Here is a 46,654-nt window from a genome sequence, read left to right on the forward strand (position 1 = left end):
CGTTACTAACATTTTACACGAACCTGTTATGGGTTTCTTTATTTGTCGCACTTAATTTTACAATTCATCATTTGATAAAAAATGACAAAAGAACAAGACCACCAATTGTTTGCGGGGATTGTGCAAACAATTGGTGGTCTATGAGTTCTAAGCAACGTTGGCAGACGCAGTTAGAATTTGTTCTAAAGATAGTATGTAAGATCGTTTTGAATTAACTTCACTAATTGCAATGCGACGATTATGTTGAACGGTCGAAACGACGTTTGCTAAAACAGTCTTTTGTTCAATCTCTTGTTGAGAATTGTAGTATTCAAATGTGATTTCGACAGGATCGAGCGTCACATAATGTTGATGTAATAACTTCTCTACTTCATATAGAGGCATTATAAATCGTTTATCTTGTTTAATTTGAGTATTTAAAAAGGGTTTGAAGAAGCGCTGAACAGTAGTTGCAAGATTAGAATTGGGTTTGATAGGTAATTCCATGAATGTCACTCCTTTATCCGAACAGATGTTTGTATTTATAGTATACGAACAAGCGTTCCCTTTGTCAACACTTTCTTAAAAACAAAAGAATTTGAAATAAAATTCATAAAGTAATACAATAGATAAACAAAATTGAGTAATGAGAGGTTAATTTATGAGCGAAAATAATATGTCTCGTCGAAACATCCATCGAGGAAGACCTAAGAAAAGAAAAAAAGGATGTTTAATTTTCTTTATTATCATCATTGTTCTACTTATAGGAGCAGGCGCTGTAGGTGCTTATTTTTATAATAACGTTGTGAACACGGTAGATGTGATTCAACAAAGTAGACCTGAAGAACAAGTGAATTTACGTGATGAGGATGAACCAGATCCTGAAGTCAGTCGTATTCAAAATAAAGAACCATTTTCAATGTTAATATTAGGGGTTGAACCTTCAACCAATGATAATTTAGAAGAAGGTCAATCTAATATTATGGTTGTTGCCACAGTGAATCCTGAAGAAGAAAGTGTGGTTATGACAAATATACCTAGCAATACACTTACTGAAATTGCAGGACAAGAATCAGAAGGTATGATTCGAGAGGCGTATGAAACAGGTGGGTTATCGACAACCGTTAATACTGTGCAAGATTTACTAGAGATTCCGATTGATTATACGTTGACAGTGAATCTGAATGGACTTGCTGATATTATTGATGCGATTGGTGAAGTACCAGTGACTGCTACTGAAACCTTTGATCAAAAAGGGTATAGCTTCGTTGCAGGTGAAACGTATAATATGGACGGGGAAATGGCCTTAGCTTATATTGGTGATATTGATGAAGCGATTGAATCAGCTAATCGACAAGATAAAGCAAGACAAGTTGTCAGTGCGATTGTTCCACAAATTAGTCAAATTGATTCACTAGCGAGCATTCCTAAACTCCTTGGTAGTCTAAATGGTAATGTATTAACGAATCTATCTTTCAAAGATATTCAAACAATCGCCTTGGATTATCGTCAAATAATTACGAATGTGGAAACAGTACAGTTAGAAGGAAATTCTGAAACGATTGATGATGTAACTTACGAAGTATTAGATAGTAATACACTTACAAACATTCAAGAACAGTTAAAAGCATTGTTAGAGCAATAAAGAAACGCATGAAATTTCTTGATTTTATTTCAAGAAGAATTAAGATATGTTATGATAGTAGTTATAGACATATAGAGTTTTATTTTGGAGGTAAATATGAGTGACACAAGAGGGTTATTAATTGTATTATCAGGTCCATCTGGAGTTGGAAAGGGAACTGTTAGAGCTGCAATTTTTAAGAATAATATTTATAACTATGTATATTCAGTTTCAGCTACGACTCGCCAAATGAGACCAGGTGAAGTAGATGGTGTCGATTATTACTTTACCTCACGTGAGGAGTTCGAAGAGCTAATAGAGGAAGATGCTTTGCTTGAGCACGCAGAGTATGTTGGGAATTATTATGGTACACCAATTAGAGCGATTGAAGACAATCTGTCTAAAGGCCATGATGTGTTTTTAGAAATTGAAGTTCAAGGTGCAATGAAAGTTAGAGAAAGAATGCCTGATGGGATTTTCATTTTCTTAGCACCACCTAATCTCAACGAATTAGAGTCTAGAATTACTGGACGCGGGACTGATAATCAAGAAATCATTTATGAACGCATGCAAAAAGCACGTGAAGAAATTGACATGATGAAACATTACGACTATGTTGTCGTAAATGATGAAGTTGATTGTGCAGTAAACAAAGTAAATGGTATAATACAAAGTGAACATTTAAAAGTTTCAAGAGTCGTTGATCAAATTAAATTACAAATACATAATTATTTTCAAAAAGGGGAGTAATCCATCATGATGTTATATCCATCAGTTGACAAATTAGTTGAAAAAGTTCCATCAAAATATAGCTTAATTATCCTTGCGAGTAAACGCGCGCATGAAATGCAATTATACAAGCATGAAATGTTAGATTCATACGAAGCAATCAAACCAGTTGGAAGAGCGTTAGAAGAAGTTGTTTCTGGCGACTTACAAATCAAAGAACAATAAAAATCGAAGCTACTATGAAAGAATTTATACTACTTTCATAGTAGTTTTTTGTCATATGTTACAAATTTTTTAGAAGGAGGGGAAAGAATGATAGTGAAAGTTGTCATTGATATACCAGCGAAGCAAGTGAATCGCTCTTTTGATTATGCAGTGCCAAAAGATTGGGAATCTGCGATTAAACTAGGTAGCCGAGTTCAAGTACCTTTTGGCAATATGAAACGAACAGGCTTTGTCGTTGATATTGCGGACGAGACCGAATTTAACGGAAAACTCAAACCGATCCATAGTATTATGGATTATGATGTGTTCTTAAATGAAGAATTAATTGAATTGAGTGATTATTTAGCTGAGTATCTTCAATGCTTCCGAATTTCAGTTCTTCAAGCAATGTTACCGAGCTTACTCAAGGCAAAGTACGATGCTATCGTTCAAATTCATGATCCTGTTCTATTTAGTGAAAAAGTTGGATCATGGTATCAAAATGAAACAAGCATTGACCGAAAAGAATTGGAAGATAGAATGTCTCCCAATGCAATCAGTCAATTAAAAAAAGAAAATATCATTTCTATAGAATACCAAGTTATTAACCAAACGACGCAAAAAACTAAAACAATGATTAAAACAAACTTAAATAAAGACCAATTAATGAATGCTTTAGAAAAGACAAGCCAAAGAAGCTTTAAGCAACGGGCGATACTAGAATACTTCATTAATAATCAAGCTATCGAAAGCATTGAAAAAAACACTTTAATGACAGAATTAGAAGTATCCAATGCGACAATAAATTCAGCCATCGATAAAGAATGGATTACGACATTTAAAGAAGTTGTCTATCGTGATCCACTGAAGGACGTGTCTTTTCAAACGAGTTCATCAAAAACGTTACTACCTGAACAGCAGAATGCGTATGATTTAATTAGTCAAAGCGTTGATAACAAACAAGCGGATACGTATTTAATTGAAGGAGTAACCGGGAGTGGGAAGACAGAAATTTACTTGCAATTAATGGACAGAGCCTTACAACAAGGCAAATCTGCTTTATTACTCGTACCAGAAATTTCGTTAACACCACAAATGGTGGAACGCGTGGTCAGTCGCTTCCAAACTGGTATTGCAGTATTGCATTCTGGTTTATCTATTACTGAAAAATACGATGAGTGGCAACGGATTATTAAAGGCGAAGCAAAAATCGTCGTAGGGGCGAGATCATCAATCTTTGCTCCTTTAGAAAATATTGGAATCATCATTATAGATGAAGAACATGAAACGACCTATAAGCAATCTGATAATCCACGTTATCATGCGAGAGATGTTGCGAGATGGCGGAGTGACTATCATGATGCCCCCTTAATACTGGGAAGTGCGACACCGTCTTTAGAAAGCCGTGCGCGAGCTCAAGTCGGTAACTATCACTTAATCCACCTGGAGAATCGGGTCAATCAAATGCCGATGCCACCTGTGGATATTATTGATATGACCCAAGTTGAGTTGAGGGAAACGGCGAATGAATTATCTCCAGAGCTTATTGAGAAGATTCAAGATCGACTCGATAAGAGGGAGCAAGTTGTATTATTACAAAACCGTCGCGGTTATGCCTCTTACTTACTATGTCGCGAATGTGGTTTTATTATGCAATGTCCTAGATGTGATATTTCTCTAACCTATCATAAGTTTGATAACCAAATGAAGTGTCACTATTGTGATTACCATGAACCTTTACCGACGCAATGTCCGAGCTGTCAATCACCGCACATTCGTACTCATGGTATCGGAACACAAAAGGTAGCCGAAACGTTAGAAGAAATCTTCCCAGAAGCGAAGGTGACGCGAATGGATAATGATACAACTCGCCGTAAAGGCCAACATCAAAAATTACTAGATGAGTTTTCAAGTGGGCAATCGAATATTCTATTAGGAACGCAAATGATCGCTAAAAGCTTAGACTTTGAGAATGTAACCTTAGTAGGAGTCATCAATGCTGATACAGCGCTTAATTTACCTGATTTTAGGGCAAGTGAACGGACTTTCCAACTATTAACTCAAGTGAGTGGAAGAACCGGACGTGGGCGCTTAGCAGGTGAAGTGGTGATCCAAACGTATAATCCTGAACACTATGTGATTCAATTTGCAAAAACGCACGATTATGAAAACTTCTTCCGCTTTGAGATGAAGCGACGACATCTGACTAATTATCCGCCTTATTACTTTACGACCTTACTGACAGTATCTAGTAAGCATCAAGGGAAGGCGAGTCAATTGGCCTATGATTTAAAAGCTCAGTTATATAATCCTGAACTTGAAAGGAAAGAGCAATTATATATTATTGGTCCAAATCGGAATAATATTTCGAAAATTAACAATTATTACTATTTTAATTTACTTTTAAAATACAAAGACAAAACTACTATTCAAAGACAATTGGATGATATTTTGAATAATACACAACAAAAGGCAACACAAGGTGTGTATGTAAATATTGATCATGAACCACAATATTTTAGTTAGAAAGGATATGTATATGCATAAGATAATTTTTATGGGGACACCAGATTTCTCTGTTGAAGTATTGGAAGGGCTAGTGAATGATGCGAATTTGGAGGTTGTAGGTGTAGTCACTCAACCCGATCGACCTGTCGGGCGTAAAAAAGTATTAAAGCCGACACCAGTGAAGGAACTCGCATTAAAACATGACATCCCAGTCTATCAACCTGAAAAAATTAGAGGGTCCCAAGAAGCTGAAGAGTTAAAAACTTTAAATGCTGACCTTATAGTTACAGCAGCGTATGGGCAATTTGTACCTAATGATTTAATTGAAGCACCAAAATATGGAGCAATTAATGTCCATGCGTCACTACTGCCTAAATACCGTGGTGGGGCACCAATTCATTATGCTTTATGGAATGGGGATAAAGAAACGGGAATTTCAATTATTTATATGACTAAAAAGATGGATGCAGGAGATATCTTATCTCAACGCGCCATTGAAATTAAGGCAACAGATGATGTAGGTAAATTATTTGAGTCTCTTGCTGTGGTAGGTAAAGAATTATTATTAGATACTTTACCTGCAGTTTTTGCTGGCGAAGTCCAAGCAACACCGCAAGTGGAAGAAGAAGTTGTCTTCTCTCCAACAATTACTAAAGAACAAGAGCGAATTTCTTGGGATTTAACTGCTCAAGAAGTGGATAATCATGTTCGTGCCTTTAGACCATTCCCATCGACATATACGCTATTAGATAATAACCGTGTTAAAATTTGGGCGGGTGAACCTGTAACATATAAAGGCGAATCCGGCGAAATTGGTGAAGTGGTTGCAGTTGAAGACAATAAATTAATTGTTCAATGCGGAGATAATTCATTTTATGGAATTAGCGAATGGCAAGAAAGTGGAAAAAAACGACTTTCAATTGAACAATGGTTGAATGGGAATAAGCCAGAGGCTATAATAGATAGCGTGTTCGAAAATAAATAACGATAGGAGGAACGAGTTTTGAAAATTAAGCAACGAAGTAAAAAACAATTAAATAAAAATTTACGTTGGCACTCACTCGTTCTACTCGATAAAATTGAAAATCATAATGAATTTTCAAATGTAGTGATAGACGAATTTTTACAAAATACACCTTTAGATGAAAGGGATAATCGATTAGTTGTCCAAATTGTATACGGAGTTATCCAAAACAAATTAACGATTGATTATTACTTAGCACCTTTCGTATCAGGTAAGAAACTTGATGACTGGGTTTCCACATTACTAAGACTTTCTGTATATCAGTTAGTATTTTTAGATCGAATTCCGAGTCATGCGGTAGTTAATGAAGCCGTTCAAGTAGCTAAAGTGAACGGTCATGGGGGCGTAGGGAATTTTGTAAATGCAATCTTGCGTCGTTTTATTCGAACGGATCGATTGGATATTGATGCGATTAAAGATTTCACTGAACGCTTAAGTGTGAAATACAGTATTAGTCCTTGGATTGTAGATTATTTCTTGAAACATCAAACGCATGAAGAAGTTGAGAACTTATTAGAAAGTTTACAAGAAGTTCCATTTATCTCTGCACGTGTAAATACAAGTAAGAAGTCTAGAAAAGAAGTCATGGAATCACTTTATAGTGAAGGTTATGACACTGTAGAAAGTGATATTTCACCCGTAGGTATTCGTTCTATGAACGGTAATCTCATTCATTCAACGGCTTTTAAAGAAGGTTGGTTAACAATTCAAGATGAATCATCGATGTTAGTAGCTCCTTTAGGTCATATTAATGGAGATGAAGAAATATTGGATGCATGTTCTGCACCAGGTGGGAAAGCGACACATATCGCGACACTATTAGAAACAGGACATCTGACAGCCTTAGACTTGTCAGAACCCAAAATTAAGCGAGTAAATGAACATATGGATCGTTTGGGACTTTCACAAAGAGTGACATTAAATGTGGAGGATGCGTCAAAACATCAGCCTACAGACGGTCAATTATATGATAAAATATATTTAGATGCACCTTGTTCTGGCTTAGGTTTAATGAGACGTAAACCTGAGATTAAATATGATAAATCATATGAAGATATACAAGAATTAGCACAAATACAAACCGAATTAATTAATCATGTATCAACATTATTAAAACCAGGTGGAGAAATTATATATAGTACTTGTACAATGTCTTATGAGGAAAATGAAGAAATCGTTCAATCATTTTTAAACGCTCATGATAATTTTGTACAAAGTCCAATTTCAGCTGAAAAAGATAATATTAAAGCAGATTTAATTACCGATGAAGGTAATATTCGAGTTTGGCCACAACAATACCATACAGATGGCTTTTTTATCTCACGTTTAGTTAAAAAAGACACAGAAGGTATTAAATAGTACAATAAAAAACTGAGGTGAAACAATGCAAATTTCGCTCCATTCAAGCGTAGGGAAACAGCGTAAGTCAAATCAAGATTATGCTGATTATTTTAAATCAGATTTTAAGCAATACTTATTTGTCTTATGTGATGGGGTCGGCGGTCATCAAGCTGGTGAAGTCGCGAGTGAACTTACGACGAAATATTTAGGGAAGCAATTTAAGCAGTTGACGAAAGAGTTAACGAAAGAAGATGCATCACAATGGATTGGAAAAGCTATTGAAGATGTAAATACTTATCTATATGAAGAATCTTTAAAAGATAGACAACTTGCAGGAATGGGAACGACGTTAGTTGTTTCATTAATTACAAAAGAGTTTGTCTTAATTGCGCATGTGGGGGACAGTCGCGCTTACGTATTCAACGAAGGCCATTTAATTCAAAAAACAGAAGACCATTCATTAGTCAATGAATTAATCCGATCAGGTGAGATTACTGAAGAAGAAGGAAATCTTCACCCACAACGAAACGTTGTCACACAATCAATTGGCGTGACACCGGATGTCGGCTATGAATTGTTGGAGTTACCAATTAATGAAGTGGAACACTTAATGCTTTGTTCTGATGGACTGACAAATATGGTGAGTCACGAAGAGATTGTTGATTTCTTCCAACAAACGGAAGACTTTGAACATTTAGCTGTATCTTTAGTTGATGCAGCAAATGAAGCTGGTGGACGAGACAATATTACGGTTATTGTTGTTGGAGACATCCCTTCTTTAATCTTAGAGGATGGTGAAACGACATGATAGATATTAACTCTAAACTATCTGGACGCTACATTATTAACCAACTTATTGGCTCAGGTGGGATGGCAAATGTTTATTTAGCCAGAGATTTGATATTAGATCGTGATGTTGCGGTTAAAGTATTACGCTTTGACTTCCAAGATAATCAAGATGCTATCCGTCGTTTCCAACGTGAAGCTATGGCGGCGAGTCAACTCTTGCATCATAATGTTGTGGAAGTTTATGATGTTGATGAAGAAGATGGCCAACAATATATTGTGATGGAGTACGTTAAAGGGAATGATTTAAAGACATTTATCCGTGAGAAATCACCTGTGTCTTTAGAATTAGCCGTTAATATTATGTCCCAAATTCTATCAGCCATTGATGTCGCACATAGACATAACATTATTCACCGTGATATTAAGCCACAAAATATACTAATTACTGAGAACAATGAAGTGAAGATCACTGACTTTGGTATTGCCGTCGTGCTATCAGATACATCATTAACACAAACAAACACATTGCTTGGTTCTGTGCATTATTTATCGCCTGAACAAGCGCGTGGTGGAAGTGCGACCGTTAAATCGGATATTTATGCTTTAGGTGTTGTTCTTTACGAATTAATCACTGGTGAAGTTCCTTATGACGGTGAGTCAGCTGTTTCGGTTGCTCTAAAGCATTTCCAAGAGGAATTTCCTCGTGTGAAAGAGCATTTAGATTATGTTCCACAAAGTTTAGAAAATGTGGTCATGCGATCAACCGCTAAATCATTAGAACATCGTTACAGTTCTGTTCAAGAAATGCTAAATGATTTAAGTACGAGTTTAAGTGTGAATCGTATGAACGAAAAACGCTTCGACCCAGAAACGGATATCGAAGATACATTAATTATGACGCCAATTAAACCAATAAGTACAGCAAGTCAAACGTTATCAAGTGTAGAAGTTAAAGAGGATTTTCAAGAGGATGAAGAGGAAATTCCTCAATATGATGAATTACCACCGATTTCTAGACCGAAGCGACTACGTAAACTGTTAATACAAGTATCTGTCGTATTATTAGTTATCTTATTGGCAGTCGGTGCGTATGCTTTATATAATCAAACGATTAGATATGTAACCGTCCCTGATGTTGAGAACTTATCTCAAGCAGAAGCGATGGCATTACTTGAAGAAGAGAACATTTCAGTTGGGAATGTGATTAATAATTGGCACGACACAGTCGTTCAAGGTAACGTTATCGAAACGGATCCAGAGATGGGCGAGCGGATTGAAAGAGACTCATCAGTCAATCTAGTCGTGAGTAGTGGGGAAGAACAAGTTCAAATCGGCGATTATGTGGGACAAAGCTATGAACCAATTCGTCAAATGCTAATTGAAGCGGGCTTCATCGTTGAACGTCAAGACCTATTTACTAATGATGCGTCACAGACTGGAACGATTATGGCACAAAGTTTAGAGCCCGGAACACGTGTTGTACCTGGTGAAACACCCATCACAATGACGGTGGGTAGTTATTCAGAATCTAGTACGATGCAAGATTTCTATAATTTATCACTTGATATGGTTCAATCATTTGCGGATGGATATGGGTTAGTTGTAGATGTAGGTTATGAATACAGCGAGTTTATCCCAGAAGGACAGGTTATTAGTCAGTCACCTGAAAGCGGAACATCATTATATCCTGGTGATACAATTTCAGTTGTTGTTTCAATGGGAGCTGAAGAAGAAGAAATTAATTCTGCTTTAACTCCAGTATATATTGAATACTTACCAACGTATGAAGATAATGATGAAGAACAAGAAAATCCATTACCAAATACAATTCAAGTATTCATTGGTGATGAGTATAATAATATTACTGAAGTCGCTGAAGAATTTGAAATTACAGAGTCACAATTAATTGAATTAACTTTGTATATATCATCAAATGGTACAGGGCAATATCGAATATTGCGTGATGGTGAAGTGTATGAGGAAAGTAATAATGTTATAACACAGTAGCTGTTTCAAGGTTAAATCTTTCATATTGGAGGATTTAACCTTTTTTTAAAAGGAGGGTTTTATGCAAAAGAAAAAAGGTGTTATTTATCAATCAATTAGTGGGTTCTATTATGTGTGGTCTGAGAATCAAAGTTTTGCCACAAAACCTAAAGGTTTATTTCGACACACAAATGAAAAACCCCTAGTAGGTGATGAAGTAGTCATTGAAGTTGATGAACAAGATAGTCAGTCAGAAAGTCGTCTTATTGAAATATTACCAAGAGAAAATGAGTTAGTTCGACCAAGTATTTCGAATGTAGATTACTCAATGATTGTGACTTCATTAGTTGAACCAGATTTTTCTTATAATTTATTAGATTACTTTTTAGTTTCTATCGAATCGAACCATATTGAACCGATTATCTTATTATCTAAGTATGACTTATTAGTCGAAGCGCTTGGTCAAGAAGCAGCCGACCGAAAAGTTGAAGAAATTAAACGAGTATACGCACCCGCTGGTTATACCGTTGTGACTTTAAATAATAATGAATCAGATATTGATAAGATTAAACATTTGATAGACTCAGGCTTATACGTCATAATGGGACAATCAGGTGTTGGGAAGTCAACTCTATTAAACTTATTATTACCTGAAGCGAATATTGAAACAGGGATCATTAGTGAAGCTTTAAACCGTGGGAAACACACAACTCGAGAAGTCACATTATATCCATTTAACGATGGATTCTTAGCTGACACACCAGGTTTTAGCGCCATTGATTTTCCAGATATCGAAAAAGCTGATTTAAGATTCTATTTCCCAGAGATCGCTAGGGCGGGAGAATCGTGTAAGTTCCGGTCATGTTTGCATTTAAATGAACCGGGTTGTAATGTTAAAAGCGAAGTTGAAGCGGGTGACATTGCCCAAAGTCGTTATAATAATTATGAACAAATTATGGAACGGATTGAGCAAAGAAAACCTGTTTATAAAAAGAAAAAATAGTAGGGGGATTATTTATGAAAGTTGCACCATCAATTTTAAGTGCAGATTTTAGTAAATTAGGCGCTGATTTAGTTGATATTGTATCAAATGGCGCTGATTATATTCATATCGATATGATGGATGGAAATTTTGTACCAAACTTATCTTTTGGTCCAATGGTTATGAATTCAATCCGTCATCTAACTGATAAAACTTTTGATTGTCATTTGATGATTGAAGAACCTGAACGCTATATTGAACTCGTTGCTGAATCGGGCGCAGATATCATTTCTGTTCATGTTGAAGCAACGAAACATATTCACCGAGTAATCCAACAAATCAAACAAACTGGCAAGAAATCGGGCGTCGTAATCAATCCAGGTACGCCGGTTGAAGCCATTGAAGCAGTATTGTCTGATGTTGATTTAGTTTTAGTCATGACAGTGAATCCAGGCTTTGGAGGACAGACATTTATTCCATCAAGCTTGAACAAAATTAAACAACTTAAAGCACTCCGTGAAGAAAATAATTATGATTATGAGATTGAAGTGGATGGCGGTATTAATGAGGATACTAGTAAGAAATGCCTTGAAGCAGGTGCAGATGTTTTAGTGGCAGGTTCTTACATATTCAGTCACAATAACCGCAAGGAAGCGATCGATTCATTAAGAAATTAAGGTGTTATGATGCAAAGTAAAGAAAAAGAATACGTGATCGTATGTGGGGGCGCTGTAAAACCAGCAGTCTCAGAAATACCTAAATATGTTCAAAATCATAAAACATATTATATTGGTGTGGATTCGGGAAGTTTAAAACTCATTAAAGCTGGATATCACTTGGATTATGCTGTTGGTGATTTTGATTCAGTGACAGAAGAAGAATTTCAGTTAATCCAAGAGAACGCGACACATATTATTAAACATCCAGCTAAAAAGGATGACACGGACATGGAATTAGCTTTAGAAATCGTTCAAGATGAGTTTCCTAATTTGGAATGTTTTATTCTAGGGGGTATCGGGGAGAAAAAAGGCCGCTTGGATCACATGCTAGCGAATATTTGGATGGTATATCAACCAAGATTTAAAGAAAGTGTTGGAAGAATAAAATTTATTGAAAAGAATCATGTTTTTCAGTTTTTCTTCCCAGGTGACTATGAGATTAGTGTTGAAAAAATGCTACCAGATTATTTATCCATCATCACTTTAACAGCCGTTGAGCAATTAAGTATACAAAACGCTGTATATAATCTCGAAGCAACGGATATCGCTTATCCTCGTGCGCTGATCAGTAACGAGTTTATTGATGAAAACCATCGGGTGAAGCTATCATTTAAGCAAGGTCTCGTTCTCGTTCTTAGAGTGAATGAAAGAAAGTAGGAGGGATAATATGACAAAGCCAATTATTGCAGTTTATGCCATTACGAAAGAATGGCAATTAGAAGAAATCAAAGAAACAGCGAAAGTCTATGATGTTAAAGTCAAAGATGAACTCAATTCAGATGACATTAAAAATATTGAAATCGTCTATGGTTGGGGTTCTGAATTAAGTGAAAACACCGCAGATTTAAACCAATTAAAATGGATTCAAAAAGACACCGCAGGACTTGATGCAATTCCTGAAAGCCTGAGAAACGATAAAGATGTTTTGCTTTCAAACATGAGTGGTGTCCATGCTGTTCCAATTACTGAGAATATATTTGGTTATATATTAGGTGTAGCTAGAGGGATTATACCTGCCATGACGAGTCAGTTGGAAAGTAAATGGGATAAAAGCATTGCCTCAAACATGTTCTCATTAAAAGACAAGAAAATACTTGTATATGGGACAGGTGCCATTGGTCAAGAGATTGCTCGAACAGCTAAGTTTTTTGAAATGGCAACATATGGCGTTAATTCGAATGGCCGTTCAATCCAAACCTTTGACCATACATACACAATGGAAAGCAGCCAAGAAATCCTTTCAGATATGGACTTTGTTATTAATGCATTGCCTTTAACAGATGAAAGTGAATTATTCTTTGATAAAGAAATCTTTGCTAACATGAAAGATACTGCTTACTTCTTGAATATCGGTCGAGGTGAATCAGTGAAAGATGATCATCTGATTGAAGTTTTGGAAGCAGGGACTTTAGCGGGAGCTTATTTAGACGTCACATCGCCGGAACCACTTCCAGAATCATCAAAATTATGGCAAACACAAAACTTAGTCATTACGCCACATATCTCTGGCAATGTTGAACATTTTAGAGATATGATTTATCCGATTTTTAAAGAAAATCTTGATAGTTATTTATCTAATGGAACACTGGCTAAGAATGAGTACAACAAGAAAAAAGGTTATTAATTCATACAGCCTAAAAATAGGGTACAATCCAAAAACTGCCTTGACTTATAACCTTGGATAGACTAATATTACTTCTTGGAAACAAAACCGCTTTATAAATAGAAAATATTGAAAAAATTCTTGCACAAGAATGAAAAATATGATAAATTATTACGGTATGAAAAAGCAGAGACAAAGCTCCTGCAAGAAATGGAGGAAATACTAATGGCTAAAGAATGTTACTTTACAGGACGTAAAGCTAGATCTGGTAACACTCGTTCTCATGCATTGAACGCAAACAAACGTACTTTTGGTGCTAACTTACAAAAAGTTCGCATTATGGTAGACGGCGAGCCTAAGAAAGTTTGGGTTTCTGCACGTGCATTAAAATCAGGTAAAGTTGAACGTGTTTAATCTCGTTATATTATTTAAATAAGCTAATTTGCTTTGAGCAAGTTAGCTTTTTTATTTGTAATCGAACATAAACTTGAACAAATTTTTTTATATAATACAATTCTCTTTGTCAAACCGTTGTAGTTTGGTAATATCAATTTAAGTGAATAATAACGATGTTTATGATAAAATAACTAAGATATAAACAATAGGAGGAGATTGTATGGCAATAAATATTCCAACCCCAAATGGACAAATCACATTAAGTAATGAAGTTATCGCAACAGTTGTAGGTGCAGCGGTTACTGATAACTACGGTGTCGTAGGGATGGTAAGTAAAAGTTTCTTTCGTGATAATATAATAGAAATTTTACGTAGAGAGAATTTTGCCAAAGGTGTAGTTCTTTCCCAAAACGGTAATAAAGTGGCAGTGGATGTATATATTCTTGTATCTTATGGAACAAAAATATCTGTCATCTGTCAAAATATTCAAGAAACAGTAAAATATAATGTCGAACGTTTACTAGGATTCACACTAGATTTTGTAAATGTTCACGTTCAAGGAGTAAAAGTTGACTAAATTTTAAAGTCAATGAGTTATAAGGAGGACGAAAGTTGGAACTTACTATGTTAACGGCACCAGAATTTCAATCAATGATTATCGCTGGAGCAGATCGTTTAACAGAGAACGTTGATTTAATCAATTCACTAAATGTATTCCCAGTTCCAGATGGAGATACAGGAACGAATATGAATATGTCATTTATCTCTGGTGTTGAAAAATTAAAAGAAAATACTTCAGGACACGTTGGAGAAGCAAGTACAGCCTTAGCTAAAGGGTTATTAATGGGAGCGCGAGGAAACTCAGGCGTTATCCTATCACAAATCTTTAGAGGCTTTTCTAAAGCGATTGAAGATCAAGAGAATGTCGATGCTGAATATTTTGTTAAAGCATTTGCTGGTGGAGTAGAATCAGCCTATAAAGCAGTTATGAAGCCTGTTGAAGGAACAATCTTAACAGTTGCACGTGAATCAGCTTTAGCTGGTGAACAAGCAGCTAAAAACACAACAGACATCGTTGAAATTATGCGAGCAATCGTTAAAGGCGCAAGTGTTGCACTTGAGAAAACGACTGACATGTTACCAGTTCTGAAACAGGTCGGCGTTGTGGATAGTGGAGGTAAAGGTTTACTTTGCCTTTATGAAGGATTCTTATCTAGCCTAACAGGTGAAGTCATTATTTCTGAAGATCATTCTAAAAAGTCAGAAGCTCATTCTCATGCGGTATTCGAAGAAACAAATGAACACCCAATGTCAATGGATGATATTACATTCGGATATTGTACAGAAATCATGGTTCGTATCGGTAATGGTCCAACCGTTGAAAAAGAATTTGATTATGATGAGTTCCGTAATATCTTAAATGAAAAAGGAGACTCATTATTAGTTGTATCTGACGATGAAATAGCGAAGGTACATATTCATACTGAAGACCCAGGCGAAATTATGCAATTAGGTCAAGAGTATGGAGAATTAATCAAAATTAAAGTAGATAATATGCGTGAACAAGTGCGTGAATTAGAAACTGCCAATCAAGCTTTATCTCAACAACAAACAACTGCAGTTGCTCCTAAAGATTATGCAGTGATTGCTGTTGCAGCAGGTGAAGGTATGACTGAAATGCTGAAATCAATCGGTATTGATGTAGTTCTTTCAGGTGGTCAGACGATGAATCCATCAACAGAAGATTTTGTTAAAGCGATGGAGACGACACCAGCAGAACGCTTTATTCTATTACCGAATAACAAAAACATCATTATGGCTGCAGAACAAGCAGCAGAAGTGATTGAAAAACCTGCAGTGGTTGTACCAACAAGAACTGTTCCAGAAGCGATTAGTGCCATTTTTGCATTTAATCCAGAAGGAACGATTGAAGATAATCATGCTGCCATGAGTGGAAACAGTGAAATGGTTTCAACTGGTCAAATTACTTATGCTATTCGTGATACAAACCTAGACGGCGTTGAAATTCTGAAAGATGAATTTATGGGAATCGTTGATGGGAAAATTATCTTATCTGAACCTCTTGTAGAGAATGCTTTATACAATACTTTAGATAATATGATTAATGACGAGAGCGAAATTGTAACTATCTTCATTGGAGAAGGCGGAAAAGAAGATTTAGTTGAACAAGTCATTGAACAATTAGAAGCAACATACTCTGAGGTAGATTTTGAAGTGATTCAAGGAGACCAACCTGTTTACGAGTATATTATGTCAGTAGAATAAATCTATTCAAAGGGGAAAGGGGCATATTGTTCCTTTTCCCTTTTTGCATATCAACCATGACAAAAAGGAGACAATTATGGATCAATTAAATTGGAATGAAACAATTAATAAACTAAATGGCGTTGGTCCAGTTGCGACGGACAAATTTGCTTCCATAGGTGTGAATACTATTCGAGATTTAATGTTTCATTTTCCTTTTCGATATGAAGATTTACAAGCACGACCGCTTGAGTCAATTCTTGATGGAGAGAAGGTAACACTTAAAGGGACGGTAGTGACTCCAGCAGTTGTAAATTACTTTGGAGGACGTAAGAGTCGATTGACATTCAGAATGAGTCTTGATGAGCATAATATTATTAGTGTTTCTTTCTTCAACCAACCTTATTTAGCAAAGAGTGTTGAAGTCGGTCAAGAGAAAGCAATCTTTGGAAAATGGCAAAGTGACCGACAAAATCTCTTAGGTATGAAGATTATTAAATTAAATGAAGATAATGGTGATTTTAATCCAGTCTATTCGACGACAAAAGGTCTGAAACAAACTCAAATTATTAAAGCGATAAAGTCAGCCTTTGAAGCGAGCTCGTCTTCAATAGTTGAAGTCATTCCTGATAATATTAATCATAAGTACCGATTGCTGCCGTTAAATAAAGCTTTATATCAAATGCATTTTCCTAAAGATGCCCGAGAGTTTAAAGAAGCTGAGCGAAAAATTATTTTTCAAGAGTTTTTCTTATACCAATGGCGACTTCAAGCTACCATGCAACAATCTCAAAAAGAGACGGGGATTCGAGTCTTGTATGATAATCATGACTTAAAGGAAATTGTTACGCAATTACCCTATCAATTAACAGAAGCACAAAAAAAGGCTGTCAATGAGATTTGCTATGACTTATTAGCGCCATATCCAATGCGTCGCATGCTTCAAGGGGATGTGGGGAGTGGTAAGACACTTGTTGCATTTCTAGGCATGATGGCTGCGGTTTTAGCTGGATATCAAGCTGTCTTAATGGTTCCAACTGAAATTCTAGCCAAACAACACGTTGTGAATTTTAATCGGATCTTTGAAGACATTGGCTACCATAGCGAGATTTTAGTTAGTGCAATGAAAGCTAAAGAGAAGAAAGACGTCTTAGATGGACTTGCAAGTGGAAGAATACGAATTGTCATTGGAACGCATGCCTTAATTCAACCCGCTGTGACTTATAAGCAATTAGGAATCGCAATTATTGACGAGCAGCACCGGTTTGGAGTAGATCAACGTCATGCTTTAATGGAGAAAGTTGAAGCAGAAGAAACTTTAAACATATTACAAATGACAGCGACTCCAATTCCACGCTCACTAGCCCAAACAATCTATGGGGATATGACGGTGTCAACAATTGATCAATTACCTAAAGGGAGAATACCGATTGAAACAAAATTAATCGATGAAGATAATCTCGATTTCCTTTATAATAAAATGGTGGAAGAATTAAAAGAGGGACACCAAATATACTATGTTCTTCCCATCATTGATCAATCTGAACATTTAGAACAAATTGAGAATGTAAATGCGATTAAAGAAAAATTATCCGTACAGTTTCCAGAGTGGAATGTAGGAGCTTTACACGGTCAATTGAGTAAAGATGACCAACAACAAGTGATGAATGCTTATGAACAAAATAAACTTCAAATTCTAGTTGCAACAACGATGGTAGAAGTCGGCGTCGATGTACCTAATGCGACAATTATAGTTATCCATTCAGCTGAACGCTTTGGCTTAGCTCAGTTGCATCAATTAAGAGGACGTGTCGGACGTAGTAACCTACCAAGTTATTGTTACTTAATTGGTAAACCTACAACTGAACAAGGTAAAAAGCGTCTTGAAATTATGGAACAAGAATCGGATGGTTTCATTATAAGTCAAGAAGATATGAAGATACGCGGGATGGGTGATATCTTAGGCTTAGCCCAAAGCGGGATTCCTCAATTTAAGTATGCGAACCTTTTCGAAGATCAACATATCCACAAAGTAGCCAAGGATGAAGTTACGTGGTATTTAAATCATCCTTTAGAGTTAGAAGATCAGGAAATTAATGCAATCATTAATTGGTTGACAAACCAGCAAATAAAAATTTAGTATAGATAGAAATAAAAAGATAGTGGAGGGATAAAATGATTACAATTGCAATCGATGCTATGGGTGGCGACAATGCACCAAAAGCCATTGTTGATGGCGCTAATTTAGCAATAAAAACATTCAACGATATCCAAATTAATTTATATGGTGATAGTGAAAGTATTGAACAATACTTAGTCAAAGATGACCGTATTAAAGTCATTCACACAACTGAAATTGTCACTGGAGAAGATGAACCCGTGAGAGCCATACGTCGGAAAAAAGATTCGTCTATGGTTGTTGCTGCACGTGATGTCAAAGAAGGTAAAGCAGATGCTTTATTATCTGCCGGTAATACAGGTGCTTTATTAACCGCTGGTTTACTAGTTGTTGGACGAATTAAGAATATTGACCGTCCTGGATTAATGCCAATTATTCCAACAGTATCAAAAGAATCACCCCAAGTGATCCTAATGGATGCTGGAGCAAATGCTGAAGTGAAACCAGTTAATCTAGAACAATTTACAGTATTAGCTAACTTTTACGCTAAAAATGTATTAAATGTAGAAAATCCACGTATTGGTTTATTAAACAATGGAACTGAAGAAGGTAAAGGGAATTCAATTACTAAAGAGGCTTTCGATTTAATGAAGCAATTAGATAATATTAATTTTATTGGGAATGTCGAGGCGAAGTCTATCTTAACCGGAGAAGTTGATATCGTCATTACGGATGGCTTTACAGGTAATGCAGTCTTAAAAACTCTGGAAGGAACAGTTAAAAGTGTTGTTGGATTGTTACTTGATACGCTAAAAAACTCTGGATTAAAAACAAAAATTGGTGCAGGTTTAATTAAAGACTCATTAAAAGAAACATTTAACAATCTAGATGATACGAAGCAAGGTGGGGCAGTTTTACTTGGCGTAAAATCTCCAGTAATTAAAGCACACGGCTCTTCCAACGACGAAGCAATATTTAATGCGATTCGTCAAGCAAGAACAGTTGTAAGCGCGGGTGTCGTTCAAGATGCTGTAAATTATTTTGAAAATTAGAATTTTTTTAATGCGTAAAGACATCAGATGTATTGCTTCCTATATGAACTTTAATACGTATTAAAATATAAAAAAAGATATAATTAATTAGAAAAAATGATAGACAAATGAGATGATTATTTGTATCATGTTATATAATGTAAATTTGTTATAATGAACGGAGGTGTATCAATTGAGTGAAAATCAAAATACTTTAAATACTGTAAGGGAAATGATTGTAGATCGTTTCGGTGTTCAAGAAGATAAAGTAAATGCAGAAATGACATTTGAAGACCTTGGAGCTGATTCATTGGATGTTGTGGAACTTGTTATGGAATTAGAAGATCACTTCAATATCCAGTTCGATGACGAAAGAATTGAAGAGTTATCTACAGTAGGTGACGCAGTAAGATACATCGATGAATTAAAATAGTTCTATCTTTAGCAATATATAAAAAAACAACGCTGCTTGTTTTTAAATAAGTAGTGTTTTTCTTTTTTTATAAAGGACACCGGAGGGAAATTATGGAAAGTAACAAGACTATATTAGAGATGAAAGACGTAGAAATAGGGTTCCGTGTTAAAGATGATTACTATAATGCAGTTGATGGTGTGTCATTAACATTATCTAAGAACGAAAAATTAGCAATCGTTGGAGAATCTGGTTCTGGTAAAAGTACACTCGCAACTGCGATTGTAGGTCTTCATGATCCAAAAAACTCAAAACAAACAGGCGAAATTAACTATAAAGGCAAAAACATTTTAAACATGTCTGAGAAAGAATATCTAAAAATTCGTGGTGATGAGATTGGAATGATTTTCCAAGATCCATTAGCTTCATTAAACCCGTTAATGACGATTGAAGCACAAATTGAAGAGCCATTATTTTATCATACTAAATTAAATAAAAAGGAACGTCATAATCGTATCCTCGAATTATTAGATCAAGTGGGAATTGCCAATCCAAAACGTATGGCAAAACAATATCCACATGAACTTTCAGGTGGTATGAGACAACGTGTTATTATTGCCATTGCTTTAGCATGTAAACCAGGTATCATCATCGCTGATGAGCCAACAACAGCTTTAGACGTTACGATTCAAGCACAGATTCTTGATTTACTTAATGAAATTCAAGAAGAAACAGAGTCAGGGATTATCTTAATTACCCATGACTTAGGAGTAGTTGCTGAAACGGCTGACCGTGTGGCTGTAATGTACGCAGGTGAGTTTGTAGAAATCGCGACAGTTGAAGAGTTATTTAATAATCCTAAACATCCATATACGAGATCATTATTAAGATCAATTCCACAATCAAATGATTTAGTGGATGAGGAATCAGGAGAATTACATGTTATTCAAGGTGTAGTTCCGTCAATCACAAATCTACCAAGAACAGGATGTCGTTTTGCTCACCGAATTCCTTGGATTAATGAAGAGGAACATGAGCATAATCCTGAATTACACGAAGTAGCAGAAGGTCATTGGGTACGTTGTACTTGTCATGAAAACTTCTACTTCCCTGAGGAGGTTGAATAATGTCTGGATTAATAGAGATAAAAGATTTAAAAGTACATTATCCAATACGTAGTGGCTTCCTTAACAGAGTCACAGATTATGTATATGCAGTTGATGGTGTAGACTTATCATTCGAAGAAGGTAAAACTTACGGTCTAGTCGGGGAATCTGGATCTGGTAAATCAACAATTGGTAAAGCTATTGTTGGATTAGAAAAGATTACATCTGGCGAGATTTACTATAACGGCAAAGATGTTTCAAAAGAAGCTCGTAAACGCCGCTCAGACTATCGTCAAAATGTTCAGATGATATTCCAAGACGCTATGTCAAGTTTTAATCCTAAAAAAAGAATTGTTGACGTTTTAGCTGAGCCTATTCGTAACTTTACGAATATGACACCAGATGAAGAACGTCGTCGCATGATCGAACTTTTAGATATTGTTGGTTTAACAGAAGATGCTTTAACTAAGTATCCGCATCAATTCTCTGGTGGACAAAGACAGCGTATCGGAGTAGCAAGAGCTGTAGCAATTAATCCTAAATTAATTATCGCAGATGAGCCTGTATCAGCACTAGATTTATCAGTTCAAGCTCAAGTTCTTAACTTCATGAAGAGAATTCAAGAAGAATATAACGTCAGTTATTTATTTATATCTCATGATTTAGGTGTAGTAAAACACATGTGTGATGAAATTGCGATTATGTATCGCGGGCGCTTCACAGAGTATGGTAATAAAGAGGATATCTATGAAGATCCTCAACATATCTATACGCGACGTTTACTTTCGGCTATTCCTCAAATCGATCCTAACAATCGTGATGAGCATAAGAATAACCGTTTACGCGTTGAAAAGATATATCAAGAAAACCAATCAAAATACTTTAGTGAAAATGGTCGAGTTTATGACTTAAAAGCAGTCTCTGATACTCACTCAGTTGCTTTAAAAGAAGTATCTTCGACTTTAGAAGGGGGCGCTTAATACTATGTGGAAAACAATATTAAGACGTGTTGTTCTCATGATACCCCAAGTGTTTATCCTTAGTATTATTGTATTTGTTCTAGGTGCAATGATGCCCGGGGATGCACTGACTGGGTTAGTGGATCCAACTATTTCTGCTGATCAAATTGAAGCAATGCGTGCACAATTAGGTTTAAATAAATCATGGCCAGAAAGATATATTGATTGGATGGGCGGCGCATTACAAGGAGACTTCGGTCGTAGTTGGGCACACCGTATGCCAGTAGCTCAAATTATTAGCCAACGTATCGGACCAACATTATGGCTATCGCTATTAACTGTAATTATTACTTATGCAATTGCCTTACCTTTAGGTTTATTATCTGGTCGATTCCAAAATTCTTTCTTTGATCGTACCGTTAACGTTTATAACTTTGTAACATATTCAGTACCGACTTTCGTATTAGGTCTATTATTTATCTGGTTATTCGGTTATACATTAGGTTGGTTCCCAACTCGTGGTACAGTAGGTTCTGGTATTCAACCTGGGACTTTAGAATATATTGGATCTAGAATTTATCATATGATTCTTCCTGCCTTTACAATGGGTATTTTAAGTACAACGGGTATCATCCAGTACTTAAGAACCGGAGTTGTAGATGCTAAATCTCAAGATTACGTACGTACAGCTCGTTCAAAAGGTGTACCGATGAATAAGATTTATAGTCGTCATATCTTCAGAAACTCAATGTTACCAATTGCGCAAAGTATGGGTTATACTTTAACTGGATTAATTTCAGGGTCAGTAATTACAGAGCAAATCTTTACTTACCAAGGTATGGGACAACTATTTATTACATCGATCACTGGACGTGACTTTACAGTTATGACAACACTTGTACTGTTATTCGGTATTATGACTTTATTGGGAACATTAATATCAGATATTATTATGATATTTGTTGACCCAAGAATCCGAATCAACTAGAAAGGAGGAATGTTTCATGGATAAAGAAGAAAAACAATATAACAAAGAAGATCAAATAATCAATGAAGAAGCTTTAGATCAATCGTTAGAGGTAGCTCAAGCTGAAGGCGAAGCATTACCTCCGATGGGATTCGAAGTCATTCGAAGAGAATTTGTCAAAGATAAGGCAGCCATTGTTGCATTATTTGTATTCATTACAATCATCTTAATCGCATTTATTGGTGCGATGGTCGTGGATCATGATACAGCAACTAGAGTTGATTTATTTAGTCGATATGCCAAACCAGGTGAGAATGGTTTTATTCTTGGGGCTGAAGAGGGTGGACGTGATGTTCTCTCACTCTTAATTATCGGTACACGTAATAGTATATTTATTGGTTTTGCCGTAACTATTATCACATCAATTATTAGTATTGCTTTAGGAATTATTGCTGGTTACTATGGTGGCTTCGTAGAAGATATTATGATGCGTATTGTCGACTTCATTATTATTCTTCCGCCGCTAGTATTAATCATTGTAATCGTAACAATTGTTCGTCGATTTGATATGTGGTCACTAATTGCTATTCTATCAGCATTAGGTTGGGCCGGAGGAGTTCGATTGTTCCGTACATCCACTTTAAGTGAGGCGTCTAAAGATTATATAAGCGCTTCTAAAACGATGGGAACACCGGATTGGAAAATTATGTATCTAGAGTTAATGCCGAACTTAAGTTCATTAATTATTACAAACTTAACTTTAAGTCTTTCAGGTAATATCGGTATTGAGACAGGTCTAACTTTCTTAGGCTTCGGTTTACCATCTGAAACACCAAGTTTAGGTACTTTAATCGCTGCGGCGAACAACCCAGATGTTATTCAAAACAAAATATGGGTATGGCTTCCAGCAGTTGGAGTGATCTTAGCATTAATGTTAAGTATTAACTATATGGGACAAGCATTCCAACGTGTTGCTGACTCTAGACAACGTCTTGGATAAGCTATTCCAAATATTATCTTTAGAACCGAGCGATGTGTCGCTCGGTTTTTTTATGAGTAATTTTCTAATGTAATGTGTAAAGTTTGATTAAAATTAACTTATATAATGAATCTTTTATATAAAAATAGACATTCATTTAATAGAAATTATAAGGAAAGTGTATAATAAAAATGAAGTCTATAATATGAAAGCTTTATTAAATTATATAAAAGTTAAAATAATTAAAAAGCGATAAGAATGGTCTGAAACTATAGATATTAAAGCGATAATGATTTAAAATGTATAATACCGCTTGCATTAAAATTGTATAATTTTTTTTATTTATTCTAATGCTAGGGAAATTATTTCATAGGAGGATTTTAATGAAAAAATCGTTTAAAAAATATGTTTCGCTAACAACTTTAGCTATGACATTTGCTTCGACTTTAGTAGGGCCTACGACGCAGTTAGTCTCAGCTCAAGAAGAAGGAGAAGATGGGGTATTAGAGTTTGAAACTTTAGTACAAAATGAAGGTGAACCTATCGAAGGTGGTACTTTAAATTACGCTTTAGTATCAGATAGTACATTTTCTGGAGTTCTTAACAACATGTTATATACTGGTCAACCAGATGGTGAAATTATTAGTTTCTTTAATCCAGGACTATATGGATATGATGAGAACTTCACGATTGATAATTCAGGATTTGCTGATATCGAAATGGATCCAGAGAACAGCCAAGTAACGATTACTATTCCAGAAGGACATACATGGCATGATGGTGAAGAAATTACAATTGATGATGTAATCTTCCCATACTATGTTATTGGTAATCCTGATTATACTGGAATTCGTTACGGATCAGATTTCCAAAACGTTGCTGGTATGGAAGAGTACCACAATGGAGATGCTGAAGAAATTTCAGGTCTTGAGCGAGTGGATGATTACACGTTAACAGTAACGTATAATACATTCAATAACTCAATGCTTCAAGCTGGTGGTGGTGTTTCTAGTTACATCGAACCAGAACATCTACTAGGTGAAGTACCAGTGGCTGAATTCGAAGATAGCGAATATGTTCGTACAAACCCAGTTGGTTTCGGACCATTTAAAGTAGAATCGATCACACCAGGTGAAGCGGTGACTTTAACTGCATTTGACGAGTATTATGATGGACGTCCTAACATCGATGAAATGATTATCGAAGTAGTAAATCCTTCTACAATCGTATCTGAATTAAAAGCTGGAAACTATGATATTGCTTCATTACCAGCAGACCAATATGAAACATATTCTGATGCAACGAACTTTACTCCTGTTGGATTCTTAGAGAACGCCATTACTTATATCGGGTTCAAACAAGGGACATGGGATGAAGAGAACGGTGAAGTTGTACCTGATCCAGAACGTGTCACATCAAATAAAGCATTACGTCAAGCAATGGCTTATGCGATTGATAATAACGCAATTGCAACTCAATTCTATTATGGATTACGCCAAAATGCTAATTCACACATTACACCAAACTTTACAGAGTATCATAATGCTGAACAAGAGGGATATACATTTGATCCAGAACGTTCTCAACAATTACTTGCTGATGCAGGATTTGTAGATAATGATGGTGATGGCTTTGTTGAAGATCCTAATGGAGAACCATTTACATTAGGTTTTGCTTCAATGTCAGGTGGAGAAACGGCTGAACCAATTGCTCAATATTATATCCAATCTTGGCAACAAGTAGGTATTAATGTTGAACTCGTTGATGGACAATTAATGGAATTTAACTCATTCTATGAACGTCTTGAATCAGATGATCCAGCGATCGATGTATTCCAAGCTGCCTTTGGCGTTGGGGGAGATCCAAACCCAACTGGTTTATATGGACGTTCAGCTGCATTTAACTACACACGTTGGGCAACAGAAGAACATGATGAATTATTAGCTGCGATTGAATCAGAGGAATCATTTGACGAAGAATTCCGTCAACAAGCATTCTATGACTGGCAAACATACATGATTGAAGAAGTTCCAACGATACCAACATTATTCCGTTACACATTAACAGCTGTTAATAACCGTGTAAGCCAATGGGATACTGAAATTGGTTCAGACTTAAAATGGTCAGATATCTACTTACTATCTGAAGAACCAACTGCTGAATAAGCTAAAAATTTAATAACGTACTGGAAAGCACCCGACTGGGTGCTTTTTTTGTCCTAATATAATAATGATAAAATAAGCTTTAACATTAATTTGTCATCATCAAATTATTAGTTTTAGAAAATTATACTTATTTACAAGAGTTTATGAAGCGGTATCATACAATTCAAATGACAATTTATCATAATGTTCAAATTTCACATACCGTGTTAAATCAGTGATATAAAGGGTTTAAGATGACTCGAATTCATTAGATTAAAATAAAATTAAAATTATCCTTGATATTCTAATTGTAAACAGTTATTATATTATATATAAATAAGAACTACTAATTGGAGGTTAGGTTTATGAAAAAATCATTTAAAAAGTCATTTGCACTAGCAACAACGGCGCTTACTTTATCAACTGTATTTGCAGCTCCAGCTGCTAACCTAGTTCACGCACAAGAAGAAGGCGAAGGAGATGTTTTAGATTTCTCTCCTACTGCTGAAAACGAAGGCGAACCCATCGAAGGTGGAACTTTACGTTACGCCTTAGTATCTGATACAACATTCTCAGGAGTATTAAACAATATGTTGTATACTGGACAACCAGACTCATCAATTATTAGTTTTATTAACCCTGGTTTATATGGATACGATGAAAACTTTGCAATTGATAACTCAGGTTTCGCTGATGTAGAGTTTGATCAAGAAAACAAACAAGTGACAATTACAATTCCAGAAGGAACAACTTGGCATGATGGCGAAGAAGTTACAATTGATGATGTTATCTTCCCTTATTATGTTATCGGTGACCCAGAATATACGGGTATCCGTTATGGAACTGACTTCCAAAACGTTGTAGGTATGGAAGAATATCACAACGGAGATGCTGAAGAAATTTCAGGATTAGAGCGTGTGGATGACTACACATTAACAGTTACATATCACAACTTTAATAACTCATTATTACAAGCTGGTGGGGGTATTTCTAGTTATATCGAACCTGAACACTTATTAGGTGAAGTTCCAGTAGCTGAATTAGAAGATAGTGAATATGTACGTACGAATCCTGTTGGATTTGGTCCATTCCAAATCGAATCGATTACACCAGGTGAGTCTGTTACATTCTCTGCTTTTGATGATTACTATGATGGTCGTCCTAACATTGATGAAGTTGTTCTTGAAGTTGTTAACCCAACAACAATTGTTTCAGAATTAAAAGCTGGAAACTATGATATTGCGTCATTACCAGCAGACCAATATGATACATATTCAGATGCAACTAACTTCCAAAGTGTAGGATTCTTAGAGAATGCATATACTTATATCGGATTCAAACACGGAACTTGGGATGCTGAAGCAGGGGAAGTAGTAACTGATCCAGAGCGTGTAACAACGAATAAAGCGTTACGTCAAGCGATGGCTTACGCAATCGATAATGATGCAATCGCTAATAACTTCTATTATGGTTTACGTCAAAATGCTAATACGTTAATTACACCAAACTTTACTGATTACCATAATGCAGACCAAGAAGGATATACTTACGATCCAGAACAAGCAGCTCAAATCTTAGCTGATGCTGGTTTCGTAGATAACGATGGAGACGGCTTTGTTGAAGATCCAGATGGTGAAGCATTCACATTAGGTTTCGCTTCTATGTCAGGTGGAGAAACAGCAGAACCAATTGCACAATACTACATCCAAGCATGGGGTGAAGTAGGAATCAATGTTGAATTAGTTGATGGTCAATTAATGGAATTCAACTCATTCTACGAGCGTCTTGAAGCAGATGACCCAGCGATCGATGTATACCAAGGAGCTTGGGGAACTGGTGGAGATCCAAACCCAACTGGATTATATGGTCGTACAGCTGCATTCAACTATACTCGTTGGGCAACTGAAGAGAACGATGAATTACTAGCTGCAATTGAATCAGATGATTCATTCGACGAAGAATTCCGTCAACAAGCGTTCTATGACTGGCAAGCATATGCAATGGAAGAATTACCAGCAATCCCTACATTATTCCGTTATACATTAACAGCGGTTAATAACCGTGTAAGTAATTGGGATACTTCAATTGGATCAGATTTAAAATGGTCTGAAATCTACTTGTTAGCTGAAGAGCCAGTTGCTGAATAATTATTAAGCCAATAAATTTAATTCCTTTCTGATTAGAACCTCTTCGGAGGTTCTTTTTTACGTCTATGATGGTATACACTAAGCTTTCATGATAGAATAAGTGTTGCATTGTAAGCTACCAACATTGGTAGAAAGAGAGTAAAGTAGGAGGATGCTATGAGTTTATTAATAAAACATTTAGAAAATATATTAGGCATAGACATAGAAGATGAAGCGTTATTTAAACGTGCTTTTATGCATAAATCTTATGTCAATGAACAAAAACATAACTTGTTAGAGTCGAATGAACGCTTAGAATTTCTTGGCGATGCGGTGTTAGAAATTATTGTGAGTGATTACTTATATAACTTTTATCCAGAAGAACCCGAAGGAACATTGTCTAGGACTCGTGCGCAATTAGTTCGCGAACCAAGTTTAGCCCTGTTAGCAAGAAAGAACGACTTTCATGAGTACATTCAACTAGGTAAAGGCGAGTCTGCAAGTGGTGGTAATAATCGAGATTCAATCTTAGCGGATTGTTTTGAGGCCTTTCTAGGTGCAACGTATTTGGAACAAGGTATAGACGTTGTAACTAACTTTTTAAACAAGCAATTGTTATTAAATCACCAAGATATACTTAAACAAGTGAATTTAGATTACAAGACACTTTTCCAAGAAAAAGCTCAAACACATGGAACAGTCTTAATTGAATACCGCTTAATTTCTAAAAAAGGACCCGATCATAATCAAATATTTGAGATGGGCTTATTTGTAGATGACAAATTAATTAGCCGAGGCAAAGGGAACAGTAAAAAACAAGCTGAAATTCAAGCAGCGAAAATTGCTTACCTACATATAATTGGAGAGGTTTCATAATGTATCTTAGTAGAGTAGAGATGACAGGCTTTAAGTCATTCGCTGACAAAACAGTTATTGAATTTAATGAAGGAATGACCGCTGTCGTAGGTCCTAACGGAAGTGGTAAAAGTAATCTTTCGGAAGCGATTAGATGGGTATTAGGCGAGCAATCAGCTAAAAGTTTACGTGGGAATCGAATGGAAGATGTTATCTTTAATGGAACACAAGCGCGTAAGCCAGTGAATATTGCAAAAGTGACTTTAGTTTTAAACAACGAGGATCGATATTTGGATTATGATTTTAGTGAAATCAGTATTACTCGCAGTTATAATCGAAATGGTGATAGTCAATACTTAATAAACAATGAGCAAGTTAGATTAAGAGACATTGTGGATTTACTTCTAGACTCAGGCTTAGGAAAGAATAGTTTTTCAATTATTTCCCAAGGACAAGTTGAGCAAATATTTTTAAGTAAACCGGAAGAGCGTCGGACGATATTTGAAGAGGCAGCAGGTGTTCAAAAGTACCAATATCGTAAGACTGAAGCTGAGAGACGCTTAGATAAATCGAGTGATAACTTAAGCCGGGTTAAAGACATTATTCATGAACTCGAATTACAATTGAATCCTTTAAGAAAACAAAGAGAGACGGCGCTTCTTTATACGAGTAAGAAAGAAGAATTAAAAGAGCTAGAAGTTTCTCTATACACCCAACAAATCGAAGATTATCAAACAGGGTGGGAAGAACTTGAGGAACAATTAAAGAATATCGATGTAACCCTAAATAATTTAATCACCCAAAATGAAACACTTAGTAACGAGATTGATGCATCTAAAAACAAACAAAATCAATTAATCAATGCGATTGATCAAAATTCAGATACATATCAAAAGTTAACGTCTCAAATTGAAAAATTAAGAGCGCAACAACAGATGATTGAAAAAGATATTCATTATAGTGAAACAGAACAAGCAGATAAAGCCAATATTTATGAAGAACAAGTGGCTGAAAAGACGAGACTTGACCAAGACATCACGGAATATACAAAGCAATTACAAACCTTTGATACTGATTTGAAAGCATTAATGACAGAACTAAAAGAAGTCAATAAAGATATCCAAATATCTCAAGGATTGAATGCGAATCAACAAGACGAATTACGTAATGAGATGTTGGAGTATTATCAATTAGAAGCCAAGTCAAACAATGAAATTCAACAGCAGAAAGCAATCTTAGAAAGACAAAGAGCACGTAAAGACCAAGCTGTGGAGAAAATGAACAGTACTCGTAAAGAACTTACAAAGCTTGAAGTAGAAGCCAAAGAAGCTGAAGAAGAACTAGAGGCATTCACAGGTAGCCAAAGTGAACAAAGAACTTTATTACAAGAATTAAGTGAGAATAATGAAAAATTATCAAATCAACGGGATGAGTTAAGACAATTGCTCTTTAACCAAGAAAGACAAACTCAAACCATTGAAACACGATTAAATTCACTGAAACAAATGCATGATAATTATACGGGTTACTATGCAGGTGTGCGTGCGGTTATGCAACAAGCACAACGTTTAAACGGAATCGAGGGAACGGTTGCTGATTTATTAAATGTTAAAGAAACGTATCAACTAGCCATCGATACAGCTTTAGGTGGATCAATGCAACACATTGTTGTAGCCAATGACCAAGCGGCACGTGAAGCGGTTAATTACTTAAAGCAACAAAGAGCAGGACGAGCAACTTTCTTACCACGGCCCAACATTAAACCACGTCAAATTCAAAGTTTCAAACTTTTTCAAGCGCAAGAAATGCAAGGTTTTATCGCCGTTGCCTCAGAATTAGTCAGTTATGATGCGCAAAACGAGAATATTGTCCAGAACATATTAGGAAATACAATTGTTGCTCAAACTTTAGTAGATGCGCAAAGTATTGCGAGAGCTTTAGGGCATTCAGTAAAGATCGTAACACTCGAAGGAGACGTGTTAATGCCAGGTGGATCACTCACCGGGGGTCAACAAAAGCAAAGACAACAATCGATGCTCTCACGCCAAAATGAAATAAAACAAGCAAGCGAAGCCTATGAGACATATAGAGAACAGCTTAAGAATATTGAACAAGATTGGGAGAAAGTATCATCTGAATTAGCACATAATGACCAACAACTGAAAGAACAGCGCCAACAAGTGAACCAAACAGAAGGCATCTATCAGCGTTTATTCCAAACGAGTCAAAACGCTAAACAAGCATACAAACAAGCAAATAATCAAATGATTATATTAAAAGACTCCATTCGTGAATTCGATGAAGAGCTTGATGAAGCGAGAAATACAATCGAACAAGCGGAACAAAATCTTGTGAAAGCAAAATCTTCAATTGAAGAATTAAATCGGATATTAGAACAACATAACCTGGATGAAGACGCCCGTCAGAAGAAATTAGCTGAGTTAGAAGAACTTAGACAGGATAAATCAACGCAAAAAGCGGTTATGGATGTTGAGATTAAGCAATTAAAACAAACTTTATCAGATTTAAAGAATCAATATGAGGTAGTTAATAATTGGATTACAAATTATGAGTCGAGTAAGACATTTGGTCTGTCGTCGATTGAGGAGCTCCAAGAAAAACTGGAAGAAACTTTAGACGACATTGCTAAATTAGAAAAAGAAAGCGAAAGTCTACAAAAACAAATTCAAGTCGACCGTCAAAATCGTCAAGAATTAAGTGAAACGATTAATGAAAAAGAAAGTTTACTCAATAAATCTCAAGCAGAGAGTCAACGTAGTTTCCAAACACAAGCAAAACTACAAGCTCAGATTGAAAAAAATCAAGCCTTAATTGATAACCATTTAAATCATTTAAATCAGGAATATCAACTGACCTTCGAGATGGCTAAGAAAATCGCCAAACCGATTGAATCATCAGCTGAAATCAATAAAGTAGTTAAAGAATTACGTCAGTTCATTAATAATTTAGGACCGATTAATCTCCAAGCAATTGAAGACTATGATGAGTTAAATGAACGTTATGAATTATTAGTGGAACAAGAAGAAGATTTATTAACAGCTATGGGGCAATTGAAAGATACGATGGATGAGATGGATGTTGAAGTCACTCGACGTTTTAGTGCAACATTCAAACTCATTAATGAGAAATTTCAACAAACTTTCCGAAGATTATTTGGTGGAGGTGAAGCCTCACTTGAGTTGACGAACCCTAAAGATGTCCTAACAACCGGTGTAGACATCGTTGCTCAACCACCCGGCAAGAAAAAGCAAAATCTCGCCTTATTGTCTGGTGGGGAGCGTGCTTTAACAGCCATCGCCTTGTTATTCGCTATTCTAGAAGTAAAACCTGTTCCATTTGTTATATTGGATGAGGTAGAGGCAGCTTTAGATGATGCGAATGTATACCGTTACGGTGAATATATTAAAGAATTCAGAGAACAAACTCAATTCATCGTCATTACACATAGAAAAGGAACGATGGAAAGTGCTGATCGACTATACGGTGTCACGATGGAACGATCAGGTATTTCGAAATTAGCCTCAGTAAAATTAAGTGAAGCGGAAGAAGCTTTATCAGAATAAAGGAGTTATCAATGATAAAATTAATTGCTATAGATTTAGATGGAACGTTACTTAGAACAGATAAATCTCTTTCAGAAGAGAATATCAATGCTATTCATTACGCCCAGTCAAAAGATATTAAAGTCGTTTTATGTACGGGAAGACCGTACTTAGCGATGAAAGACTTTGCTGAAAATATTGGTTTCGATGGCAACGATGAGTATTTAGTCGTATTTAATGGAAGCCAAGTGATTAAAGCGAACACTGAAGAAGTTGTCGTCAATGATGTTGTTGAAACGAATGATTTAGAACGTTGGTATGAAGAAACCGAACGATTAAATTTACCATTAAATCCCATTGATTCTGAATGGGTATATGATCCAATAGCTTATCCTGATGGAAAAGAATCGACTTATACAACACCCGCACCAAGAAAAACTGTTAATTATCATGACTTTGAAGCGGATCATACATTTAACAAGTTCGTCATTTGTACAGTTGAAGATTATTTAAATGAACAACTTCCTAAAATCAATAAAGAATTATTGGAAGAATATCAAACGGTCTTATCACATCCTTATCAATTAGAAATTGGTAAGATCAATGTTAATAAAGGGAATGCGTTAAAAAAATTAGGTAAACAATTAAATATCAAACCGGAAGAAATGATGACCATTGGTGACCAAAATAATGATCAGACGATGATTGATATGGCAGGTTACGGTGTTGCGATGGGCAATGCAGTTCAAGAGATTAAAGACAGTGCTTCATATATCACAGATACAAATGATAATGACGGTGTAGCAAAAGCAATCTATCATTTTATTAAGTAATAGAAGTGTTATAATATAAGCAAATAAGGAGTGAGATTATGGGTATTTTTGATCGTATAAAACGTGCTTTTACCGGTGAAGACCAGGTTGTTAAAGAAGAACTGAAAGAAAAAGACACCGAGATTGTTTTTGATAAGTATGACAAGGGTATGGAAAAGACACGTAAAAACTTTTCCGAAAGAATTGCGGACTTGTTTACAAGTTTCAGAGAAATTGATGAGGATTTCTATGAAGATTTAGAAGAAGCCTTTATTGGTGCAGATGTTGGTTTCAATATGACGATTGCCTTAACGGATGCTATTCGTGATGCGATTGAAGAAGAGAATGTGAGTCGTCCTGAGGATGTTAAGCGCGTTGTTCTAGAACAAATGGTGAACATTTATGAGAAGAATGAAACGGGAACGGTCGCAATTAAAGCAAATCCTGATGGGCCCACTGTCATTCTATTTGTAGGAGTAAATGGTGTTGGTAAGACAACTTCTGTAGGTAAAATTGGTTATAACTTAAAACAAGAAGGCAAAAAAGTTATTATGGCCGCTGGAGATACTTTCCGTGCGGGTGCCATTGAACAGTTAAATGTGTGGGGAGAGCGATTAGATATTCCAGTCGTGACTGGAAAAGCCAATAGCGATCCAGCTTCAGTCGTGTTTGATGCAGTGAAACGAGCGAATGAAGAGAATTACGATTACTTACTCGTAGATACTGCCGGAAGATTACAAACTAAAGCGAACTTAATGGAAGAGTTAGCCAAAATGAAACGAATCATTGAACGTGAGAATCCAAATGGTGTTCAAGAAGTGTTCTTAGTATTGGATGCGACGACAGGTCAAAATGCGCTCATTCAAGCGAAACAATTTAATGAAGCAACCGAAATTACCGGCTTAGTTTTAACGAAATTAGATGGAACGGCAAAAGGTGGGGTTGTTCTTTCGATTCGTTATGATTTAGATATCCCGGTTAAATATATTGGATTAGGTGAGCAAGCCACTGACTTACAACAATTTGATCCTGAACAATATATGTATAATTTAGTTCGTGATGTGATTGAAGATAAGCAAGCTTAATAAAATATCCGTAAGGTCAAAAATCGACTTCACGGATATTTTTGTTTTCTATTATATAGTTATTTAAGTGCCAATTTCTGCTGTCTGAGTTTAGGAAGAATAATATTTGTTCCTAAAAACACGAGTAAAAAGACTACAAAGCCTGTGACAGCAACCATGCTTGATATCGAAGTATCGAGATAAATCCCAATATAATAACCAAGAACGGAATTAAGTATAGCAATAAAAGCTGAACCGATTAATAAAGTGCTAAATTTATTCGTAAAACATCTAGCAGTCATCCCAGGCGCTGCCATTAAGGCAATGACTAGAATAGACCCAACACTTTCAAAGGAAGTGACTGCCGTCAGAGAAACTAAAGACATCAATACTAAGTCGAGTGCAGCAACGTTGATTCCAATAGTTCGAGCAAAAGTTTCATCAAACAAACGAACTTTCAATGGATTGTAGAATACAAAGATAAAAGCTAGATTAATGAATAAAATAATCAAACCAATAAAGAATGCCTGTGGCAGTTGAAATGAGAATATTTCAACTTGGCGTAATGGTGCTAGTTCGACTTGACCTAAAAGGACCATATCAATGTCTAAATGCACATTTGTATAATATTTGGAGATGATAATAACGGCAATTGAGAATAGTAAGGGGAACACCAAACCAATCGCTGCGTCGTTTTGCATTCGACCGGTCTTTGTCAATAAGTCAATTAAGATAACAGTAATGACACCGAACAAGGTTGCACCGATAATTAAATAGGGCGAAGATAAATCTTCAGTAAAATAAAAAGCAATCACAATCCCTAATAAAATGGTATGAGAAATGGCGTCGGCTACCATTAAACTCGAACGCATCAACAATAGAGAACCCAATAGACTACAAGCTAAAGCAACAACAATTAAAATTAATAAAATTTGAATCATCATGACACTACACCTCTTTTACGTAAAACATAAGAGCCTAGCAAGCCTTTAGGCCCGATGAAGACAGATACTAAAGCGATACCTGACAATACAACTACAATGGTTGGTCCTGTCGCCAAATCAGAAATATTTGTACTAAGTAAAGTCCCCATAAAACCAGCAAATAAGCCAAAAAAGCCTGATAAAAAGATAGTTTTAGGATAGTTATTTGTCCATTGCATTGCCCCAACGACGGGAGCGACTAACATGCTACTAATTAACTTTGTCCCAACAGCTTGTAAACCAATGACAATGGCTAATAAACTTAACGTTAATAAGATATAATTGATAAATTTCGTATTAATGCCAATGGTTTCAGCAAAAGTTTTATCGAACAAATATATTTTAATCTTTGGATAATAAAGCCAAAATATAAGGGCGATGATAACAGCAACAATCAAAATAACATTCACATCAAATTGCGTTAAAAAAGCGGCTTGTCCCATAATATAATTATCCAAACCAGAGAAATTCACTGATTGGAATTTGGGATTCGTTTGTACAATTCGGTAAAGCATTAAACCTAAGCTGAAAAAGGACGAAAGTACAAGTGCCAGGACACTTTCATAAGCAAAATGGCTATATTTGTGAATCCAGTTAATTAGAACAAAGGCTATATAACCAACAACAATGGCACCTAACAGTAACACGAGAGAATTTCTCGTTTGAAATAACATAAAAGCAATAATTACTCCAGGGTATACTGAATGCCCAATCGCATCACCCAATTGACTTTGGCCTTCTAAGACAATCGTAGTACCGATAATACCTGATGCGAAGCCGAGTGCCATGGTTCCAAGTGCGACAACCCAGAAGAAATAATCAAAAGAGATATCAAACATGTTGATCAGCTCCTAGAATATGTAAGCCCGCTTGATTTGAACTCGGTTCAACATTATTTTGCTGAGACTGATTTAAATAAGCTTTATCAATATTTTCTCGCGTAAATACATCTACCGTTGGACCTGTTGCGATAACCTCTTTATTGAGGAACAACACATAATCAAAATTATCAGGCACTGAATTTAAGTCATGGTGAACAGTCAAACTAGTCTTTCCTGCGTCCTGAAATTCTTTTAATTGCGCCATAATAATGGCTTCAGATTTCATGTCGACACCAGCAAGCGGCTCATCAAAAAAATACAAATCAGCGTCTTGTGCAATGGCACGTGCAATAAAGACTCTTTGTTTTTGACCTCCAGATAATTGACTGATTTGACGATTCGAAAGATCAGTGAGTTCCATTGCTTCGAGTGCTTGAGAAACAACATTTTTTTGCTCTTCACTCACAGATTGAAAGCCCCAACGATTTGAGCTCACTCCCATCGTCACAACGTCTTTGACAGTTGTTGGGAAATGCCAGTTAACTTCTGAAGTCTGGGGGACATAAGCGATTTTAGAGCGTGCTTGTTTCAATGTAAGGTCATTGAAAAAGCTTAGCTTATGTTGTTTAGCGGGTATTAAATTAAGAATGGCCTTTATAAAAGTTGATTTACCAGCACCATTCGGGCCGATGATAGCCATGCGAACATTTTCCGGAACTTGTAATGTAATATTGTTTAGGGCAAGAGTTTGTTGATATCTCACCGATAAGTTTTCGATCGTAATAATTGAATTCATATGAATCACTCCTTTTAAATTATAATTAACGAATTAAATGATCAACGATTAATGACACATTATGTTTATACATCTCAATGTAATTATCGTTCGACTGACCAGTTGCAGCTAAAGAGTCTGAGAACAATTCTTGACCTTCACCACCCACAACGACAACCTCTGCATCCTGTTGGTTGACTCCTTCTTGAAGCTTTTCCATCGCTTGCGGGTTAGACGTTGTATCTAAGAATATGGCTGGCACATCGTTGTCGACAATAAACTTAACCGTTTTAATGATTGCGTCATTAGAGACTTCAGATTCAGTACTGATTCCTTGAGGAGCATATACTGTGAAGTCATAAGCCTGGGCAAAGTATGCAAAGGCATCGTGTGGAGTCACAAGAATCCGTTGTTCCACAGGTAATTCTGCAACTTTTTCATGGATCCATTGATTTAAAGCCTCTAATTCTTCTATATATCTTTCTGTATTTTCATTTACTAATTCTTTATACTCAGGGTAAATTTCAACTAAAGCTTGTTGAGTTGTTAGAACAGATTGTTTATATAAATCTATATCGAACCAATAATGCGGATCGACTTCTTGAGAATCCTCAGAAATTGAGATTAGCTGGTCATTATTAAACTCCGCTGTCACAGAACTTGTATGTGGCAGTGCATCTAAAACTTCTGCCATCTGTGCCTCAAAATGCAAACCATGAAATAACACGAGGTCAGATTCAGTAATGTCTTTTAAATTTCTAGCCGTTGCTGTATACGTATGCGGGTCACCACCAGCAGGGACAATTGAAACAACCTCAAACGTTTCTGGGGCGAGTTGTTCTACAATATCAACTAAAAAAGTCGTTGTGACTGTAATTTTTTCTTTATCTGCTTGAGCATGACCGATGGGCGTTACATAAGTGAATAACAAAATGATGCCCATAAATAGAGTCATGATGTATTTAATATATTTTTTCATTTCAAACCTCCAAACACTAATTTTTAGGCGCACCTAAATGTTAATTGAATTATAATGTTAGGCGCACCTAAAGTCAACCGAAAAGTTTAAATAAATTTGAGGCTAAAGGGAAAACATGGTAAAATTAGGATTGGCAAAAAAATCATTGGGGTGATGTCAATGTCACAGAGTCGCGAGGACTATGTAAAGTTTATATATGAACATGCAGGAGATGAATCCATCTCTAATAAAACAATAGCTGAGGGATTAGAGGTTTCTCCAGCCTCCGTGAGTGAAATGATTAATAAATTGGCTAAAGAAGGCCTAGTAATTAACGAACGCTACCGCGGTAGTGCATTAACACCAAAAGGTCATCTAATGGCTCAAGAAATGGTGAGAAAACACGAAATATGGGAATATTTCTTACAAAATAGGTTAGGATACACGAAAGAAGAAGTACACGAATTTGCTGAAGTATTGGAGCATGTAACACCCAAGGATTTAGCGGATCGATTAGCTATTTATATTGAGTATCCTGAAGAATAGGTGAATAGAATGTCGTTAGAAAAAACGATTTATATTGGTCAATTGTTCTCATTTTATAAAGCTCTGTTGACAGAGAAACAACAAGATATGTTGTCATTTTATTATGAAGAAGACTTATCTTTAAGTGAAATCGCCGAACATTTCGATATTAGTCGTCAAGGCGTTCATGATAATATTAAGCGTGGAGAGAAATCCTTGCTAGAATATGAAAAAACACTCCGTTTAAATGAGAAACGTGAAGAACGTATGCAATTATTAAATACATTGAGTGAGTTATTAACAGACAAAGAAGCTCATTCAGTCATAGAAAAATTAATTCAAATAGAAGATTAAGAAATAGAGGGGTAATAATATGGCTTTTGAAGGACTTTCAGAGCGCCTACAAGGTGCGATTAGCCAGGTTAGTTCGGGAGGGACAATCACCGAAGCCGACCTGAAACAAATGATGCGTGAGATAAGACTTGCTTTACTTGAGGCCGATGTTAACTTTCAAGTAGTAAAAACATTCGTTAAGAGTGTGAATGAAAGAGCATTAGGTTCCGATGTATTAAAATCATTATCTCCAGCGCAACAAGTGTTAAAAATTGTTGATGAAGAATTAACAGCCTTAATGGGTGGGGAACTCGTTCCATTAAACTTCTCAGCGCAACCACCAACAGTTATTATGATGGCTGGTTTACAAGGTGCTGGTAAGACGACAACGGTAGGTAAATTAGCTAAATATATTTCTGAAAAAGAAAATAAAAAGCGCCCATTATTAGTTGCTGCCGACGTTTACCGTCCAGCAGCGATTGAACAATTACAAACCATTGGTCAACAATTAGGTTTTGATGTTTATAGTGAAGGAACAGATGCGGATCCAGTAAGAATTGCTGAAGCAGCATTAAACCAAGCAAGACTACAAGGGAACGAAGTCGTTATCATTGATACGGCGGGTCGTTTACACGTCAACGAAGAATTAATGGCTGAATTACGTAATATTAAAGCAGTCGCAAATCCGCAAGAGATTTTACTAACTGTTGATGCTATGACCGGACAAGATGCGGTAAACGTTGCGCAATCTTTCAATGAGTCACTTGATATAACAGGGGTTGTAATTACAAAACTCGATGGTGATACTCGTGGTGGAGCGGCACTATCGATTCGTTCAATTACCGATAAACCTATTAAATTTACAGGTCAAGGTGAGAAATTAGACGCCTTAGAACCATTCTATCCAGACCGTATGTCGAGTCGTATCCTAGGTATGGGGGATATGATGACGCTGATTGAGAAAGCACAACAAGATTTTGATGAAGACGAAGCTCAGAAAATGGCTGACAAAATCAAAGATGCTTCCTTTGACTTTAATGATTTCATTGCTCAAATGGATCAAGTAAACAAAATGGGTTCAATCAAAGATATCATCAAGATGATTCCAGGTTTGAATAAATTACCAGGTGTAGAAGACTTCGATGTATCTGAAAAAGATATGGCGCGTGTCAAAGCCATTGTGATGTCAATGACACCTCAAGAGCGTACAAATCCAGATATTATCTCACAAAGTCGACGTAAAAGAATTGCTGCCGGTGCGGGGCAAGAGCTTCAAGCCGTGAACCAATTAATTAAGCAATTCAACCAAACACGTCAAATGATGAGTTCAGCTTCGAATGGTAAGATGGGTAATATGAAGAAAATGATGAATCAGATGAAACAAAATGGTGGTGGAGGCATGCCAAATATGCCAGGAATGCCACAAATGAACGATTCTGACTTTATGTCACCTGAACAAAAAGAGAAACAACAAAAAGAAAAAGAATTACAACGTCGCTTGAAAAAAATGAAGAAAAAACGTCGTTAATTTCTAAATAAAGCAAAAGTTCACTTAAAGATAGTGAACTTTTGCTTTTTTATTTAAATTTAAAACCTTGATATAAAAACATTTATAGCTGATAAGCAAAAATTAATAAAAAAAATTCAACCTGTAAAGGAAAAACACTTTACAGGGGTGATATTATCTGATAATATACTTAACTGTGAGATTAATTAATGGAGGTGACTTACATGGCAGTTAAAATTCGTATGAAACGTATGGGTTCTAAAAGAAACCCATTCTACCGTATTGTAGTAGCGGACGCACGTGCTCCACGTGATGGACGTATTATTGAACAAATTGGAACTTATAATCCAGTTCAAGAACCAAAACAATTAGAAATCAACGAAGAGTTAGCGTTAAAATGGTTAAGTGATGGTGCTCAACCATCTGACACTGTTCGCAACTTATTATCTACTCAAGGAATCATGCAAAAATTCCACGAGTCAAAACAAGCTAAATAAGGCATGTTTGATAAGTTTAGTATCACAATAAAGGATGATAAAAATGCCAGATATTGAAGCTTTGATAAAAACAATTGTTGAACCACTTATTGACAATCCTAATGAATTTTCTGTCGATATTGTTGAAACAGAAGATTTTATAGAGTATCATCTTAATTTACATCCGGATGATATCGGACGTGTCATTGGCAGAAAAGGGCGTGTTGTGAGAGCAATACGTACAATCATTTATAGCATTCGTCAACGCGGTTCTAAAAGAGCTCGCATTGTCATTGCTGACGGTGATAGCGAATAAGTTTTAAAGTGCTAAGTAGAGACAAATTCATTTGTTTCTACTTAGCACTTTTTGTTTGGTGAAAATTTATATATAATAAAAGTAGTAAGGTAGCTTTAAGAGCAAAGTATATAATGTAGTGTGAAAGGAAATAAACTATGGAATATTTTCGTATAGGAAGAATTGTAAATACATTTGGCATTCGAGGAGAAATTAAAGTGATTGCGGATACTGATTTTCCGGAAGAACGATTTGCTGCTGGCGAGGTTTTAACGATTTTAGATAATGATCGTCCCGTTCAAAAAGTAACAGTCAAAAATGCTAAGTTAAGTAAAGGGACTTATATTGTAAGTTTCGAAGAGTTTAATAATATTAATGATGTCGAAAAATTCAAGACGATGTGGTTAGCCATTGACCAAGACCAACAACAAGAGTTGGATGATCATGAGTTTTACTTTCATGAAATTATTGGTTTAAAAGTAATCACAACTGAAAAAGAAGAATTAGGTGTGATTAAAGACATCTTAAGTTTAGGTTCGAATGACGTTTGGGTAATTAAACAAAATAAACCAAAACTGTCTGATGCTTTAATTCCTTTTATCGAAGATGTTGTAAAGGAAGTTAATGTTGATGAAGGTTTCGTTGTAATTGAATTGATGGAAGGGTTAATTGACGATGAGAATTGATGTATTAACTTTATTTCCCGAAATGTTTGCTCCAATGGAACACTCAATAATGAAACAAGCTCAAGAGGAAGGTGTCTTATCATTTGAGACCCACAATTTCCGACGTAACCCGGTCAATAAGCATGGTCATGTTGATGATTATCCTTATGGTGGGGGAGCAGGTATGCTATTGCGGGTGGAACCCATTGTAGATACATTAGAGGAACTGGAGATGACTGAGAAGTCTCGGGTTATTTTAATGGATCCGGCTGGGAAACCTTTTAGCCAAGATTTAGCACAAGAGTGGTCGCAAGAAGAACATTTAGTATTTATTTGTGGACACTATGAAGGCTTTGATCACCGAATTCGTGATTATATTACGGATGAAGTGTCCATCGGAGATTATGTATTAACGAATGGTGAACTGCCTACAATGGTTATGATAGATTCAACTGTTCGCCTCATTCCAGAAGTGGTTGGAAATGCACATTCAATTGTGGAAGAGTCTCATCAGAGAAATCTATTAGAGCATCCACAATACACAAGACCGAGAGAATTTAGAGGGAAAAGTGTCCCAGACGTGCTATTTAGCGGGCATCATAGTAATATTGAATTATGGCAACATAAAGAAGCGATTAGAAGAACTTTTAATAACCGACCAGATTTATTAGAAAAAGCTGAATTAACTGACAAAGAGCGTGAATGGGTTAAAGAATTTGAGAGTGAGTAGGTTTTAATTTACTCAAAAAAATAATCTTAGTATTTAATGAGAGACATTGACAAACGCGACAAATCAATCGAATTAAACTATATTTCTTGATATTTTTTATAATAATGGTATTGTGAAAATTGCGAAAAAACGAGGAGGAGAATAAAGTTGTGATTGAATTCAAAAACGTATCAAAACGTTACGCTAGTGACGTATTAGCTGTTGATGATTTTAACTTAAAGATTGAAGATGGAGAGTTTATTTGTTTCATAGGTACATCAGGATCGGGTAAAACAACTTCGATGCGAATGATTAACCGTATGATTGAACCTTCAGATGGTGAAATTTTAATCGATGGTGAGAATATTATGGATATGAACCCAGTTAAATTAAGAAGACAAATTGGGTATGTTATTCAAAACATTGGTCTAATGCCACATATGACGGTTAAAGATAATATTTTAATGGTACCAAAATTGTTAAAATGGGATCAAGCTAAACTTGATGAAACAGCAAAACGCATGATTAAACTAGCTGAATTACCAGAAGAGTTTCTAGATCGTTATCCATCAGAACTATCTGGAGGTCAACAACAACGTATTGGGGTTGTCAGAGCACTAGCTGCAGAACAAGATATCATTTTAATGGATGAGCCATTTGGAGCGCTTGACCCATTAACGAGAGATACACTGCAAGTTATGGTTAAAGAATTGCAAGAAGAATTAGGAAAGACCTTTGTCTTTGTAACGCATGATATGGACGAAGCGCTGAAGTTAGCGACTCGTATTGTTATTATGAGTAAAGGTGAAATAGTGCAAGTCGGAACGCCAGATGAGATTTTAAGTAATCCAGCGAATGAGTTCGTTGCTCAATTTATTGGTCAAGACCGCTTAATTCAAGCTCAACAAGATACAACTAAAGTTGGCGAGATTATGAGTAAGCGCCACGTTGCAATGATTGAAGATAAGTCACTGATGGATGCTTTAGAATTAATGAAAGAGCAATCCGTGGATACACTTCTAATTACTGATGAGAATAACGTGTTAAAAGGTTTTGTTGATATCCATATGATCCAAAGACATTTTAATACAGCAATTAACTTAGCGGATATTACGAGTTCAGATATGTTCTCACTTAGAGAAGATGCTTTAGTACGTGAATCCGTTGATTTAATCTTAAAACGAGGATACTCATATGTGCCAATTGTGAATGAGGTAGGTCACCTTAAAGGAATTGTTACACGAGCTACTTTCGTTAACATTATTTATGATGCGATTTGGGGAGAGTACGAATCACTTTCTGATGTAGCACCTGAGAATGCTATTGAAAAAGATGATGATATCGAAGGAGACGGTATTGTTATTCCGCCAGCTTTCAATGAAGAAGATGGTGAACGTGTGCTATGATAACATTTTTACAAGAAAATGGGAGTCAGTTAGTCACGCTTATGTTTGAACATTTGTATATTTCTTTTATTTCTTTATTACTAGGGATCATTGTGGCTGTACCTTTAGGTATCTTAATTACTCGAACACCTAAAGCAGCGAACTTCATCATTGGTGTTGCAAGTATCTTTCAAACGGTGCCGACATTAGCACTGCTTGCTCTGATGATTCCACTCATTGGGATTGGGCGTTTTCCAGCAATTATCGCCCTGTTTATCTATTCATTGTTACCAATATTACGTAATACGTATATTGGAATGAATGATGTAAGTCCAACAGCCAAAGATGCGGCTAAAGGAATGGGAATGACTGCTTTTCAATCAATTATGAAGGTTGAGTTACCCTTAGCAATGCCTGTGATAATGGCTGGTATTCGCTTATCAGCCGTATATGTTATTGCTTGGACATCTTTAGCATCTTATATTGGTGCAGGTGGTTTAGGGGACTTTATCTTAAGTGGTATTTCTCTGTATCAATCAGATTTAATCTTTGCTGGAACAATCCCTGTGACAATTATGGCACTTTTAGCAGATTATCTTCTCGGTAAAGTAGAAGTTTACTTTACACCTGAAGTATCTGCAGCCAAGTAGGGGGGATTCATATGATAAAGAATAGAATACATAAAGTGATTGTATTAGCTCTATCAGTCTTTTTCCTTGCGGGATGTGCTTTGCCAGGTCTTGGTGGAGGAATTGGTGGAGAAACAATCAGAGTAGCGGGATTGAATTCAACGGAAGGTCAAATTATTTCTTCAATGGTCCAACAATTAATTGAAGAAGAAACAGATTATAGTGTTGAGTTAATTAGTAATTTAGGTACCGGTATTGTAGGACATCAAGCTTTAGTAAATGGGGACGCTGATATACTATCACCAACGTATACTGGGACAGATATTGTAGCTATTTTCGATGAAACAGCATCTTATGATGCGGATACTACGATGGCTTACTTACAAGAAAGATTCGCGGAAGATTTTGAACATAAATATTATGACACCATGGGCTTTGAAAATACATATGCTTTTATGGTAACAGAAGAATTAGCTGAGAGCGAAGGGTTAGAAACAGTGAGTGATCTGGAAGAACTTTCAGGTGAACTAAGAGCTGGTTTTGACCAAACTTGGCTAATTCGTGAAGGTGACGGGTACCCAGCTTTCCAAGAGGCATATGGCTTCTCTTTTGGTGAGACATTCCCAATGCAAATTGGATTGGTATATGATGCTGTATCTTCGGGTGACATGGACGTTGTCTTAGGTTACTCGACGGACGGGCGTGTTTTAAGTAATAACTTAGTTGTATTAGAAGATGATCTAGGTTTCTTCCCGCCTTATGAGGGATCAGTTCGCTCGACCTTTGAGATCTTAGAAGAGTATCCTGATTTGGATCCACTCCTACAAAGACTCGTTGGTAAGATAGATACAGAATTGATGCAACAATTAAACTTTGAAGCAGATGATAATCTTCTTGAGCCATCAGTTGTTGCACAACAGTTTTTAGAAGAGAATAATTACTTTAGAGAGGAGCAGCCATAATGGATAGTATGAATTTATTTGAACAGTTTATCTACTATTTCTCGATGAACGGATCATATGTACTTGGACAATTTTGGCGTCATTTCTTAATCTCTATTTATGGAGTAATATTCGCTTCAATTGTTGGAATTCCGATTGGAATTTGGATTGCACACAATAGAAAGATGAGTACGTGGGTTATTGGTGTGGCGAATGTATTACAAACCATTCCGTCACTAGCAATGATGTCAATTATAATGTTAGCGGTTGGTTTAGGAGTAAACACAGTTATTGTAACGATCTTCCTATATTCACTACTTCCAATTATCAAGAATACGTATACAGGTATGATTACACTGGATGCAGATGTTCTAGATGCAGCGAAGGGTATTGGAATGACAAGATGGCAACGTCTTAAAGATGTTGAATTACCACTTTCTATGTCAGTTATTATGGCCGGTATTCGTAACGCTCTTGTAGTGGGAATTGGTATTACAGCGATTGGTGCTTTCATTGGTGCCGGTGGTTTAGGTGATATTATTATTCGCGGGACTAATGCAACTGACGGTGGAGCCATCATTCTTGCTGGAGCAATCCCAACGGCATTAATGGCTATATTAACTGACGTCATTCTTGGTTGGATTGAACGTCGTTTCTATAATCGTGTCGGATAAATAAAAAAAGTAAAAAAATCCCTTTACAAGCTTCTTATTTTAGGTATAATGTTACAAGTGGCCATTGGGCCCCGAATTAACTATAATCCGCTAAGTAGAATGACTATTTAAGATTATTTGTTGGAAGGAGAAAGATAAAATGAGTATTAATCCAATTATTGCAAAAATTACTTCAGCTCAATTACGTAACGACATTCCTGATTTCCGTCCTGGAGATACAGTACGTGTTCATGCGTTAATCGTTGAGGGAGAACGTGAACGTGTTCAACTTTTTGAAGGATTAGTTATTAAACGTCGTGGACAAGGCATCTCTGAAACTTACACAGTTCGTAAGATTTCTAACGGTGTTGGTGTTGAACGTACATTCCCTGTACATACACCTCGCGTACAAAAAATCGAAGTACTACGTCAAGGTAAAGTACGTCGTGCTAAATTATACTATATCCGTAAATTATCTGGTAAAGCAGCTCGTATTCAAGAGCGCGTTAGATAACATTTCTGCTAAGAATGGCTTTAATAAGCTTTTCTTAGCTTTTTTATTTGTTCATTTTTGTTCTGTATTTCATTAAAATTGTACTTAAGAGGTAGAAACATTATTTTAAAAAGAAAAGAGCCCTCGAAGGATAAAGTCCATATAATTGTGTAAAAGATAAAAGGCCATGTAACAGCCCTTTTGCGGTACAATGTTTTTA

45 protein-coding genes are annotated in these 46,654 nt (G+C 36.0%); 40 read left to right on the forward strand and 5 right to left on the reverse strand.

Annotated features, from left to right (window positions below; all coding sequences use genetic code 11):
- Positions 1-147 precede the first annotated feature (147 nt).
- Positions 148-486, reverse strand: coding sequence for a hypothetical protein (locus tag ACFO5Y_RS06835; protein ID WP_197104877.1), 339 nt, complete (start codon positions 484-486; stop codon positions 148-150).
- Between the two features lie 154 nt (positions 487-640).
- On the opposite strand from ACFO5Y_RS06835, the gene ACFO5Y_RS06840 reads away from it, so the two are divergent.
- From ACFO5Y_RS06840 to ftsY, 28 genes are all read left to right on the forward strand, one after another.
- Positions 641-1,624, forward strand: coding sequence for an LCP family glycopolymer transferase (locus ACFO5Y_RS06840; RefSeq protein ID WP_197104876.1), 984 nt, complete (start codon positions 641-643; stop codon positions 1,622-1,624).
- A 96-nt stretch (positions 1,625-1,720) separates the two neighbouring features.
- Complete coding sequence (gene gmk, locus ACFO5Y_RS06845) at positions 1,721-2,353, forward strand: guanylate kinase (RefSeq protein WP_138405144.1); 633 nt, start codon at positions 1,721-1,723, stop codon at positions 2,351-2,353.
- Between the two features lie 6 nt (positions 2,354-2,359).
- Positions 2,360-2,557 (forward strand): DNA-directed RNA polymerase subunit omega, encoded by a 198-nt coding sequence (rpoZ, locus tag ACFO5Y_RS06850; protein WP_138405145.1) that lies wholly within the window; start codon positions 2,360-2,362, stop codon positions 2,555-2,557.
- 87 nt (positions 2,558-2,644) lie between these two features.
- Complete coding sequence (priA, locus tag ACFO5Y_RS06855) at positions 2,645-5,062, forward strand: primosomal protein N' (RefSeq protein ID WP_197104875.1); 2,418 nt, start codon at positions 2,645-2,647, stop codon at positions 5,060-5,062.
- Positions 5,063-5,075: 13 nt separating this feature from the next.
- Positions 5,076-6,029 (forward strand): methionyl-tRNA formyltransferase, encoded by a 954-nt coding sequence (gene fmt, locus ACFO5Y_RS06860; RefSeq protein WP_197104874.1) that lies wholly within the window; start codon positions 5,076-5,078, stop codon positions 6,027-6,029.
- Positions 6,030-6,047: 18 nt separating this feature from the next.
- Complete coding sequence (gene rsmB, locus ACFO5Y_RS06865; protein WP_197104873.1) at positions 6,048-7,427, forward strand: 16S rRNA (cytosine(967)-C(5))-methyltransferase RsmB; 1,380 nt, start codon at positions 6,048-6,050, stop codon at positions 7,425-7,427.
- 25 nt (positions 7,428-7,452) lie between these two features.
- On the forward strand, positions 7,453-8,217 hold the full coding sequence (locus tag ACFO5Y_RS06870; RefSeq protein ID WP_197104872.1) for a Stp1/IreP family PP2C-type Ser/Thr phosphatase: 765 nt from the start codon (positions 7,453-7,455) through the stop codon (positions 8,215-8,217).
- Complete coding sequence (gene pknB, locus ACFO5Y_RS06875) at positions 8,214-10,205, forward strand: Stk1 family PASTA domain-containing Ser/Thr kinase (RefSeq protein ID WP_197104871.1); 1,992 nt, start codon at positions 8,214-8,216, stop codon at positions 10,203-10,205. Before ACFO5Y_RS06870 ends, pknB begins: the two co-directional genes overlap by 4 nt.
- Positions 10,206-10,266: 61 nt before the next feature.
- Positions 10,267-11,187, forward strand: a complete 921-nt coding sequence (rsgA, locus tag ACFO5Y_RS06880; RefSeq protein WP_197104870.1) for a ribosome small subunit-dependent GTPase A — start codon at positions 10,267-10,269, stop codon at positions 11,185-11,187.
- 14 nt (positions 11,188-11,201) lie between these two features.
- Positions 11,202-11,843: a ribulose-phosphate 3-epimerase gene (gene rpe, locus ACFO5Y_RS06885; RefSeq protein ID WP_197104869.1), complete on the forward strand. Its 642-nt coding sequence runs from the start codon at positions 11,202-11,204 to the stop codon at positions 11,841-11,843.
- 9 nt (positions 11,844-11,852) lie between these two features.
- On the forward strand, positions 11,853-12,542 hold the full coding sequence (locus ACFO5Y_RS06890; RefSeq protein ID WP_197104868.1) for a thiamine diphosphokinase: 690 nt from the start codon (positions 11,853-11,855) through the stop codon (positions 12,540-12,542).
- A gap of 10 nt (positions 12,543-12,552) precedes the next feature.
- Positions 12,553-13,509: an NAD(P)-dependent oxidoreductase gene (locus tag ACFO5Y_RS06895; protein WP_197104867.1), complete on the forward strand. Its 957-nt coding sequence runs from the start codon at positions 12,553-12,555 to the stop codon at positions 13,507-13,509.
- Positions 13,510-13,713: 204 nt separating this feature from the next.
- Positions 13,714-13,902, forward strand: a complete 189-nt coding sequence (gene rpmB / locus ACFO5Y_RS06900; protein WP_138405155.1) for a 50S ribosomal protein L28 — start codon at positions 13,714-13,716, stop codon at positions 13,900-13,902.
- Positions 13,903-14,104: 202 nt separating this feature from the next.
- On the forward strand, positions 14,105-14,461 hold the full coding sequence (locus tag ACFO5Y_RS06905) for an Asp23/Gls24 family envelope stress response protein (RefSeq protein WP_138405156.1): 357 nt from the start codon (positions 14,105-14,107) through the stop codon (positions 14,459-14,461).
- 35 nt (positions 14,462-14,496) lie between these two features.
- Complete coding sequence (locus ACFO5Y_RS06910; RefSeq protein WP_197104866.1) at positions 14,497-16,170, forward strand: DAK2 domain-containing protein; 1,674 nt, start codon at positions 14,497-14,499, stop codon at positions 16,168-16,170.
- A gap of 43 nt (positions 16,171-16,213) precedes the next feature.
- The gene (gene recG, locus ACFO5Y_RS06915; RefSeq protein ID WP_269434933.1) at positions 16,214-18,289 is read left to right on the forward strand and encodes an ATP-dependent DNA helicase RecG; all 2,076 of its coding nucleotides are present in this window, start codon (positions 16,214-16,216) and stop codon (positions 18,287-18,289) included.
- Positions 18,290-18,324: 35 nt separating this feature from the next.
- Positions 18,325-19,320 carry a phosphate acyltransferase PlsX gene (plsX, locus tag ACFO5Y_RS06920; RefSeq protein WP_197104864.1) on the forward strand — a complete coding sequence of 332 codons (996 nt, stop codon included), beginning with the start codon at positions 18,325-18,327 and terminating at the stop codon, positions 19,318-19,320.
- 172 nt (positions 19,321-19,492) lie between these two features.
- The gene (gene acpP, locus ACFO5Y_RS06925; RefSeq protein WP_197104863.1) at positions 19,493-19,732 is read left to right on the forward strand and encodes an acyl carrier protein; all 240 of its coding nucleotides are present in this window, start codon (positions 19,493-19,495) and stop codon (positions 19,730-19,732) included.
- A gap of 92 nt (positions 19,733-19,824) precedes the next feature.
- Positions 19,825-20,838 (forward strand): ABC transporter ATP-binding protein, encoded by a 1,014-nt coding sequence (locus ACFO5Y_RS06930; RefSeq protein ID WP_197104862.1) that lies wholly within the window; start codon positions 19,825-19,827, stop codon positions 20,836-20,838.
- Complete coding sequence (locus tag ACFO5Y_RS06935; protein ID WP_197104861.1) at positions 20,838-21,797, forward strand: ATP-binding cassette domain-containing protein; 960 nt, start codon at positions 20,838-20,840, stop codon at positions 21,795-21,797. The genes ACFO5Y_RS06930 and ACFO5Y_RS06935 overlap by 1 nt, the downstream gene beginning before the upstream one ends.
- 4 nt (positions 21,798-21,801) lie before the next feature.
- On the forward strand, positions 21,802-22,764 hold the full coding sequence (opp4B, locus tag ACFO5Y_RS06940) for an oligopeptide ABC transporter permease (protein ID WP_197104860.1): 963 nt from the start codon (positions 21,802-21,804) through the stop codon (positions 22,762-22,764).
- A 124-nt stretch (positions 22,765-22,888) separates the two neighbouring features.
- On the forward strand, positions 22,889-23,743 hold the full coding sequence (locus tag ACFO5Y_RS06945) for an ABC transporter permease (protein ID WP_231606921.1): 855 nt from the start codon (positions 22,889-22,891) through the stop codon (positions 23,741-23,743).
- A gap of 362 nt (positions 23,744-24,105) precedes the next feature.
- A complete protein-coding gene (locus tag ACFO5Y_RS06950) occupies positions 24,106-25,887 on the forward strand; it encodes an oligopeptide ABC transporter substrate-binding protein (RefSeq protein WP_197104858.1) in 1,782 nt (593 codons plus the stop codon).
- 344 nt (positions 25,888-26,231) lie between these two features.
- Positions 26,232-28,013, forward strand: a complete 1,782-nt coding sequence (locus tag ACFO5Y_RS06955) for an oligopeptide ABC transporter substrate-binding protein (RefSeq protein ID WP_197104857.1) — start codon at positions 26,232-26,234, stop codon at positions 28,011-28,013.
- Between the two features lie 156 nt (positions 28,014-28,169).
- The gene (gene rnc / locus ACFO5Y_RS06960) at positions 28,170-28,868 is read left to right on the forward strand and encodes a ribonuclease III (protein WP_197104856.1); all 699 of its coding nucleotides are present in this window, start codon (positions 28,170-28,172) and stop codon (positions 28,866-28,868) included.
- On the forward strand, positions 28,868-32,431 hold the full coding sequence (gene smc, locus ACFO5Y_RS06965; protein ID WP_197104855.1) for a chromosome segregation protein SMC: 3,564 nt from the start codon (positions 28,868-28,870) through the stop codon (positions 32,429-32,431). The genes rnc and smc overlap by 1 nt, the downstream gene beginning before the upstream one ends.
- 11 nt (positions 32,432-32,442) lie before the next feature.
- On the forward strand, positions 32,443-33,243 hold the full coding sequence (locus ACFO5Y_RS06970; protein WP_197104854.1) for a Cof-type HAD-IIB family hydrolase: 801 nt from the start codon (positions 32,443-32,445) through the stop codon (positions 33,241-33,243).
- A 38-nt stretch (positions 33,244-33,281) separates the two neighbouring features.
- Positions 33,282-34,307 (forward strand): signal recognition particle-docking protein FtsY, encoded by a 1,026-nt coding sequence (gene ftsY, locus ACFO5Y_RS06975; protein ID WP_197104853.1) that lies wholly within the window; start codon positions 33,282-33,284, stop codon positions 34,305-34,307.
- Positions 34,308-34,366: 59 nt separating this feature from the next.
- On the opposite strand, the gene ACFO5Y_RS06980 is transcribed toward ftsY, so the two are convergent.
- Genes ACFO5Y_RS06980 through ACFO5Y_RS06995 form a run of 4 tightly spaced genes read right to left on the reverse strand, consistent with a single transcriptional unit; the run spans position 34,367 to position 37,844 of the window.
- Positions 34,367-35,230 carry a metal ABC transporter permease gene (locus ACFO5Y_RS06980; RefSeq protein ID WP_231606920.1) on the reverse strand — a complete coding sequence of 288 codons (864 nt, stop codon included), beginning with the start codon at positions 35,228-35,230 and terminating at the stop codon, positions 34,367-34,369.
- The gene (locus tag ACFO5Y_RS06985) at positions 35,227-36,108 is read right to left on the reverse strand and encodes a metal ABC transporter permease (RefSeq protein ID WP_197104852.1); all 882 of its coding nucleotides are present in this window, start codon (positions 36,106-36,108) and stop codon (positions 35,227-35,229) included. The genes ACFO5Y_RS06980 and ACFO5Y_RS06985 overlap by 4 nt, the downstream gene beginning before the upstream one ends.
- Positions 36,101-36,886, reverse strand: coding sequence for a metal ABC transporter ATP-binding protein (locus ACFO5Y_RS06990; protein WP_197104851.1), 786 nt, complete (start codon positions 36,884-36,886; stop codon positions 36,101-36,103). The genes ACFO5Y_RS06985 and ACFO5Y_RS06990 overlap by 8 nt, the downstream gene beginning before the upstream one ends.
- A 25-nt stretch (positions 36,887-36,911) precedes the next feature.
- On the reverse strand, positions 36,912-37,844 hold the full coding sequence (locus tag ACFO5Y_RS06995) for a metal ABC transporter solute-binding protein, Zn/Mn family (protein ID WP_197104850.1): 933 nt from the start codon (positions 37,842-37,844) through the stop codon (positions 36,912-36,914).
- Between the two features lie 159 nt (positions 37,845-38,003).
- Between ACFO5Y_RS06995 and ACFO5Y_RS07000 the strand changes: the two genes are divergently transcribed.
- The 12 genes from ACFO5Y_RS07000 to rplS all read left to right on the forward strand — a co-directional run bounded on the left by ACFO5Y_RS07000 (position 38,004) and on the right by rplS (position 46,455).
- A complete protein-coding gene (locus tag ACFO5Y_RS07000) occupies positions 38,004-38,369 on the forward strand; it encodes a metal-dependent transcriptional regulator (RefSeq protein WP_197104849.1) in 366 nt (121 codons plus the stop codon).
- 9 nt (positions 38,370-38,378) lie between these two features.
- Positions 38,379-38,702 (forward strand): YlxM family DNA-binding protein, encoded by a 324-nt coding sequence (ylxM, locus tag ACFO5Y_RS07005; RefSeq protein WP_197104848.1) that lies wholly within the window; start codon positions 38,379-38,381, stop codon positions 38,700-38,702.
- A 19-nt stretch (positions 38,703-38,721) separates the two neighbouring features.
- A complete protein-coding gene (ffh, locus tag ACFO5Y_RS07010; protein WP_197104847.1) occupies positions 38,722-40,209 on the forward strand; it encodes a signal recognition particle protein in 1,488 nt (495 codons plus the stop codon).
- A 203-nt stretch (positions 40,210-40,412) separates the two neighbouring features.
- Positions 40,413-40,685, forward strand: a complete 273-nt coding sequence (gene rpsP, locus ACFO5Y_RS07015) for a 30S ribosomal protein S16 (protein WP_138405513.1) — start codon at positions 40,413-40,415, stop codon at positions 40,683-40,685.
- A gap of 43 nt (positions 40,686-40,728) precedes the next feature.
- Complete coding sequence (locus ACFO5Y_RS07020; protein WP_171031390.1) at positions 40,729-40,980, forward strand: KH domain-containing protein; 252 nt, start codon at positions 40,729-40,731, stop codon at positions 40,978-40,980.
- Positions 40,981-41,117: 137 nt separating this feature from the next.
- Complete coding sequence (rimM, locus tag ACFO5Y_RS07025; protein ID WP_197104846.1) at positions 41,118-41,645, forward strand: ribosome maturation factor RimM; 528 nt, start codon at positions 41,118-41,120, stop codon at positions 41,643-41,645.
- A complete protein-coding gene (trmD, locus tag ACFO5Y_RS07030) occupies positions 41,635-42,354 on the forward strand; it encodes a tRNA (guanosine(37)-N1)-methyltransferase TrmD (RefSeq protein ID WP_197104879.1) in 720 nt (239 codons plus the stop codon). The genes rimM and trmD overlap by 11 nt, the downstream gene beginning before the upstream one ends.
- A gap of 149 nt (positions 42,355-42,503) precedes the next feature.
- Positions 42,504-43,739, forward strand: coding sequence for an ABC transporter ATP-binding protein (locus ACFO5Y_RS07035; protein ID WP_197104845.1), 1,236 nt, complete (start codon positions 42,504-42,506; stop codon positions 43,737-43,739).
- Complete coding sequence (locus tag ACFO5Y_RS07040) at positions 43,736-44,368, forward strand: ABC transporter permease (protein WP_197104844.1); 633 nt, start codon at positions 43,736-43,738, stop codon at positions 44,366-44,368. Before ACFO5Y_RS07035 ends, ACFO5Y_RS07040 begins: the two co-directional genes overlap by 4 nt.
- A gap of 11 nt (positions 44,369-44,379) precedes the next feature.
- On the forward strand, positions 44,380-45,309 hold the full coding sequence (locus ACFO5Y_RS07045; RefSeq protein WP_197104843.1) for an osmoprotectant ABC transporter substrate-binding protein: 930 nt from the start codon (positions 44,380-44,382) through the stop codon (positions 45,307-45,309).
- Entirely contained in the window at positions 45,309-45,962 is a 654-nt protein-coding gene (locus ACFO5Y_RS07050) for an ABC transporter permease (RefSeq protein WP_269434932.1), read from the forward strand. The genes ACFO5Y_RS07045 and ACFO5Y_RS07050 overlap by 1 nt, the downstream gene beginning before the upstream one ends.
- Positions 45,963-46,101: 139 nt before the next feature.
- On the forward strand, positions 46,102-46,455 hold the full coding sequence (rplS, locus tag ACFO5Y_RS07055; RefSeq protein ID WP_138405506.1) for a 50S ribosomal protein L19: 354 nt from the start codon (positions 46,102-46,104) through the stop codon (positions 46,453-46,455).
- Positions 46,456-46,654 lie beyond the last annotated feature (199 nt).

It is taken from the genome of Ruoffia tabacinasalis, assembly GCF_042652985.1.
Lineage (GTDB): Bacteria > Bacillota > Bacilli > Lactobacillales > Aerococcaceae > Ruoffia > Ruoffia tabacinasalis.

Excerpts from the sequence above, each read along its gene's own strand:
- ACFO5Y_RS06935 (WP_197104861.1), top strand. The coding sequence starts at position 20,838 with ATGTCTGGATTAATAGAGATAAAAGATTTAAAAGTACATTATCCAATA.
- smc (WP_197104855.1), top strand. The coding sequence starts at position 28,868 with ATGTATCTTAGTAGAGTAGAGATGACAGGCTTTAAGTCATTCGCTGAC.
- ACFO5Y_RS06970 (WP_197104854.1), top strand. The coding sequence starts at position 32,443 with ATGATAAAATTAATTGCTATAGATTTAGATGGAACGTTACTTAGAACA.
- trmD (WP_197104879.1), top strand. The coding sequence starts at position 41,635 with ATGAGAATTGATGTATTAACTTTATTTCCCGAAATGTTTGCTCCAATG.
- ACFO5Y_RS07000 (WP_197104849.1), top strand. The coding sequence starts at position 38,004 with ATGTCACAGAGTCGCGAGGACTATGTAAAGTTTATATATGAACATGCA.
- ACFO5Y_RS07020 (WP_171031390.1), top strand. The coding sequence starts at position 40,729 with ATGCCAGATATTGAAGCTTTGATAAAAACAATTGTTGAACCACTTATT.
- rsgA (WP_197104870.1), top strand. The coding sequence starts at position 10,267 with ATGCAAAAGAAAAAAGGTGTTATTTATCAATCAATTAGTGGGTTCTAT.
- rpmB (WP_138405155.1), top strand. The coding sequence starts at position 13,714 with ATGGCTAAAGAATGTTACTTTACAGGACGTAAAGCTAGATCTGGTAAC.
- ACFO5Y_RS06995 (WP_197104850.1), bottom strand. The coding sequence starts at position 37,844 with ATGAAAAAATATATTAAATACATCATGACTCTATTTATGGGCATCATT.
- ACFO5Y_RS06870 (WP_197104872.1), top strand. The coding sequence starts at position 7,453 with ATGCAAATTTCGCTCCATTCAAGCGTAGGGAAACAGCGTAAGTCAAAT.
- opp4B (WP_197104860.1), top strand. The coding sequence starts at position 21,802 with ATGTGGAAAACAATATTAAGACGTGTTGTTCTCATGATACCCCAAGTG.
- ACFO5Y_RS06945 (WP_231606921.1), top strand. The coding sequence starts at position 22,889 with ATGGGATTCGAAGTCATTCGAAGAGAATTTGTCAAAGATAAGGCAGCC.
- pknB (WP_197104871.1), top strand. The coding sequence starts at position 8,214 with ATGATAGATATTAACTCTAAACTATCTGGACGCTACATTATTAACCAA.
- ACFO5Y_RS06930 (WP_197104862.1), top strand. The coding sequence starts at position 19,825 with ATGGAAAGTAACAAGACTATATTAGAGATGAAAGACGTAGAAATAGGG.
- fmt (WP_197104874.1), top strand. The coding sequence starts at position 5,076 with ATGCATAAGATAATTTTTATGGGGACACCAGATTTCTCTGTTGAAGTA.
- ACFO5Y_RS06840 (WP_197104876.1), top strand. The coding sequence starts at position 641 with ATGAGCGAAAATAATATGTCTCGTCGAAACATCCATCGAGGAAGACCT.
- rpoZ (WP_138405145.1), top strand. The coding sequence starts at position 2,360 with ATGATGTTATATCCATCAGTTGACAAATTAGTTGAAAAAGTTCCATCA.
- ACFO5Y_RS06895 (WP_197104867.1), top strand. The coding sequence starts at position 12,553 with ATGACAAAGCCAATTATTGCAGTTTATGCCATTACGAAAGAATGGCAA.
- rimM (WP_197104846.1), top strand. The coding sequence starts at position 41,118 with ATGGAATATTTTCGTATAGGAAGAATTGTAAATACATTTGGCATTCGA.
- ACFO5Y_RS06955 (WP_197104857.1), top strand. The coding sequence starts at position 26,232 with ATGAAAAAATCATTTAAAAAGTCATTTGCACTAGCAACAACGGCGCTT.
- gmk (WP_138405144.1), top strand. The coding sequence starts at position 1,721 with ATGAGTGACACAAGAGGGTTATTAATTGTATTATCAGGTCCATCTGGA.
- rplS (WP_138405506.1), top strand. The coding sequence starts at position 46,102 with ATGAGTATTAATCCAATTATTGCAAAAATTACTTCAGCTCAATTACGT.
- ACFO5Y_RS06835 (WP_197104877.1), bottom strand. The coding sequence starts at position 486 with ATGGAATTACCTATCAAACCCAATTCTAATCTTGCAACTACTGTTCAG.
- plsX (WP_197104864.1), top strand. The coding sequence starts at position 18,325 with ATGATTACAATTGCAATCGATGCTATGGGTGGCGACAATGCACCAAAA.
- ffh (WP_197104847.1), top strand. The coding sequence starts at position 38,722 with ATGGCTTTTGAAGGACTTTCAGAGCGCCTACAAGGTGCGATTAGCCAG.
- ACFO5Y_RS06905 (WP_138405156.1), top strand. The coding sequence starts at position 14,105 with ATGGCAATAAATATTCCAACCCCAAATGGACAAATCACATTAAGTAAT.
- ftsY (WP_197104853.1), top strand. The coding sequence starts at position 33,282 with ATGGGTATTTTTGATCGTATAAAACGTGCTTTTACCGGTGAAGACCAG.
- rpe (WP_197104869.1), top strand. The coding sequence starts at position 11,202 with ATGAAAGTTGCACCATCAATTTTAAGTGCAGATTTTAGTAAATTAGGC.
- ACFO5Y_RS07040 (WP_197104844.1), top strand. The coding sequence starts at position 43,736 with ATGATAACATTTTTACAAGAAAATGGGAGTCAGTTAGTCACGCTTATG.
- ACFO5Y_RS07050 (WP_269434932.1), top strand. The coding sequence starts at position 45,309 with ATGGATAGTATGAATTTATTTGAACAGTTTATCTACTATTTCTCGATG.
- ylxM (WP_197104848.1), top strand. The coding sequence starts at position 38,379 with ATGTCGTTAGAAAAAACGATTTATATTGGTCAATTGTTCTCATTTTAT.
- ACFO5Y_RS07045 (WP_197104843.1), top strand. The coding sequence starts at position 44,380 with ATGATAAAGAATAGAATACATAAAGTGATTGTATTAGCTCTATCAGTC.
- ACFO5Y_RS06950 (WP_197104858.1), top strand. The coding sequence starts at position 24,106 with ATGAAAAAATCGTTTAAAAAATATGTTTCGCTAACAACTTTAGCTATG.
- rpsP (WP_138405513.1), top strand. The coding sequence starts at position 40,413 with ATGGCAGTTAAAATTCGTATGAAACGTATGGGTTCTAAAAGAAACCCA.
- rnc (WP_197104856.1), top strand. The coding sequence starts at position 28,170 with ATGAGTTTATTAATAAAACATTTAGAAAATATATTAGGCATAGACATA.
- ACFO5Y_RS06980 (WP_231606920.1), bottom strand. The coding sequence starts at position 35,230 with ATGATGATTCAAATTTTATTAATTTTAATTGTTGTTGCTTTAGCTTGT.
- ACFO5Y_RS06985 (WP_197104852.1), bottom strand. The coding sequence starts at position 36,108 with ATGTTTGATATCTCTTTTGATTATTTCTTCTGGGTTGTCGCACTTGGA.
- ACFO5Y_RS06990 (WP_197104851.1), bottom strand. The coding sequence starts at position 36,886 with ATGAATTCAATTATTACGATCGAAAACTTATCGGTGAGATATCAACAA.
- ACFO5Y_RS06890 (WP_197104868.1), top strand. The coding sequence starts at position 11,853 with ATGCAAAGTAAAGAAAAAGAATACGTGATCGTATGTGGGGGCGCTGTA.
- priA (WP_197104875.1), top strand. The coding sequence starts at position 2,645 with ATGATAGTGAAAGTTGTCATTGATATACCAGCGAAGCAAGTGAATCGC.